Raw genomic sequence first — 57,671 nt, 5'->3', positions numbered from 1 at the left:
CTGATGAACGAGGCGGAGGCGTACGCGGACGAGCGCGCCCACGCCATCACCGGCTGGCTCGGCGCCGACTCGTACGAACTGGATCCGCACACCGCCTCGTTCAAGCCGGACCACTCCGGCGTGGTGGTGGTCTGCACGGACGGACTGTGGAACTACGCGGAGGGACCCGAGGACATGGCCCGGGTCGTCCCCGCGGACGCGGCGACCCGCCCGCTGCACGGCGCGCAGATGCTGGTCGGCCACGCCCTGGACGGCGGCGGCCACGACAACATCACGGTCGCGCTGGTCCCGTTCACCGTCACTCCGCAAGGGGCGGGATCCGCCTGAGCGGTCGCCGATCCCCTTCCCCGACACCGTTGTTGCCCGAGGAGCCCGAACAGATGGCGAACTTCTCCAAGTCGACCGTGCCGCAGTTCTCGGTGGACGTCTACCAGAACGAGTTCCTGCCGGAGGGAGGCCGGGACGTCAGCGCGATCGTCACGGTCACCTCGACCGGCGGAGGCACGAGCGGCGCGGCGGGGTCCGGCGGCTTCGGGCAGTTCCCCGGCGGCGGCGCGGCCGGCGTCGTGCTCATGGTCGACTGCTCGGGCTCCATGGACTACCCGGCCACGAAGATGCGCGGCGCACGCGAGGCGACCGCCGCCGCGATCGACACCCTGCGCGACGGCACCTCCTTCGCCGTCGTCGCCGGCACGCACGTGGCGAAGGAGGTCTACCCGGGGAACGGCGGCCTGGCCGTCGCCGGCGCCCGGACCCGCGCCGAGGCCAGGGAGGCGCTGCGCCGCCTCTCCGCCGGCGGCGGCACGGCGATCGGCACCTGGCTGCGCCTCGCGGACCGGCTGCTCTCCTCCGCCGACCTGTCCATCCGGCACGGCGTCCTGCTCACCGACGGCCGCAACGAGCACGAGACGCCGCAGGAGTTGCGGGCCGCGCTCGACGCCTGCGCGGGCCGGTTCACCTGCGACGCGCGCGGGGTCGGCACCGACTGGGAGGTCAAGGAGGTGACCGGCATCGCGTCCGCGCTCCTCGGCACCGCCGACATCGTCGCCGACCCGGCCGGTCTCGCCGCCGACTTCACGTCGATGATGGAGACCGCGATGGGCAAGGGCGTGGCGGACGTCGCGCTGCGCCTGTGGACGCCGGTCGGGGTCGAGATCCGGTTCGTGAAGCAGGTGGCCCCGACCGTGGAGGACCTCACCGGGCGGCGCACCGAGGCGGGTCCGCGCGCCGGCGACTACCCGACGGGCTCGTGGGGCGACGAGTCCCGCGACTACCACGTGAGCGTGCGGGTGCCGCAGGCGGTGGTCGGGCAGGAGATGCTCGCCGCCCGCGTCTCGCTGCTCGCCCCGGACCCGGCGGGCGGCGATCCGCGCCCGCTGTCCCAAGGGCTGGTACGGGCGGTGTGGACGGACGACCTCGCGATGTCGACGTCGATCAACCCGCAGGTCGCGCACTACACGGGCCAGGCGGAGCTCGCGGACGTCATCCAGCAGGGTCTCGATGCCCGCAAATCTGGCGATCACGACGGCGCGACGGCCAAGCTGGGCCGCGCCGTGCAGCTCGCGGCGGCCTCCGGCAACGCGGATACGGCGAAACTGCTTTCGAAGGTGGTCGACGTGGTCGACGCGGCGACCGGTACTGTGCGTTTGAAGGCGAAGGTCGCGGATGCGGACGAGATGACACTCGAGACCCGCTCCACCAAGACCGTTCGCGTCAAGAGGTAGCCCGGCCAGCGGGCCGGACGACGAGAGGGGGAAGCACCGACATGCCGACCTGCCCGAACGGACACCAGTCGGTCTCCGACGACTGGTGCGAGGTCTGCGGCCACCGCATGGCCGGGGCGGGCGCGCCTGCGGGTGCCGTACCGCCGCCTCCCCCGCCGCCGCCCCCCGCCTACGGATACCCCGGTCCCGGCGGGCCCCCGCAGGGCCCGCCGCCCGGCGACTTCGGCGCGCCCGGCGGATACGACGCTCCCCCCGGCTACGGCGCCGGCGCACCGGCGGCCCCGGGCGGTTTCGGCCCCGGCGGCGACCCGAACGCGACGGCCCAGGCGGAGCTCTGCCCGCAGTGCCGCACGCCGCGCGAGCACATGGCGCCGTTCTGCGAGGAGTGCCGCTGGAACTTCCTCACGAACACGGCCACCTCGTACACGCCGCTGGCCCCGCACAACCCGCCGGCGCAGCAGCCCGGGCCGCCGCCCGGCCTGAACCTGCCGCCCGGCTTCCAGTCCCCCCCGCCCCCGCCGCCGCAGCCGGACCCGTTCGGCTACCAGGGTTCGCGGCCGTCGCAGGTGAACCGGCCGGCCGAGCCGCTGGGCGCCGAGCCCACGCACCACCAGGCGCCGCCGCAGCGCCCGCCGCACCAGCAGCCGCCGGCGCCGCAGCAGGGTGGTCAGCAGCCGCCGGCCCCGCCCGCGTACCTCCAGGCACCGGCACAGGCTCCCGCGCCGCCCGCGCCGCCGCAGCCGCGGGCCGACGACGACTGGGTGCTGTCCCCGCCGGCGCAGCCGCACGCCCCGCAGCCGCCGGCCCCGCAGCCGCCCGCACCGCAGCAGCAGCAGCACCAGGCACCCCCGGTGCCCCCGCAGCACCAGCAGCACCAGGGACCGCCGCCGCACCAAGCTCCCCCGCAGCACCAGGGGCCGCCGCAGCAGTTCCAGCCGCCGCGGCAGCCGCAGCGCTGGACGGCGGTCATCGGGCCGGACCGCGAGTACTTCATGGCGATGATGCACCGCAGCGGGCCGGAAGCCTCGGGGCTCAACCTGCCCGCGTACTCGCCGGACAAGCACCTGCCGCTCCAGGGCAACCAGGTCTCCATCGGCCGCCGCCGGCACTCCACCGGCGAGTCCCCCGACGTCGACCTGTCGGTGCCGCCGGAGGACCCGGGCGTCTCGCACCAGCACGCCGTGCTCGTGCAGCAGCCGGACGGCTCGTGGGCGGTGGTGGACCAGAACTCCACCAACGGCACCACGATCAACGGCGGCGAGGAGCCGATCCAGCCCTACGTCCCCGTCCAGCTCCAGGACGGCGACCGGGTGCACGTCGGCGCCTGGACCACGATCACCCTCCGTCTCGGCTGACGGAGCACGTCAGGCGGCCGCCGGCAGGGGCCAGGCGTACGGCCCTCCGGGGTCGTCCAGCCAGGCCCACTGCCGGTCGCCGCTGACCGTCACCCCGAAGCGCTCCCGCTCCGGCCGCCGCTCGCGCAGCCAGAGCGAGAGCGCTTCGCGTCTGTCCAGGACCTCTCCCGACAGCCCCCACAGGAAGCGGAAGCCCTCGTCGCCGCCCGGGCCGTGCCGCGGGGCCCGGGCGGCGACGCCCCGCAGTGCCACGAAGTACGCCGAGGTCGCCAGGAACCGGCCCTCCGCGTGCGTCCGGTCGTCCACCCGCAGCAGGACGAGCCCGGTGGAGAGCGGGGCGAGCACCAGGGCGCCGGGCCGGCTCTGCGCGAGCCAGGGGTACGGGACCGAGGGCACGGCGCAGGTCGCCACGATCCGGTCGTAGGGGGCGTGCGCCGGGCAGCCGCGGGCTCCGTCGGCGGCGACGACGGCCGGCCGGTACCCGGCCGCGGCCAGGTGGGTCCGGGCCGTCTCGGCGATCTCCTCGTCCAGGTCGACGGTGGTGACGTGCGCGTCGCCGAGCCGATGGCACAGGAGGGCGGCGTGGTAGCCGGTGCCGGCGCCGATCTCCAGGACGTCGTCGCCGTCACGCACGTCCAGGGCCCGGAGCATCAGCGCCATCAGGGAGGGCTGGCTGGCGGAGGAGACCAGCTCCCCGTCCCGGACCCGGGTCGCGATCGCCGTGTCCTCGTAGGCCCCGCGCAGCCAGCGGTCCCGGCGCCCGGGGTCGGGGTCGCCGGCCCAGAGCCGCTCGTAGCCGCCGGTCCCCGAGACGTAGTAGTAGGGGACGAAGCGGTGGCGCGGGACGTGGGCGAAGGCCGCTCGCCAGGCGGGGTCGGCCAGCTCGCCCGCCGCCTCCACCTCGCGCACGAGCGCCCTCCGCGCCGGCGCGGCGGCCTCGGCGAACTCGTCCCGCGGCTCACCCATGCCTCCACTCTCCCGCCGCCCGGCGGGCCCGGCGACCGCTCCCGGGGCGGTCCTGGGCCTCCGGTCCTAGTCCGGGTCATCTGAGACGATGGAACGGTGAACGAGATTCCCGGGGAAACAGTGCAGGAGCAGACCTTCTACGAGCAGGTCGGCGGCGAGGAGACCTTCCGCCGCCTGGTCCACCGCTTCTACGAGGGCGTCGCGGGGGACCCGCTGCTGCGCCCGATGTACCCCGAGGAGGACCTCGGCCCGGCCGAGGAGCGCCTCACGCTCTTCCTGATCCAGTACTGGGGCGGGCCGCGCACCTACAGCGACCACCGGGGCCACCCCCGGCTGCGGATGCGCCACGCCCCGTTCACCGTCGACCGCGCGGCCCACGACGCGTGGCTGCGCCACATGCGCGACGCCGTGGACACACTCGGCCTCTCCCCCGCCCACGAGGAGGAGCTCTGGCGCTACCTGGCCTACGCCGCCGCCTCGATGGTGAACACGGCCGGCTGACGGCCCCTCACCCGGCTCCTGGCACCACCCCCGGCGCCCCTGGTCGACCGGCCCGGACCACCGGCCGGGCATGGAACAACAGATTCCGGAGACTGAACCCCGAATAACGGTCACAATCGCATCAAGGTCGGTCTGCAAGCGGTTTCCAGCAGCACGTGCACTCTGAAAGCATCCGGAGAAGGTTTCGGAAGCGTCCGGCGAGTGTTCGACGTGCGCACCGTGTTCAGGGTGGCCAGGGGGACGGGTGACGGGGTTCGTATTTCTGCGCGTCAGGGCGCACCGGCTGCTGCTGTCCGCCGCGCTCCTCGCCGTCCTCCTGACGACGTCGGTGCTCGCCACCCTGGCGGCCTTCTCCGGCGCCATCGGCGACGCGGCGCTCCAGGCCGGTCTGCGCGGCCGGTCGGCGGCGGCCGCCTCGCTCCTCGTCACCGGTCAGGTGACCGAGGCGAAGCGGGCGAGCGCCGAGGCCGCCGTCACCGACGGGATGCGGCGGACCTTCGACGGCCTGCCGGTGACCGTCCGGCGCCTGGAGCGCTCGGGGCCGTACGCGCTCCCCCGCGGCCTCCAGTCCCCCGAGGCCCGCAAGGGCGACCCCGACCTGACGCACTTCGCCGCCCTCGACCGCTCCCGGCTCACCCTCGTCAGGGGCGCCTGGCCCTCGCCGGCCCGGACGGCGGGCGTGGTCGAGTCGGCGCTGCCCGAGGAGGCGGCCCGGCGGCTGCGGATCGCCCCCGGGACCGTCCTCGACCTCGGCGACCGGCTCGACGACGGCCGCCGGGTGAAGACCCGGATCACCGGCGTCTACCGGCCCGTCGACACCGCCGACCTGTACTGGCAGCTGGACCCGGCCGGCGGGCGCGGGGTCCGGACCGTCGCCTTCACGACGTACGGCCCGCTGCTCGTCGACCCCGCCGTCCTCGGCGCCGGGGCGCTGAGCTCCGGCGACACCCGCTGGCTCGGCTCCGCCGACTTCGGCGGCCTCACCACCGACCGGATCGACGCCCTGCGCGCCGCGTCGGCCGAGGGTCCCGAGGCGCTGGCCGCGAACACCACCGCGTTCGGCACCACGATCACCGCGACCACCGCGCTCCCGACCGTCCTCCAGCAGACCCAGCGCGCCCTGCTCGTCTCCCGCTCCACCCTCCTGATCGTCGCCGTCCAGCTGGTGCTGCTCGCCGCGTACGCGCTGCTGCTCGTCGCCCGGCTGCTCAGCACCGAGCGCTCCGGGGAGACGGCGCTGCTGCGGGCCCGCGGCGGCTCGCGGCGCCGGATCGCCGGACTCGCCGGCATCGAGGCGCTCCTCCTCGCCCTGCCCGCGGCGATCGCCGCACCCCTGCTGTCCGGACCCCTCACCCGGCTCTTCGCCGAACGCTCCGCCCTGTCCTCCCTGGGCGTCGAGCTCGACACCACCCCCTCGCTCATGGTGTGGCTGGTCGCCGCCGCCGTGGCCCTGCTGTGCGCCGCCGCCGTCGTCGCGCCCGCGCTCGCCGCGGGCGACGACGCCGCCGTCTCGCTCCGCAAGGCCCGGTCGGCCTCGCTGCCCGGCCCGGTGCGCGCGGGCGCCGACATCGCCCTCCTCGCCATCGCGGGCGTCGCCTACTGGCAGCTCCAGCGGCCCGCCGCCGCGGGCGGCACCCTCGGCACCGACGAGGCCGGCGGCGGCTCCATCGATCCCGTGCTCGTCGCCGCGCCCGCCCTCGCCCTGCTCGCCGGCACCGTCCTGACGCTGCGCCTGCTGCCGCCCGCGGCCAGGCTCGCCGAGCGGCGCGCGGCGGGCGGCCGCGGGCTGTCCGCCGCGCTCGCCGGCTGGCAGTTCAGCCGCCGGCCGCTGCGCGGCGCCGGCCCCGTCCTCCTCCTGGTCCTCGCCGTCGCGATGGGCATGCTGGCCATCGGGCAGAGCGGCTCGTGGGAACGCTCGCAGCGCGACCAGGCCGACTTCCGCACCGGGGCCGACGTCCGCGTCCTCGGCGCCGGTCCCGGAGAGCCGACGGAGACCGAACGGCTGGCCGCCGTCCCGGGCGTGACCGCCGTCGCGCCGGTCTACCGGGCCACCATGGACGCGGCCGGGAAGACCGCGACCGTCCTGGCCGTGGACACCCGCAACGCCGCCGGCCTGCGGCTGCGCCCCGACCTCGCCGGCGTCCCGGCCGCCTCGCTGCTCGCCCCGCTCGCCCCGAAGGCCGTCGTCCGGCCCGGCCTGGCCCTCCCCGCAGGCACCCGGACGCTCGCCGTCGACCTGCGGACCACCGCGCCCGCCGGGACCCCCGGGACCCGTGTCACCGCCGTCCTGGAGGACCCGAGCGGACTCCCGTCCCGCCAGCTCCTGGGCACCCTGCCGTCCGACGGGCGCGGCCACCGGCTGACCGCCGACCTCGGCGCCCTCACCGCCGGCCCCGGCACCGACGGGAGCCGCGGCTCCGGCGGCCTGCTGACCCTCACCGGCCTGGAGGTCGCCGGCCAGATCGCCGACGGCGCCCGGCACACGCAGACCCTCACCGTCGAGCGCTTCACCACCGTCCGCGCCGACGGCACCGAGCGGGTCCACGCCCCCGGCGCGGTGCTCGCCTCCTGGACCTCCGCCTTCGCGCAGACCGAGTACGGCGACCCCGGCGACAGCGGCCCGGCGAGCGGCACCGCGGGCGATGCCGGGCCGGGCGGCCGCCCGGCGCCGTACTCCCTCTCCTTCGTCGTCGCCGGAGCCGACGTCGCGTCCGGCAACTGGGAGATCGAGGAGTTCACCCTGCGGGCCGACGCCCCGGGCCCCAAGCCGCCGAAGTACCTGCCCGCGGTGGCCACCGAGGCGTTCATGGCCGCGACCGGGGCCAAGACCGGCGACCGGATCGAGGTCGCCCTCGACGGCCGCCGGGTCGACGCCGTCGTCACCCGGGTGGTCAAGGAGCTGCCGACCACCGGACCCGGCTCCCGGACGGCCTCCGCCACCGCGCCCGTCGCCACCCCCGAGGACGGCGGCGCGATCCTCGTCGACCTGGCCTCGGTGAACCGGTTCCTGGCCGGCGGATCCGACCCGACCGCGACCGTGCCGGCCACCGAGTGGTGGCTCACCGTCGCCCCCGGCCGCGCCGACGACGTCGCCACGGCGCTGCGCTCCCGCCCCAACGCGGACCCCGCCCAGGTCCTCGTCCGCGACGAGGCCGCCGCCGACCTCCTCGGCGACCCGCTCGGCGCCGGCCCCAACGCCGCCCTCATGGCCGTGGCGGCGGCCGCCGCCGCGCTCGCCGCCGTCGGCTTCGCGGTCGGCTCGGCCGGCGCGCTGCGGGAACGCTCCGCCGAGTTCGGCATCCTCCAGGCCCTCGGCACCCCGCGCCGCCGGCTCGCCCGGCTCATCGCCGCCGAACAGGGCGTCCTCATCGGCATCGGGCTGCTCGTCGGCATCGGGCTCGGCACCGTCCTGGCCCGCGCGGTCGTCCCGCTCGTCGTCCTCACCGGCCAGGCCGCCCGCCCCGTCCCCGCCGTCCTGGTCGAACTGCCCCTCGGCCAGGTGGCCCTGCTCCTCGCCGGAGTCGCCACCCTCCCGCTGGCCATCGTCGCCGCGATCGCCCTGCGCCGCACCGACCCGGTCGTCACCCTGCGCCACCAGGGGGACCACTGATGCCCACCGCGGACCGCGAGCACCCCGAGTCCTCCCCCGGCGCCCCCGGCACGGACCCGGCCGACACCGACACCCCCGCCGCACGCAGGAAGGCACCCGACATGGCCCCGTCCCGGTCCGACAAGCCCGCCCGCGCGGTGGCGCCCTGGGTGCGGACCCGGCTGCGGACCGCGCCCTGGGCCGCCGCCTCGCTCGCTCTCCTCGTGCTCGTCACCGCGTACCTCGCGGCAGCGCTGCCGCGGGCCGTCGACGCGTACGAGACGGAGGGCCTGCGCCACGACATCCGGGCCGCCGCGCCCCGCAGCAGCGTCCTCGAACTGACCGCCCAGGCACCCGGCCTGGAACGCCTGGAGCAGCGCGAGGCGGGCCTGGCCCCCGCCGTGCTCCAGCGGCAGCGCGACCAGGTCGCCGGCCTGCTGCCCGACCCCCTGCGCGTCGACCCGCGCCAGACCGTCCACGGCGTCCGCACCGTCAAGCGGGTCGAGGGCCTCGACCCCTGGCTGCCGCGGCCCGACGGGATCTCCCCCGAGTTCGTCCTCTCCTCCCCCTCCGAGCTGGCCGGGCACACGAAGCTCCGGCAGGGCCGGCTCCCCGCGGGCACCGCCCGCCGCCCCGAGGCGGTCGTCACCGCCGCGACCGCCGCCTCCCTGAAGCTCAAGCCCGGCTCCGTCGTCCACGTCCCCGGCCGGGTCAGCGCCGAACCGATCGCCGTGACCGTCACCGGCGTCGTCGAGCCGGTCGGACCCGCCACCGCGTACTGGGCCGTGGAACCGCTGCTGCGCACCCCCGCGCTGGCCCCGCTCGTCGGCGACGAGGTGAAGTACTACTGGCAGGGCGCCCTGCTCCTGTCCCCCGAGTCGGCGCCCGCCGTCCTCTCCACCATCGGTGAACCGGAGGTCTTCTTCCGGTTCGTGCCCACCTCCGACCACCTCTCCGGCCGGGACGTCGACCGGCTCACGGCCGCCCTGGACTCCGTCTCCGGCGGACCCGACCTGGTGAAGATGCGCCGGGTCGTCGGCCCCACCGGTGCCCTCACCACCGAACTCGACGCCCTCGTCGACTCGTACCGCTCGATGCGCGACGCCATCAACCCCGTCGTGGCCGTCGCCGTGTTCGGCATCGGCGCCGTCGCGGCCGTCGTCCTCGCCATGACCGGCGGCCTCTTCGTCGCCCGCCGGGACAGCGAACTGGCGCTGATCCGCTCCCGCGGCGCCTCCCTCAGCGGCATCGGCCTGCGGCTGCTCGGCGAGACCTCGGCGGTCGCCGTACCGGCCGCGGCGCTCGCCCTCGTCCTCGCGGTCGCCACCGTGCGCGGCCCGGCCGGCGACGGGACGGGCGGCATCCCGCTCACGCCCTCCCTCCTCGCCGCCGCGGCCGTCGCCCTCGTCGCGATGCTCGTCCTGCCCCTGCGGGCGGTCGTCGTCCACCGCACCCCGCGGCTGCACGGCGGCCGCGACGACCTGCTCACCGCCCGGCCCTCCCGGCGCCGCACGGTCCTCGAACTCACCGCCCTCGTCCTCGCCGTGGGCGCCGTCGCCTCGCTGCGGCTGCGCGGCACCGCCGACGCCGGCGACCACCTGGTGAGCGCCGCCCCGGTCCTCGTCGGCCTGATCGCGGCCATGCTGCTCGTACGGATCTACCCGCTGCCGCTGCGCTGGGCGGCCCGCCCGGCCCGCCGGCTGCGCGGGGCGGTCGGACCGCTGGCCCTGGCCCGCGCCGGACGCTCCTCCTCGACGGGCACGCTCCCGCTCCTGGCGCTGGTCCTGGCGCTCACCACGGCGGCCTTCGGCGGTTCCGTCCTCGCCGGCGTCGCCGCCGCCCGCGACCGGGCCGCGCTCCTGACCACCGGCGCGGACGCCCGGATCGGCGGTTCGGTCGAGTGGACGCCGCTGCCCTCGGGACTCACCGAGACCGTCCGCGGCACGGCGGGCGTCCGGGACCTCACCGCGGTCCAGGTCGAGTACGGGGTGTCGCTGCCGTCCTCCGAGGGCACCACCGCCCTGCCGATGAGCGCCCCGCTCGTGGGCGTCGAACCCGCCTCGTACGCGCGGCTCGCGGACCGGACCGGCTTCGGCGCGTTCCCGGCCTCGCTCCTCGCCTCCACCGGGCGGGGCGGTCCCGGCGCCGTCGCGGACACCGAGCGGGTCCTGCCCGCCGTCGCCTCGCCGGCGGTCGCCGAACGGCTCGGCTCCGCGCCCCTGGAGATCGTCTCCGCGGCGGGCGTCTTCCGGGTCAAGGTGGTCGCCGTCCGCACGACCACGCCGGCCCTCTCCGACGCCGACTTCCTCCTCGTCAACGCCGCCGACCTCACCCATCCGACGCCCACCGCGCTCCTCGTCACCGGGACGCCGGACGGCGCCGCGCTGCGGGCCGCCGTGAAGGGCTCGGACGGCGCCCTCGCGGTGACGATGCGCGACGAACAGCGGGCCGCCTACGTGGACTCGCCGCTCCAGTCGGGCGCCGAGGGGATCTACCTCGGCGCGATCGGCGCGGGCGCCGGCTACGCCGTGGTGGCGGTGCTGCTGTCCCTCATGCAGAGCGCGCCGGAACGCACCAAGCTCCTCGCCCGGCTCCGGACGATGGGCCTCACCCGCAGGCAGGGCCGGCGGCTGCTCGGCCTGGAGGCCCTGCCGCAGGCGGTCCTCGCGGCCCTCGGCGGAACGCTCGTGGGCTGGGCGACGGTCCCGCTGCTTGCCCCGGGCATCGACCTCTTCCGGCTGGCGCTCGCGGCGGCGCCGGGCTTCGCCCCACTGGACAGCGCCCCGCTGCGGGCGGACCCGTGGTCCCTGCTGCTGCCCGCGCTCGGCGTCGTCGTCCTGACGGGACTGGCGGCGGCGGGACAGGCGTGGTGGGCGGGACGCAGGGGCTCGATCAAGGAACTCAGGGCAGGAGACGCACGATGACGCAGACCGGGACGACCCTCTCGACCGCCGCTTCGGACACCACCCTGGAGGAACTGGAGCGGCGGGCCACCGCCCGGCGCGACCGCCCCTCGTACGGGCACGACGCCCTCATCGCCTGCGACCGGCTCGTCCGGATCTTCACCACCGACGGGGTGGAGGTGCAGGCGCTCCAGGGACTCGACCTCCTCGTGAAGGAGGGCGAGCTGATGGCCCTGGTCGGCGCCTCCGGCTCCGGCAAGTCCACGCTGATGAACATCCTGGCCGGACTGGACGTGCCGACCGCCGGCGCGGCCCGGGTCGCGGGCAGCGACCTGCTCGCGATGGACGGCAAGGCGCGGCTGCGCTACCGGCGCGAGGTCGTCGGCTTCGTCTGGCAGCAGACCGCCCGCAACCTGCTTCCCTACCTGACGGCCGCCCAGAACGTGGCCCTGCCCATGCAGTTGCGCGGCCGCTCGAAGAGGAAGGCCGAGCGGGCGGAGGAACTCCTGAAGATGCTGGGCATCGCCGAGGCCAGGGACCGTCGTCCGCACCAGCTCTCCGGCGGCCAGCAGCAGCGGGTTGCCATCGCGGTCGCCCTCGCCAACAACCCGGCCGTCCTGCTCGCCGACGAGCCGACCGGCGAACTGGACTCCGCCACCGGCGAGCAGGTCTTCGCCGCCTTCCGCCGCGCCAACGAGGAGCTGGGCACCACGATCGTCATCGTGACCCACGACCAGGCCGTCGCCTCCGAGGTCCGCCGCACCGTCGCCATCCGCGACGGCCGCACCTCCTCCGAGGTGCTGCGCCGCACCGAGGTCGACGAGCTGGGCCAGGAGTCCCTGGTGGCACGGGAGTACGCGATGCTCGACCGCGCGGGCCGCCTCCAGCTCCCCGCCGAGTACACCACCGCCCTCGGCATGGAGCACCGCGTCGCCCTCGAACTGGAGCAGGACCACATCGGGGTGTGGCCGGACGACGCCGAGCACTGAGCCGTACGCGGTTTCCGCCCGGCCCGCCGCAACCGCGCACGCGCCACGGGCGTCCCCGCCCGGGGAACCGGCTGCCGACGTCGTCCACGGGGGTACCGATGCGCAAGGCCCTGCCGTACACCGGGGCGCTGCTCGTGCCCGCCGTCGCGGGAACGCTGCTGTGGTGGTGGGCGGCCCGGAGCCTCGGCGGTCCGCACGGGCTGCCGACCGCGCTCGCGGTCGCCGGGGGCCTCGCGCTGGCCGCCGTCGCCCTCCTGGCGCACGACGCGCTCTTCCGCGAGGGCGGGAGCATCGCCGCGGCCGTCCTGATCCTGGCGGGTCTGACGGCGGTGTGGGTGGAGGCGCGGGACGACGCCGTCCGCGGCGCGGTCGCCGACTGCGTCGTCGTGGGCAAGGCGAAGGTCACCCACCACCCGACCTTCGGCGAGGGCGCGCCGGCCGCGAAGACCCTCTTCCACCACACCCTGCGCTGCTCCGGCGGCTATCCCACCGCGTTCTCGGCCGAGGAGCGGATCGCCGAGCCCGGCGGCGCGGTCCGCATCGCCTACGACCCCGCCCACCGCATGGACCCCGTCCTCGCACGGCAGAACGAGGCCCACGGCTCCCCCGTGGTGCCCGCCTCCCTGCTCGCGCTCTCGGCCGTCCTCTCGGTGGCCGCGATCGCCCGCGAGGGCCGCGGGGAGCGGTGAGGGGGGCGGGTTCCGGAGGTCCGGCCGGCGGGCCCGGCGCGGTGCCGGACCGGCTCAGGCCGTCAGGTCGACGAGTCCGGCGGCGGTGGGCCGGAAGCCGCAGCGCTCGTGGAAGGCGGCGAGGTGGGGCTCGTAGTCCACGTGCAGCCAGTGCGCACCGCGCTCGCGGGCGGCCGCGGCGGCGGCGCGGACGAGGGTGACGCCGAGTCCCCGGCGGCGCTCGTCCGGATGGACGGTGGTGTCGAGGAGGAAGGCGTGCACGCCGCCGTCGCCGACGACGTTCACGTACCCGACGAGCCGCCCGTCCCGGCGGGCGGTGACGCGGAGCATGCTGCGGGCGAGGACGGGACCGAAGTCGGTGTCCCGGTGCCCGGGCCAGGCGGCCCGGAACAGGGTGTTGAGCTCGTCCCCGGTGAGGGGCCCGTCGACCTCGACCATGCGGCTGCCCCGGTCATCGGACGCTCTCGCGGATCCGGCGGTCTCGTTCACCCGGCGGTCTCGTTCCCGGTCTCGTTCACCCGGCGGACGCGGTCGGCGTGACGCTCAGGGAGATCAGCGAGGTCGGCGCGGTGCGCAGGGCGATCGAGCCGTACGGGGTGCGCAGCCGGAGCCAGGGCCCCGAGGCGAGGAGCGCCACGGGCGTCTCCCCGGTGGCCGGCGGCAGGAAGCCCAGCGACTGGGCGGCGTGCACGGCCCGCAGGGGCAGGCCGGTGGCGCCGAGGGTCCGGGACCAGATGTCCCGGCCGATCCGGTCGCGCTCGGCCGTGGTGCGCCGGTCCTCGGGCAGCTCCGCGTCCCGCGCGCGGAACTCGGCGACGGCCGCGGCGACCGCGCCCCGCATCTCGGCGCTGCCGGGCAGCCCCTCGACGGGCCGCCAGCCGGTGCGCGGCGGCAGGACGCCCGTCCAGGGCGGTCCGGTCACCGTGTCCGGGACGACGGCCTTGCCCGACGACTCCTCGATGCCTTCGAGGAGTTCGCCGGCCGAGACCGTGACGTCGAGGTCCACGGCGTCGACGAGCAGCGCCGTGCGGATCGCGAGGACCTCGAAGGACGGCGGCCGCCCGAAGACGGCCAGCGCCCCGCCGCCCGCCTGGAGGCGGACGGCGGCGGCCCGGTCGTACCGGACCAGCCGGGTCAGGAAGGCGGCGAGGGCCGCCGCCTCCCTGGCGTCGGCGAAGTGCAGCGGGGCGAGGACGGTCATGCGGCGGCGGTCATCCCGTCGTCCACGTACTCCTGCAGGAAGCTGCGCTCCTCGGCGGTGATCCGCCGCGGGCGCTGCGCCTCCAGGTCGAAGGGGACGACGACCGTGGCCGCCCGGACGTACGTGACGTCCGGGTCCTTGATCTCGTACGCGATCGTCAGCGACGCCGCGCCTATCTTCGTGACCCACGACTCGATGGTCACCGGCTGGTGCCGGTGGACCAGCGGCCGCACGTAGTCGATCTCGTGCCGGGCCACGACGGACCCGCCGGAGAACGAGGGGGAACCGTCCCCCGGCGCCAGCCGGAACATGAAGTCGATCCGCGCCTCTTCCAGGTACCGCAGGAAGACGACGTTGTTGACGTGCCCGAAGGCGTCCATGTCCGACCAGCGCAGGGGACAGCTGTAGATGTGGCGCACGCTCAGCCTCGGGTCAGCTTCTTGTACGTGGCACGGTGCGGACGGGCCGCGTCCGGGCCGAGGCGCTCGATCTTGTTCTTCTCGTAGGACTCGAAGTTGCCCTCGAACCAGAACCACTTCGACTCGCCCTCGTACGCGAGGATGTGGGTCGCCACCCGGTCCAGGAACCAGCGGTCGTGGGAGATGACCACTGCGGCGCCCGGGAACTCGAGGAGGGCGTTCTCCAGCGAGGACAGGGTCTCGACGTCGAGGTCGTTGGTCGGCTCGTCGAGGAGCAGCAGGTTGCCGCCCTGCTTGAGGGTGAGCGCGAGGTTCAGGCGGTTGCGCTCACCGCCGGAGAGCACGCCGGCCGGCTTCTGCTGGTCCGGGCCCTTGAAGCCGAACGCGGAGACGTAGGCGCGGGAGGGCATCTCGACGTGGCCGACGTTGATGTAGTCCAGCTCGTCGGAGACGACGGCCCACAGCGTCTTCTTCGGGTCGATGTTGGCGCGGCTCTGGTCGACGTACGAGATCTTGACGGTCTCGCCGACCTTGACGGAGCCGGAGTCCGGGGTCTCCAGACCCTGGAGCATCTTGAAGAGCGTGGTCTTGCCGGCGCCGTTCGGGCCGATGACGCCGACGATGCCGTTGCGCGGCAGGGTGAAGGACAGGTCGTCGATGAGGACCTTGTCGCCGAACGCCTTGGAGAGGTTCTCGACCTCGACGACGATGGAGCCCAGGCGCGGGCCCGGCGGGATCTGGATCTCCTCGAAGTCCAGCTTCCGCATCTTGTCGGCCTCGGCCGCCATCTCCTCGTAGCGGGCGAGACGGGCCTTGGACTTGGCCTGACGCCCCTTGGCGTTCGACCGCACCCACTCCAGCTCTTCCCGGAGCCGCTTCGCGCGCTTGGCGTCCTTCTGGCCCTCGACCTTGAGGCGCTCGGACTTCTTCGTCAGGTAGGTCGAGTAGTTGCCCTCGTAGGGGTGGGCGCGACCGCGGTCGAGCTCCAGGATCCACTCGGCGACGTTGTCGAGGAAGTACCGGTCGTGGGTGATGGCCACGACGGTGCCCTTGTACTGGGCCAGGTGCTGCTCCAGCCAGTTCACCGACTCGGCGTCGAGGTGGTTGGTGGGCTCGTCGAGGAGCAGCAGGTCGGGGGCCTCCAGGAGGAGCGCGCAGAGCGCGACACGGCGCTTCTCGCCACCGGAGAGGTTGTTGACCGGCCAGTCGCCGGGCGGGCAGCCCAGGGCGTCCATGGCCTGCTCCAGCTGGGTGTCGAGGTCCCACGCGTTGGCGTGGTCCAGGTCCTCCTGGAGCTTGCCCATCTCGTCCAGGAGCGCGTCCGAGTAGTCGGTCGCCATGAGCTCCGCGACCTCGTTGAAGCGCTTCAGCTTCCCCATGACCTCGGCGGCGCCCATCTGGACGTTCTCCAGGACGGTCTTCGTCTCGTCGAGCTTCGGCTCCTGCATGAGGATGCCGACGGAGAACCCGGGCGACAGGAACGCGTCACCGTTCGACGGCTGCTCCAGGCCCGCCATGATCTTCAGAACGGTGGACTTACCGGCACCGTTCGGGCCGACCACACCGATCTTCGCGCCCGGCAGGAAGCTCAGCGTCACGTCATCGAGGATGACCTTGTCGCCGTGCGCCTTGCGCGCCTTGCGCATCGTGTAGATGTACTCAGCCAAGAGAAACCGTCCGGCAAAGAGTGAGTGGGCAGATACACCCCATCTTGCCTGACCGCCACCCCCAGGCGGAAACCGGTGAGGCGGGAGCGGGGGCGCGGAGGGGGTCGTGCGGGGGGCGTACCGGGCGGTAGGGGTGGATTCGGGGCCCGGGCGTGCGACGACCCCGGGCGCGGATGCGGTCCGGGGTCGTGCGGGTCACGGGGTGGGGCGCTCACGGCGCGGATCACTCCGTGGGGTGGGGCGTGGTGCCGGGCGCGGGGCCCGGCACCACGGGCCCGGGATTACTGGCCTGCGGCCTTCTTCTTGCGGAGGAAGAACACCGCGCCGCCACCGACCACGACGAGCGCGGCGGCGATGCCGGCGATCATCGGGGTGGCGTTGGAGCTGCCGGTCTCGGCGAGGTCGCCGCCGCCGGTGGTGGAGCCGGTGGTGCCGGCCGTGGTGTCACCGGTGGTGCCGGGGGTGGACGGCGAGGGCTCGACCGAGGGGGAGGTGGAGGGGGTCTCGGAGGGCTTCGGGCCGGGGGTGGCCGTCTTGCAGTCCAGGACGCCCTCGAAGGTCTGCTCGAACTCGTTCGGGCCGGTGATGGTGAACTTGTACGCCTCGTCCTCGGCCAGCGGGACCGTGATGGTCTTGGTCTCGCCACCGGGGACGGTGTAGGAGGTGCCCTTCAGCTCGAAGGTCCAGTCCTCGTCACCCGCGTTGGTGGCGACGATGGAGAGGCCGCCCTTCTCGCAGTCCTTGGCGACGGAGACGCCCGGGATGGCGCCCTTCTTGGCCCAGGAGGCGGTGGCCTTGGCGGTCACGGTGGAGTCGCTGGAGCCGGCGAGGATCATCGTCTGGCTCTTGCCCTGGACGCTGACGAACGCGCGGCCGAGCGGGACCTTCGTGGTGGCCTCGGCCTTGATCTCGGCGGTGCCGTCGGCGGTGCCCTTCGGGACGTCGACGAAGACCTCGTCACCGTCCTTGGCCTTGGTGACGGCCTTGCCGTCCTTGTCGACGACGCCGATGCCGGCCGGGGCGCCCGGGACGACCGAGAGCTGCGCCTCGGAGGCGTTGGTGCCGACCTTGATCGGGCCGAGACGGTCGCCGGCCTTGCCGGTGACGGACGACGGGTTGAGGCTGAGGGACGCCTTGGGCTCCTCGACCTGCTTGGCGTTCTCGAGCAGGTAGGCGGTCAGCTTCTGACCCTGCTCGTTGACCGGGGTGGCGTCGACCTTGTCCGAGTAGCGCCAGATCGCGGCCTGCGTGGCGGCGGCGGCGGTCTTCTCGGTCAGACCCTCGATCTTGGTCTTCTCGCCGAGGGCGGCGACCGAGACGTTCGGGTAGGAGTTCTCCAGGATCCAGAGGATCTTGCCCGCGTCGGGGTTGTTGTGGAGGGACGACTGGTCCCAGCCGACCTCCTTGTACTTCTTGCCCTCGTGGGCGCCGGTGCGGAAGTCGATGCAGTAGGTCTGAAGGCTGCCGCCGTTCTCGACCTTCATCTCGAAGAGGCCGCCCCGCTCCTCCCAGACCTGGTCCTTGCCGTTGATCTTCTCGGTGATCTTCACCTTGTCGGAGATCTTCAGCTGGCCGAGCGTGGCGGTCGCGCCGCCGTTGTCACCCGGGCCATCTTCGGCCGCAGCCGGTCCCGCGATGCCTATCGCGCCTGCGGCGACGAGGCCCGAGACCAGAGTGGCAGCGGCAAGGCGGCGAGCAGTGCCCCGCCCACGAACTGAAAACATTGGATTCCCCTCCGGGCGGCGGCTCCGCGAACTTTGGTCGATTCACGTGGGGGGAGCGCACGCCAGCAGACTCACAGACTCGATGGGCTCACGTGCCACACGAGTATTCGGGAATCCTAGGGATGCGGAACCCCTGGGTGCCCGGCCATACGGTCAGATAACCATTCCGTCTCGGAATCGTTATCCACCCTGCGAGTTGGTCGACAAATCCCCACGACGCATGGTCAAGGTGCGGTTACCAGGCGCGTTGTCACCTCCTCCGGCACCACTTCCCAGGGGTCGGGAGGCCCGTCCGGAGACGCACCCGCCGGGACCTCCCGCCCCCGTCCCGAGGCGAGTTCCGGTGCTCCGGCCGACCCGGATCCGGGCACGGATCCGACTCCCGCCCCGGGGCCGGACGCCGTCTCCTGCCGGGCCGCGCGCCGGAAGGCGGCCGTCCCGCGGCTCAGGTCGTGGCCCACGGCGAGCGCGGCGACGTCCACGAACGTCTTGCGCTGCCCGTCCCGCTCGTCCTCACGCACCTTCAGGCGCCCGTGCACCACCAGGGGTTCGCCGACCGACACGGAGGCGGCCAGGTTGGCGCCGAGCGAGCGCCAGGCGGAGACCGTGTAGAAGCTGGTCGGACCGTCGGACCAGGCTCCGTTCTCACGGTCCCAGCGGCGCGCCGTCACCGCGAAGCGGAATCTGGCCACCCCGCCCGTCGCCGTCTCCCGGTACTCCACCGCCGTCGCCACGTTGCCGACGAGCGTCACGGTCGTGTCGTTCATGGGTCGTTCGCCCCCGTTCTCCTGTGTCGTCCTGCTTCGACACCATGCTGGGGCGGAACGCGAAACCCCGCCGGGGCCTGTGGACGGCCGCACGGCGGGGGACAACTCCGCCACCCGGGAGGGTGAAAGGGGTTGAAAGAGGATCGGTGGTGCTATCTCCCCCGAACTCCGGCGCGAGTGGCGCCGAACCGGGTCGTACCGGTGCGGAGTCCACCGACCACCCGGGCCGACGCCCGGGAACCCACCACCGTCGCGTACTGCTCGCGCACCTCCCGGTAGCGCACCAGCTCCGCCGCCACCGGGTCGAGCACCCGGGCCCGCCCGCAGGCCGCCGCCGCCTCGCGCAGACGCCGCTCGGCCTCCTGCCCGTACCGCCGGGCCGGCCCCTTCACCGCGCTCTCGCAGGCCCATTCGACGAGCGGCCCGCCCACGATGCCGCCGACCATCACCAGCACCGGCGGCAGCAGGCCCGGCGGCACGACGCCGACGATCTGGCCCACCAGCCAGAGCGCGCCGAACACCTGCAGGAGCGTCATCACCACCTGGGCGAGCACGGCCGCGGGCCACCAGGCGGGACGCGGCGGCCGGGCCGCCGGATCGCCCACCGTGACCGTCAGTTCGTCCAGGGCCTCGGGCAGCCCCTCCGCCCCGCGGGCAGCCGCCTCCCGTACGGCCTGCGCCCAGGGCGCCGGAAGGCCCCGCGACGCCTCGTCGGCGACGATCCGCACGGCCTGCTCGACCCGCTGGCGCGCCGTCACCTCCTCCTCGGCCGGGGCGGCCGGCCGCGGCCCGGGGTAGCCGTGCGCGCGCATCCGCTCGTAGCGCCGGTAGAGGCGCAGCCAGGGCGTGCCGCAGGCGCGGATGGCGCCCCGGCGCCAGACCCGCTCGGCGGCCTCGCCCGCGGCCTGGGCGCCGACGGCGATCGCGAGCCGGTCCGCGAAGGCGTCCCTGGCCCGCTCGTCGAGACCCGACCGCCCCTCGGTGACGTACGCCGGGCGGAGCCGGGCGGCGGCCGCGTCGACGTCCGCGGCGAGCCGCCGCTCGGGGGCGGTGCGTTCCTGGACGAACCGGGCGACGAGCTCGCGCAGTTCGGGCACGCCCTCGCCGGTGAGCGCGGAGACCGAGAGGACGGTCGCGCCGGGTTCGCCGTGCTCTCCGAGCGCCACGCCGTCCTCGTCGAGCAGGCGGCGCAGGTCGTCGAGGACGAGGTCGGCGGCCTCGGTGCCGAGCCGGTCGATCTGGTTGAGGACCACGAAGGTGACCTCGGCGTGCCCGGAGAGCGGCCTGAGGTAGCGCTCGTGGAGGGCGGCGTCGGCGTACTTCTCGGGGTCGACCACCCAGATGACGGCGTCGACCAGGCCGAGGACCCGGTCGACCTGGTCGCGGTGGGCCGTGACCGCCGAGTCGTGGTCGGGCAGGTCGATGAGGACGAGCCCCTGCAGTTCGGTGTCGGCGGCGCCGCCGGCGAGGGGGCGGCGGCGCAGTCGGCCGGGGACGGCGAGCCGGTCGAGGAGTCCCGCGGCGCCCTCGGACCAGCTGAGCGCGATGGGCGCGGAGGTGGTGGGCCGCCGCAGCCCCGTCTCGGAGACGGGCACGCCGGCGAGGGCGTTGAAGAGCGTCGACTTGCCGCTGCCGGTGGCCCCGGCGATCGCGATCACCGTGTGCCGGGAGGAGAGCCGCTGGCGGGCGGCGGCCTCGTCGAGGACGCGCCCCGCCTCGGCGAGGGCCTCGCTCTCGACCCGGGTGCGGGAGAGTCCGACGAGTTCGTGCAGGGCGTCGAGCCGGGCGCGGAGCGGACCGCCGTACGCCCCGCCGAGCGGCGGCAGCGTGTCCTCCTCCCCGGCCTCCTCCGCCGGGCCCTCCTCGGTGGCGGCGGTCCGTTCGGCCGCCCGCCGGGCGATCAGCCCGTCGTCCCAGCTCTCCCGGCCGCGACCGGCCCCGTCCCGCTCCCGGCCGCCTTCCCGGCCGTCGTACGGCAGGTCCGTCACGTCACTTCTCCTTCTGCAGTACGGAGAGCGCGGCGATGAGCTCCGCCTGCGGCTCGGGGGTCACGTCGAGCGCCTGGAGGGGGGCGAGGCGCCGGTCGCGTTCGGCGTGCAGGACGCGGTCAACGTGCGTGAGGACCAGTTCGCCGCCCTTGTCGCGCAGCCGCAGGGTGGCCTGGGCACCGAGGAGTTCGGCGAGGCGATCGCCGGCGGACCGGGTGCGGCGACCGCCGAGCAGCGACGCGGCGAGCAGCGCGGCGACGGTGTCGGCCTCCGGCAGGGCGGCGCGGGCCGCACGCGGGCCCGAGGGGCGCTCGGCGTCGCGCACCTCCTCCTCGGCCAGCTCCTCCAGGACGCGGCGCCAGCGGCGCACCTCCACGCCGATCCGCTCCGCCGCCTCCCGGTCGCCGCCCGCGCGGGGCGGGCCCAGGGCCTCGGAGGCGGGCTCGCGGCGCCAGGTGTCCCGGACGCGCTCCTCGGCCGCCGAGACCGCGCAGTGCAGGAGGGCGGCGAGGGACTCGGCGAGGGCGTCCAGGAGTTCCTCGGCGCTGCTGTCGCGGGGGTAGCCGCGCCAGCGGGTGCGGGCGTCGCCGGCGAGGACGGCGCCGCGCCCCAGCTGCTGGCGTACCCGCTTGGCCTCCTCCCCGTAGGCGCGCTCGACGACGCCCCCGAGCCGGACGGCGGCGGCGTACTGGGCGGCGACCGCGCCCGCCAGTTCGGGGAGCCGGGCGTCGAGGGAGTCGATGACGCCGGACGCGGTCCGGTCGGCCGCCTGCTGCCGGGCCGCCGGGTCCTCGGCGCGGTGGGCCAGCCAGCCGCGCAGGGCGGCGACCGCGCTGTCGGGCAGGAGTCCGCTCCCCCCGCCCGCCGACTCGGGCAGCTCGGGGACGGTGAAGCGGGGCACGTCGCCGAGCCCCGCCTTGTCCAGCAGCGCCTCGTACTGCCGGGAGACCTCGCCGATGACCTGGTGCGGGACCCGGTCGAGGACGGTGACGAGGGTGGCGTCGTACTCCTTGGCCGTACGGAGCAGGTGCCAGGGCACGGCGTCGGCGTACCGCGAGGCCGTCGTCACCATCACCCAGATGTCGGCGGCGCAGATCAACTCGGCGGCGAGGAGCCTGTTCTCGACGACGAGGGAGTCGATGTCCGGCGCGTCGAGCAGCGCGAGCCCGCGGGGCAGGGAGGCCGCCGTCTCCACCCGGAGGGCGTTCTCCTCCGGCGGGTTCTCCTCGACCGGGTCGTCCTTGTCGGCCTGCGGCAGCCAGACCCGCGTCAGCTGGGGCAGCACCCGCATGCCGGCGAACCAGTGGTGGTCCTCCGGATGGCAGACGAGCACCGGTGTCCGCGTCGTGGGCCTGAGCACCCCCGACTCGCTGACCCGCCGCCCGACAAGGGAGTTGACCAGGGTCGACTTCCCCGCTCCCGTCGAGCCGCCGACCACCGCCAGGAGCGGTGCGTCGGGATCCTTCAGCCGGGGGACCAGATAGTCGTCGAGCTGGGCCAGCAGCTCGGCCCGTGTCTGCCGGGCCCTCGGGGTGTCCGGCAGGGGGAGGGGAAGACGCACGGCGGCGACACGGTCGCGCAGGGCGGAGAGTGCGTCGATCAGCTGAGGCCGTTCGTCCAAGGTCACCACATGCGAAGAATGCCCAATTTATGAGTGTTTTTGAAGCCTATTGCGGCCCTGCGCGCCGAAGAGAGGGGCGGCGGCCGGAAGTCCGGGCATAACGAGTGCACAACACCCGCCGTCCTTGGCGAAAAAAGCGCTGCGCGAATCGCACCTGCCTGCGATTATCGTTCCGCTTCACCGAACCTCCACATCGTGCCACGCAGGTGAAGCAACCGGGCCAAGGCGATCGGAGCCCTATCCTTGTCCCGGCAGGCCACAGCCCACCTCCGGAGGGCTCCCGGCCGCCCAGCCACCACCCGGCCCCCGTAGCTCAGTGGATAGAGCAGGTGCCTTCTAAGCACTTGGCCGCAGGTTCGAGTCCTGCCGGGGGCGCACGACGAGGACCCTCCTTCGGGAGGGTCCTTTTGGCTGGTCATCGCCGGTTCCAAGGGCGGAGCCCCGGGCCGGACACGCCTCCTGGCAGACAGGCGACGTGTCCGGCTAGCCCCGGCTGAACCCACGTTTCTGCGGGTGGCTGCGGTGCATACGCGGTGGAGTTTTCACCCTCTCGCCGAGGCGGGGTCGGGCAGCTCCCCCGCCTCCTCGATCCGCTGCTTCAGATCATCGAGCTGCCCGTCGATGCAGCGGGCGTATGTGGCGAGCAGCACGGGCACGCTGTTGCCCGCCCACTCGGCCGCGGTCGCGGCCGGCACTCCGGCGTTCAGCCAGTTCGTCAGACAGCTGTGCCGAAGGTCGTAAACGCGCCGCCCGAGCGGCGAGCCGAACTCGTACGGGGTCAGCACCTCCTTCCGGGCCCGCCGCCATGCCCGGCGGATCACGGACCCGGCAAGGTCCCCACCCCTCTCCCCCTGCATCAGGAGCTCTCCGGGCTTCAGCCCCTCCCTGTCGATGTGAGCCCGAAGAATCCGCGTCAGGGCGGGACGGCACGGCACCGTCCGCGTGTCGTCGGCAGCACGCCCCTTCAGGCCGCGCTGCTCGCGCACCTCTCCTGTGTTCGTCCACTGCTTGCCGACCTCGGGGTGGGCGGTGTGGAGCAGCAGCTCGCCCCACTGGTCGTCGGCGTCCGCGTCGGGCAGACGGACATCCCCGACGTCGATCGCGACGACCTCCTCGGGCCGGGCGCCGGCGTAGTACATGGCGGCGAAGAAGGTGTGCAGCCTCTGGCCACCCCTGGGCCGGCCGTAGACCCAGCCGAGCAGCTTCGCGGCCTGGTCCTGGTTGAGCAGCGACCGCTTGTCGACGGCGGAGGAGGTCTTCGCCGCGGTGGAGCTGCTGCCCTTGCCCTTCGGGAGCGGGTTCTCCTTGAGTACTTTCTTCTTAACGGCGTGCTCGAAGAGGACGTTCAGGACCCGCTTGGTCCTTCGCGCCGAGCTGGCGGCCACGGGAGTCCCGTCCAGCTTCGTTGCGGCTACTCGCAGCACCGCCTCCACGGTGCTCTCGTCCTCCCAGGCCGCCATGGTGAGGGAATGCCGCTGCACCCACTTGAGGATCACGGTGACCTCCGGAGGGGCCTGGTCCCGCCGGAGGGTGTTGAAGGCGTACTCGCGGAGGGCACGCCGGACGTCGACGCCTTTGAACGCCGTGGGCTGGGATCGGAGCAGGGCGATGGTGACCGGCGTGAGCGCCTTCGCCACGTTTCGCCGGTTGTTTGCGGAGGTCCGTCCCCAGAGCTGGTCCGCGAACTGGATCGCGAAGTCGTACCACGTCACGCCGGCAGCCTGGGAGATGTGCGAGACCGGCAGGCCGGTGGAGACGCTGAACGCCTCCCCCTTGCGCGCGGCGGACATCAGTCCCGCACGGAAGGACTCGGCGAGGGCCGCCGTGACGAACGTCTGGCGGTGCTCTCGGCCGTTCAACTCCCAGCGAACGGTGTAGGTGGTCTTCCTCTTGCCCACGTTGACGCCGGTCTTCCAGAACTTCACGTTGTACGTCGTGTCCATCAGGCGGCGTCCTCGTGCTCGCTCAGCCAGATCTCCAGGTCGACCCGGCGCACGCGGATGGCTCCGTTCGGGAGCTTGATGCACCGGGGGGCGCGCCTCTTCAGTCGCCAGTCGTAGAAGGTGGAGCTGCTGATGCCGAGCTCCTCGCAGAGCTCAGGAACGGTGAGCATCGCGCGGGCCTTGGCGGTGCCAGCCATCTAGTCCCTCCTCGGGACGAAAAGTTGGAGTGACATTGCGCGGAGTCGCGACTCAAGCGACTCAAAGTGACTCAGGAAGCCGGGTTGAGGGTGATTCCGGAGTATTTGGCCACCTGCCGGCCGTAGGCGTCGCGGGGCCGGGCACGGTGGAGCTGGGGGACGACGGAGAGCAGGTTTCGGCCGAAGAGCTGCTTGCTCCCGACGGACTTCACGCCGTTGTCCTCGGCCCACTCGCGCCAGGCGGTCCACAGGACGTCCACGGGGACTTCGTGTGACGGGCCGGTGATGCAGCGCTCGCGGACGAACGCGGACGTGGGCGAGGCGGTGTCCTGCATCATCGTCACGGCGTCCTGCGAGGAGGCGGGCTCGGTGATCCGGCCGGTGCGCTCCAGGCGGGCGAGGCCGTCGAGGGCCCAGTTGATGATGCCGGGCATCTCCGCAGCGAGCTTGTCCGTGAGCCCGGTGTCCTCCTTGCCGAGCCAGGAGACCGTCATGCTCAGGACGATGAACCGGCGGGCGATGACGCCGGAGGAGTCGCCGAAGTTCGGCAGCTCGTTGGTCAGCACCATGAGCCGGGTCGGCAGCTTCCCGGTCCAGGGCTCGCGGTACTTCCGGTCGATGTCGATGGTGTCCTCGCCGGAGATCGTGAGCAGCCGCTCGACCACCTGGCCGCCGCCGTCCTTGCTCGACAATCGGGCGTCGGAGATGATGGCGAGGGGCTTGCCGACGAGGGTGGAGAGACCGAAGTTCGTGCCGAGGCCGGCGAGCGTGGGCCCGGCGAGGTTCTCCTTGCCGACCAGCTCTTTCAGGATCCGGGCGATGGTTCCCTTCCCGGAGCGGGAGGGGCCCTTCATGAGCAGGATCTTCTGCTGGTCGGTCCGGCCGGAGAGGACGTAGCCGAACCACTCCTGCAGGGCGGCAATGGACTCGGGGTCGTCGGGCCAGATGCCGGCCAGGAACGCTTCCCAGGTGGGTGCGGTGGCGTTGGGGTCGTAGTCGTAGGGGACAGAGACCAGGTTGAAGAATCCGGGGCTGTGCGGCAGTAGTTTCCTGTCCCGGATGCGGAGCAGTCCGTTGCGGCAGGCGACGATCGGGCTGGTGTCGTTGCGGTCGTGCTCGGCGTCGATCCAGGACGGCGCGTCGACGTCCGCGGGCAGGAGCGTGATGGCGCTGAGCGCGTCGAGCAGGTTGCTGATTTTCGTCTTGGTCGGCGCCCACTCGCGCACCTCCGGCTCGCCGTTCTTGTCGACGCCGGCGAAGAAGGTGGCGTGCTCCAGGCGCTTGTAGAGTCCGGCGCGCATCTGCTGCTCGTCGTACTCGCGCCAGCAGGTGCCGGTCCATCGCATCCACGAGCCGCGCCAGCGGCGCAGTCGCAGCCGGCCGTTCTCGGTGTGCCAGTCGGGCACGATCCGGCGGGCGACGGCGAGCGGGTTGGACGGCGAGGGCAACTTCTCGGTGCCGGTCACGCGGCGTCCTTCCCGTCGGCCAGGAGCGGGCAGGTGGTGCGGTGGCGGGTGTGGTCTTCGATGAGCGCGGCGGCCCTGCGCTGCCCGTAGGCGACCAGGTCGCGCCCGCAGGAGCACCAGGACCGCGCGGAGGGCGTCGTGTCGCGTCCCGGGGCGGAGATCCGCAGCAGGGCGACGATCCGAGGCCCGCCCGGCGTGGCGGTCACGCGGTCGCTCCCAGGGCCGCCTGGAGGCCGTTGGAGACGGCGCGGCGGGCGTAAGGCTCGGGGACGCCGACGGACACGGCGGCGTCGATGATGTCCTCGCCCAGGGCGTCGAGCCCGCACGGGCCGGGGCAGGTGGTGTGCTGCTTGGCGAGGAACCGGGCGGCTCCGTAGGCGGCCGTCCCGGCGCCCTTCTCGGAGCGGGCTTGGACGTGGGCGACGCCGCGGGCGAGGCCGGTGCGGATGTAGGTCTCGGTGTGGCGGCAACCGGTGGCCACGCTCCGGTCCCACCGGGCACGGGTCACCGGCGAAGAGTCCACGGCCTCGCGGGCGGGGGTGGGCTCTTCCTTGACGACCAGGGCGAGGACGGCCGGCGGCAGCGCCGCCATGGTGCCGGTGCCGGGCCCGAGCCAACGGGCATAGGACATGTGGGACTTGATGTCGACGCCTGGCCGGACGTGGTTGGCGGAGCGCCTCACGCCCCGGTAGATCCAGTGCTCGCCGCGCGTCGTGGTCACGGTGCGGGTCGGCAGCAGGGTGGCGCGGGCCCAGGTGACGGCGTCGGCGTCGTCCAGGTCGACCACGGTGACCCCGGCGCCGCCCGGGTGGTAGCCGACGACTCCCGCACTGCGCCAGGCGGCCGCCCAGGCGGGCGAGGTGAGGACGTGCGGGTTGGTGGTGGCGGCGGCCCAGGCGTGGCACGGGCGGGGGCAGATGCAGGGGCCGGGGGTCTTCATGTTGGGTCGGCCGCCGCATGCGTTGTCGGTGCAGTCGGGGCAGTTGCCGAACGGGCCCTTCCCCGCGCGCAGCGGCAGCACCGGCACTCGGCCCGCCGCGAGGTGCAGGGCGGTGGCGAGGTGGCGGCTGTCTCGCGGGATCGGGATCGGATGGGTCATGCTGGGTGTCTCCAGTTCTGTAGATGGTGCTGGTGAGCGAGGGCGGCCCCGGACTTTGGCGAGACGGGGGCCGCCCTCGGCGCAGCTACGGGTGCGTGGGCTGGTCGACCTTGTGGTGACTGCCGCTGTTCTGAAGGGCGGCGTGGTCTTCGCTGGTCTGGAGGGTGAGGGTCCAGGGCTCGCCGTCGGCGGCGGCCCGGGCGGCCGCCTCGGCGAGGAGGGCGGCGACGGTCGCGACCGGCTTGGAGCGGATGAACCGGGCGTGGGCGAGGGCGCGGAGCGGGTCGACGAGCTCGGCGGCCTGGCCGGGCACGAGGCTGCGCGGGGTGCCGTTGGCGGCGGTGTCGGTCACCTGGGTGAGGAAGGCGGACAGGAGTCGGCCCTCGTTGTGCGGGAGGCAGGCCGTGTATCCGGCGAGGGCGGTCACGTGGGCCAGGGGGTGGCGGTCCTCGCCGAAGAAGTCGGCGCCGTGCGAGGTCAGGAGGTGCAAGGCAGGTCTCCTCTAGGCGTTCGTGGTCTGGCGGGCGTTGGTGGCGGCGGTGCGGACGAGCGCGAGGGCTTCCTCGCGGGTGCGGTGGGTGGCGTCGTTCCAGCGGTGGTAGGGCTCGGTGATCCCGCGGGCGGTGAGGACGGCCTGGAGGTGGTGGCCGGCGGCCAGGGCGGTGGTCTCGTCGCCGTAGCCGAGGCGGAACAGGATGGCCTGGGCGCCGAGGATGCAGCGGCGGCCGGAGGTGGAGCGCAAGGCGCCGCGGTGCCAGCCGTAGCGCTCGATGACCAGCGCGGTGAGCTCCAGGTGCTCGGCGACGCTGATGTGCCGTCCGGCGCCGTGGAGCTGACGGAGCAGCGGGAAGTTGAGCACCCAGTCGGGCAGGAGGCGCAGCGCGCGGGCGGGCGGGGTGAGGACCGGCGCGGCCGCGAGAGCGGGGGTGGTGCCGAGGGCTTCGGCGATGAGTTCGGCGGTGGTCTTGGTGACGAGCGGGTGGGGGGTGGTGCGGACGCGGGCGAGGAAGTACTGCTCGATCTCGCGGACCAGGAGCGCGGCTGCGTCGGCGAGCTCGGGGGCCGGAATGGCGGGGGCGGTGAGAGTCTGGGTGGTCACAGCACCTGACTCCTTATGTGCCGGTTTGGGCTAAGGCGGAGACCCGGACACGACCCGGACGGCGCCGCGTTGTCGCAGGTCAGAGAGTTGGGCGACTCGGACGGATCCGGGCCCGGCCCGGACGCGGGTGTCCGGGTCGGAGGATCCGGCGTCCGGGTTGGAGCCTGGTCCACCAGGGGGTGAACTGGGTCAATCCGGGCGCCAGTCCGGGTTGGAATCAGGCGGTAAGTCCGAAGCGGTTGGTGGCGGCGGCTTCGACGCGGCCGAGGGGGTATCCGGTGACGCGGGCCCTCTTCTCGCCCCACGGCCGCTTGGCCTTCTCCTCGTCGGTGCGCTGGACGAGGGCGCCGAGCTTCTCGGCGGTGATCGTGTGGCCGGCGGTCTTGAGCTCGTCGACGAGGAGCTGTCCGGGCAGCCACTGGGCGGGGCCGTCCGCGTCGGCGTGGGCGGTAAAGGTGTCGAGGACGGCGGCCAGGAGCAGCGCGTCCTCGTCGCCTTGGGCGCGCAGCTGGTCGACGAGTGGGACCGGTCCGTTCGGCAGGGTCCCGGCCGCGCGGCGCCAGTCGGTGGCGCGGACGAGGAGCTGTTCGACCTGTTCGTCGGTGTAGTAGTCGGCGCGGACCATGGTCGGGTTGGTGCCCTCGGCCCACAGCAGGCCGGCGCCTCGCATCTCGGACTGGATCGTCTTCGCGCTGTAGCCGGAGGCGGCGGCGCCCTTGCCGAGGATGGTGTCGGAGGCTTCCGGCGTGGTGCAGCGCAGCGCCCACCGGATGGAGAGAAGGTCGCGGAGGCTGGTGTCGACGACGTCGGAGCCGGGCTTCTGGGTGGCGCAGAACGTGATGATCCCGGCCGCCCGGCCACGGGAGACGAGGTTGCGGAGCTTACGGGTGATCTTCTTCCCGAACTCCTCGTCGGTCGTGTAGAGCATGAGCTCGTCGACCCAGAGCAGGAGTTGGCGCAGTTCGGGGTGCTTGCCCGCGAGGTCCTCGGTGACCTTGCGCTTGCCGTGCTTCTTCAGCAGCGCGTAGCGGGCCTTCATCTCCTCCAGGAGCTCATCGAGCATCTCGCTGAAGGCTTCGGGGTCGGCGTCGCCCTCGTAGCGTTCGCAGAGGCGCTCGAAGGGCTCCAGGTCTCCGCCGCCCTTGCCGTCTGCGAGCCAGAGGATGACGCGCGGGTCGAGCGCGGCCGCGAGCAGGATCGTGTTGCCCGAGGCGGACTTACCGGCGCCGGGCTCGCCGCCGATCAGGCCGGAGCGCTCGACGACGGAGATGGACTGGTGGATGCCGCGGACGTCGGGGCCGATGGAGATCCGGCCCCAGAAGTCCGCGGGCGACTCCAGTGCGAGGAGCGGGCCGGGGGCGGCCTTGTCGGTGAAGGGCAGGTCGCGGGAGACGTAGAGCTCGATGCGGCCGGCGCGGCCGCGCTTGGCGACGGAGACCTGGGCCTCCTCCACCCCGAATGCGGCGGCCAGTTCATCGGTCGCGCGAATCGCCTTCTTCGCCGGGACACCCGGCGGCAGGTCCAGGACTGCCGTCCACGCTCCGCGGGTGTCGAGCATCGGCATCTGCACGACGCCGAGGGTCTCCTCGGAGCCAATGACCTTCGCCGCCCGAAAAGACTGGTCGAGCATGGGGGCGGTCATCCGGTCGCCATCCCCGAGCGACCGCCAGTCCGAGGTCCAGTCCGCTTCCTCGTCGTACGGGGTGCGGCCGACGAACGCGCCGCCCGCGAAGGTGGAGAGCAGGCTGGCGGCCAGGCCGAGGCCGCCGCCCATGGCGTAGCCGGTGCCGATCGCGGACAGCGGCGGGCCGTAGACGACGCCGGCGCGCAGGTTGCGGGCGCGGTTGCGGTCCTTCTTCGCCTTCTTGTGCAGGAGCACGGCCTCCTCGGCGGCCTTGGTCGCGCGCTCGGCCGCCTTCATCGCCAGCTCCTTCTTGGAGCCGAGGATGCGGGGGGTGAAGCGGGCGTGGCGGGCGGCGAGGCGCGCCTCGCGGGTCAGGACGTGCGCGGTGTGTGCGGCGGACTGGACACGGACGCCCTCGAAGCCGACGACCCACTCGTGGGCGCGGCGGGCGCCGCGGCCGAACTGGCGGACATGACCGCGCTGGGTGGACTGGCGGCGGACCCAGCGCCGGAAGTCCCGACGGCGGGCCCGGTAGAAGACTCCGGCCCACGCGGCCCAGCCTTCGGCGGAGTACATCCACGCGGGAATGAGCGGGGCGTCGGAGTCGAAGTCGTCCAGGTCGACCTTCTCCGCCTTGACGGTCGGGGCCGGGGCGGGGGTCTTGTCGAGGATGATCCGGGCGGTCTCCAGGACCACGGTCCGGTCGTCGGGGCCGACGGTCGGCGCCTGGGTCGGCATCGGCGGGATGGGCGGGGTCGGGTCGCAGTCGTCGGGCAGCTCCGCCCACATGTCCTCCACCGCACCCGGGGCCGGGGCGGGGAGGGAGGGGTGGAGGAAGGTGACGGTCGCGATCGTCGGCTCGGCTGGCGGGGGCGGGGTGGAGGGGGTGTGCGGTTCGGCGTGGTTCTCGGTCATGCTTGCGGTGCCTCCTGGTGAGGTAGCGGGGCCCGGCCGGTGCTGCCAGGCGAGGGCCGGGCCTCGCGTACTGGGGTGGTTCAGGCGACGTGCAGGCGGCGCTGTTCGATGACGCGGTCACGGAGCTTGAGAGCGTCCTCGCGGCGGATCTTGAGCTTCTTCGCCAGACCGGTTGCGGAGATCTGCTTGCCCTCGGCGACGAGGTCGGCGGCCGCGCTCAGGGCGTCCGGGAGGAGCGAGTCGAGCTCCTCGTCGGACCGTCCCCGGACGGGTGTCTCGCGGGACTTCTCGGCGGGCGGTTCATCCGTGTTCGACCCAATTCCCGCTTGGGATCCGGGCGTCTGAGTGAGTTCGGCGAACGGGTTGAGGCGGGCGGCCTTGAAGCCGGTCTCCAGAAGCTCCTCGCGCACGTTGTCGCCGAGCTCGAACGCCGCGCCGAGAGACAGCACGGCGGTGGTCGCGGTGGCGTACAGCTCGGCGGACAGGCCGGGTTCGGCGCCGGTGTGGATCCGCCAGGCGGCGGCGAACGCCGCATCGTCGTCCAGCACCCCGAACGGGAGGGCGGCCTGGAGCTTCACCGCCTGCTCGACGATCTCCGGGTGATGCTTGCGCCGGGCGGAGACGTGGGCGCGGCGGGCCTTCTCCGCCTCCTTCTCCGCTTTGGTCTTGCCCTGGGAGCCGTGGGTCTTCAGATCCCAGATGTAGATGGCAAAGAGCGAGGAGGCGCCGAGGACGAACGCGACCCAGGGGTGGGCGCGGTATGCCTCCAGGCCGTGCCAGAAGTTCACCGCGGCCGCCACCGTGGCGACGGCCCAGGTGCCGATCCGGTACTTCCTCGGCTCGCGGCCGGCGTCCTCGGCCTGCTTGCCCATGAACGTGATCGCCCAGGCGCCGCCCTCCAGCATCGCCGCGAGCAGGCCGGCCATCGGCGCCGCCACACTCGCGCCGGTAAGGGCGCCAATCTGGGAGAGGATCGCGGGCACGATCGAGGCAACCATCACGAACGCCACGAACAGCGTCGCCGGGTTCGCCTTCAGCCAGCGCAGCAGCTTGGCGCGCCTTGCGGCGGCCGCGGCCTTCTTCGTCGCCGCCTCGGCCTGCTTGGCCTTCTTGTCGGCCTGCTCCTGGCGCCGCTTCGCGTCGGCGTCCTTGCGCCTCTCGTCAGCCTTCGCCTGCTCGCGCTGGGCGGCGGCATCGAGCTCCAGGCGGCGGTCCTCGCGGTCCTGGGCCCGCTCGGCGGCCTTGTCGGCCCGCCGGTCTTCACGGTAGGTGCTCATCGGGTACCTCCGGCGGGCGTCGTCGTGATCCCGTACAGGACGTCGGCCAGCTCCTTGCGGAGCTTCGGGGAGAACCGTGCGAGCCGAAACCGGCGGGCGAAACGCTCGTCGAGTCCGGCGACCGCGCGGGCGATCGTCTCCGTGATCAGGCTGGCCAAAGCCACCGCCCCGGCCAGCAAGCCGAGCAAGAGCTCCAAGACGGTCAGCACGAACAGCAGGACCTGGGCGAGCGTCTTCACCGCTCCTCACCCGCCTCGGCGAACTCCTCGTACCGGTCGGCCCGGTGCAGGAGGTGGTTGACGCCGATCACGCCGCACCCGGCGATCGCGCCGAGGTAGTGGACGTCCCGGTTGTCGATGACCAGGCCCCAGATCTCGACGCCGACGCACAGGGCCATCAGGGCCCAGAAGACGATGCGGTTCACGCGGCACCCCGTTCGAAGCCGAGGGCCGAACGGCGGGGGAAGGAGAGGACACGGGCGCCGAGCAGGCCCCGGTAGTGGGCGATGTCCTCGGCGTCGACCTCACTCACGGCCTCGACCTCCAGGACGGCGACGAGGTCGCGCAGCGCGTCCTGGCCAGCCGCCGAGTCGAACTCCAGCGGCTCGGCGGGGTCTGCGTCGAATCCGAGTCCGGCCTCGATCAGCTCGGTCTGCGTAACGATCCTCCGACCAGCAACGATCACGTTCATGGGTCGTACTTCCTCTCTCGGTGGGACGGCCCGAACCGAGGCCCCGGAGGTGCAACTCCGGGGCCTTACACCGTCAGAACCAGGAATCTCCGGCTCCCCTCAACCCCGCCCGTCCTGAACCCGCGAACGGGCCCCGGACGGGCGAAGGAGGCAACCGGCCGTGGCTCAAGTCGGGGCCGCCTTGCAGCGACAAGAAGAAGACTGGACCGGTGGACCGGTCCAGTCAAGTGGCTTCTTTGGCCACGACTTTGATGGAGCATCAGTTTCTGCTGGTCAGGTGCGTGTTTCCGCGCACAAAAAAGCTGGACCGGCGGACCGGTCCAGCTGGCTTCGTGTCACACGGTTACATGGGGTACCTTTCCACGCGCTCGTAGAGAGGTCCCGGCGTGACGCCTTCCTCGCAGACGAGGGGGCGGCCCTCCTGGTCGTAGGCGGCGTGGAGTACTACGGCGACGGGTGTCGATTCGGTGAGGTCCAGGTGCTCGACCTCAGTCTCGATTGCCAGGCGCACGGTGCTGGTGTCCCGGCCTTCGACAGGGAAACGTTCGGTCTGTCGGCGCACGTACCGCGTCGTGCCCTCCGCGATGGGGGCTGTTTGCGCGAGGCGCGGGGCTGCTTCCGCTACGTCAGGCGGAAACCACGCCTGTACAAGGCTATGCGGACTGCCGTCGGGGAGCTGCAGCAGGCGCACTCGACGCAGGGCCCGCTCTCCCTCCCCCATCCGCAAGACCTCCGCCACGTGTGCCGGTGGCTCGACCCAGTCAGGCGTGCCTACCCGAAGGAAGGGCATCCCTCCCGCAACGCGGGCCGAGCCTGCACGTCGATCGCCTGCAGGTCGTGCAACCGGGGTTTCGGTGACGATGAAGCCGGTCCCCTGACGTGCCTCGATAACTCCGTCGTTCCGCAGGACGTCCATGGCCTTGATGGCGGTGGCCCGGGAGACGGACCACTGCTCTGCCAGGTCGCGGCCCGAAGGGACGATCTCGCCCGGCGCGAACTCTCCGGCCGCGATCCGGGCGCGCAAGCTCTCTGCAATCTCTTCGTACTTCAGTAGTGCCATGACTCTCCTTGAACCGCGACTGGACTGGTCCACCGGTACACAGGATAATTCCGCCATGCCGAAACCAGAGCTGGCGCCCCAGATCGAGCATTTCTACTCCCAGGTCATCGACGAAGACGGCCGCCTGACAGCTACGGCGGATGGTCGCCTGGAGCTGATCCGCACGCAGGAGATCCTGCGGCGGCACCTGCCAGCGCCGCCGGCGCGCGTCCTCGACGTTGGCGGCGGCACGGGGGTACACGCCCGATGGCTTGTTGAAGATGGCTTCGAGGTCGAACTGGTTGACCCCATTGCTCGCCACGTAGAACAGGCGTCAAAGGTATGCCCGTCGACAGTGGGGGACGCGCGCGACCTGGCTGCACGGGACGGTTCGTTCGACGTGGTGCAGTTGCTTGGCCCGCTCTACCACCTCCCAGATCCCAAGGATCGGCAGACGGCACTCGCTGAGGCCCGACGCGTCGCTAAGTGCGGAGGCGTCGTGGCTGTTGCAGCGATCAACCGCTACGCATCGCTGTTCGAGCATGTGACGTACGCACACCTCCACACCGAGCGCCTCCAGAGCGCAGTTTCGAAGATCCTTGAAACGGCTGTGCACGACGGCAAGGGATTCACGCTGTCGTACTTCCATCGCCCAGCTGAGCTTGCTGATGAGATGCGCCAGGCGGGGCTGGTTGACGTGGAAGTGCTCGGCGTTGAGGGGCCGGCGTGGTCGCTCCTTAAGGCTGTTGAGCAGTCCGGGGGTACTCCGTCAGACGATCTGGTTGCCTCAGCTATGGCAGCTGCGCGAATGGCTGAGCCGTACCCGGACCTGCTCGCAGCGAGTTCCCATCTTCTTGCCGTCGGTAGGGTCCCTGGGCTTCACTGAGAGGTCGCGGTCGGGGCGAGGTTGGTCAACCCGCCAACCTCGCCTCCTAAATGGACCGCAGAGGGTGCTCGCTTCAGGCAGACTGGGCAGCCGCCGAACACTGTGGCGGGTACCAAGCTGTTCCGGAGGGGCGCCGTGGCACTCTTGCAGGACTTGATTAGAGACTCGGCGGGTGAAGCCACCTCGACCACCAGCCTTCTTCGGCAGGCTCGAATTGTGGCGAGGCGCCTGAGGGTACTCGAGGCGGATCGATGGATTGAGTCCGAACTTTTCGGATACTCGAACGATCAGGTGCCTGCTTACCGCGGGCCGATCGAGGTCCGTACGTACGGGCGGTTTCATGGTCCTTTCGGTTCCTCAATGGATGGAGCCCCAGTGGCACTCTCCTTGCTTCCGGATCCATTTAATGCAGAGGCATTCAGGAGTGTTCACCTCAGGCATGGCGTATCCGAGCTGGAGGACCTTCTTAAAGCTGGCACCCGGGAGCTCAAAATGCCCTGGTCGCCAGATCTCGTAGCTCGGTTCAACTATCTGCAAAATCGTGGAGATTTTACCCTCTATGAAGGGATGGGGGCCTTCTCCATTTGGCGCTCACTCCCCACTGCACACCTAAGATCTGTTCTTGATGGTGTGCGTGCTCGCATTTTGGATTTCGCTCTACAGCTTGAAGCCGAAGACCCGGAGGCGGGGGAAAGGGCGGGCGAGTCACTCGTGCCAGAAGAGAAGGCCAAGGAGATCTTTCAGACCGTTATCAACGGCCCGGGAGCTAATGTGGCATTGGGTTCACGCAACTTTACCCAGAATTCATATGCTGCTCCTGCGAGAAGTGATGCAGAGCTCATCGAATCTCTTCGTCAAGCCGGTGTGAATGAGCGGCTTATCGTGGACTTGGAAGCCGCTCTAACCGCTGACAGGGCGGAAAGTGACGGCGAGTTGACTGAGCCCGGGCCACGTGTACAGGGATGGCTTGGTCGAGTCTTGGCGCTCGGAGGCCGGTCGACCAGTGAGGTTGGCACAGGTGTGACTGCAGGGGTCATCACCCAGCTGGTGCTCGCCTACTTTGGACTTGCCGGCTAAAGGCTGCCGGTCGTCTTAGGTGATCTTGAGGCGACGGGCTGTCGACCAGCGGGAGCTGGCCGCGCGAGTCGGATCGACCTGATCGCCAGGCTGGCAGTGAAGTGGCGGCGTGTGACGAAAGTTGGGGGTGCGAAGTGGACTTCAGTGATCAAATTAGCCGACTGGCGCGAGCTAACCAGCTCGGAGCGGAGCTGTCGGCCGAGATGCAGTCCTGGGGTGCCAGTGACCCGTATGGGGCCGAAGCGTGGATCGCCGAAGATCGGCTTAGCTGGGAGCTGCGACTGCAGGTTTCTCGACCTCCGTCACTTGCCGAGTGGGGCTTTCGATTCGGCGAAGCTGTCAATCACCTGCGAGCCACGCTCGATAATCTAATCGTAGCGATCGCTCGACAGTCTAGCGTGGCGGACGATAAGCAACTCAATGCACTTTTCTTCCCTATCTGTGGCTCGTCGAAAGAGTGGAAGAGTCGACAAAAATCACTGTCCTGCCTCCCCGAATGGTGCCGCAATACACTAGAGCAAGTGCAGCCATTTCATCGCCTCGATCACGGCGGCACTCTTGAGCATGACTTGCTATTGCTTCTACGTGATCTCGACAACAAGACCAAGCATCACTTTCAGGTAAAGCCCGACCTAGCGCCTCAGTCCGTCGAGCACACGCCAGCGATCCAGTTCGAGTCTGAGGAGGGGGCGGCCGCCAGCATGCCGCCCGACACCGAGGTGATTATCGCCCCCTTTGAAGACGGGGCCGTCTTGCTGCGGCATCGCACCAAGGGGCGCATCGAATCCGTCCAAGGTCAGTACAGCGTCACAGCTCAAGTCCAGGTTCTCACTACTGATGGTCGCGCCTTTGGTGCTACGCATCTATTGGCAGCCCTGTGGGAGTACACGCGGATCGTTATGGAGCACGTGATCGGCGAAGCTGGGAAAGCCGAGGACACGTCCGTTGCCTAGCCGCTGACTGCTGTCGCAGTCACCAGACCTCCGGTCCTGGGTTCCTCCTCTGTGCCTGGAAGGATGCTTCTCTTGAGCAGGCGCGAGAGGTTGAGGCGGGCGGAAAAGTTCACCTCTTCCTTCGCAGCAAGAAGCACATGGCCTTCTGTGACCTTGCAAGGGCATCGGACTGACGTATCAGGCGGTAGAACACAGGACGCGGCGAGGCTCGCCCGCAGGGCAACTGGTCCAGCTCAGAAGGAGCCTTGCTGGAGGATCGTGCGGCTTTGGAGCTCAAGGAACAGATCATCTGGACCGAGGACGTGGGTGACTTCAACTACGTTCGCCAGACCGTGACTCGCTTGTCCACCCCACCGGCGGAAGCCGGTGGGGTGGAACGGGACGGGCCGGCGGGTCGGCTACTCCGTACTCAAGGCGGATGCGCCGAGCGGAGACACTGGCAGGTTCGTCCGCCAGGTGTTCTGGGTTAAGGACTACGACCGATCCGAGCAGCCGGACGGTACGTACAAGACGTCCGCGCCCAGTGAGGCTGTCGACCCGCGGACGGTCGCGCCAGGAGTCTTGGGTGAGTTGACCGAACGCGCCTGGGGCGGTCCGCTGCCCGACTGAGCGGAAGACACGGGCCCACGACGACAAGTCCCGACGGAGCCGAGAAGCGACCACCGCCCCGCTCGGTGGCCTCTTCTGCGGTCGGAGGCTGAGTCGCGATCTGAGACGCATTGAGTCGCGGTCGGTGGTGAGCGTGAACGAGAGCCCGGCGGCGCGGCCGGGCGAACGGAGGCGCAACGAGAGGGTCCAACTAAGTCTGGAGCGTGGCTAATGCCCTTTGGACTACAGCGGCCAGAGACTCGGCCCCGAGTGCGGCCAGGAGGCGGCCTACTTCGACTTCTTTCGATTCGTCCAGGCAGTGACGGCCAACGTGAGCAGGGTGGCCAATGCCTCGGCCGACGAGTCGGGCTGAGGAAGGATCGCCGTCTTGAGCTGAGGAAGGGCCGCCGTCCCGGCGGAGGGTTGCCTCGGCAACCGGTTGGGAGGGAACCGCGCCTCCAGCTCTTGCCTCCAATTTGTCCACGTGTTGGGAACCCGGCTGACCTCCTCAGCAGTGAGTGCCTGGGGAGGCTGGCTGTGCAGGATCGACATGCGTGCGCCGCTCTCGTCCTGCGTCACGAGTACACGAGTCTCCAGAACGTTCGCCGCAGGGGTGAGCTTCGGTGCGGTCAGCATCATCAAGCCGGAGGCGAGCCACCGAACCGTGGCCGTGTACCAGTCCTGTCCGCCAATGCTGTGGGCAGTCATGTCCGAGACGCAGTCGAAGGTGAGCGTGGGCGGGTCGAACCACCCCGACGCAAGGTGAGCTTCCCCCGCGCTCTCGCCGTCCCCGAGCGGAGTGTAAAGAAGACGAGGGTTCGACCATCCCGCGTCGTCATTGGGGTCGTATACCGGCAGGTGGTCGGACAACGCTTCAGTGACTAGTTCGAGCCACTCCTCGCGTGCCAGGAGCACAGGGAGGAAGCCCTCGTCCAGCTCTGCCGGCTTCGCGAAGAGCTCCACGACGTCGTCCAGGGAAGTGAGGTGAAAGAATCGGTCCTCGATACCCGCAAGGTCCGTCCTCATGGGGTCCGAGTACTGGGTACCGTCACCGAAGTCCTTCGTGTTCGCGCTGACGAAGTAGACCATCTCGTCCTCGTGATCGCGTGCGTACTCGACGGCCGTCAGCCAGATCGCGGCATCACGGGAACCGGTCTTGTCGCCCTTCCCAAGCCGCTTGCACGGCAGCAGAACGTTGGACTCTCGGAAGAGCGCGGTCCGCAGTACCTCCGCGCTCGGTTCGATGACCTCGACCATGCGCCGGTACACGTCCCGCCAGTGCTCCCGGTGCCGTTCCTTCTCGGCCTGGCCGAGGCTGGGCACCCCACCCCACGGAACGTGCCGCTGCAGCTGGGCAACCGCTGAAGCCGCCGACTCGTGCGCCGCGACGTATTCCAGAGTCCGCTGCGAGACCAACTCCTCCAAGGTCACCGACGGGACAGCGACGTGGATATCGGCCGCCGCGAGTGCCCGGAGGAGGTCGGCGGTGCTGTTATCCAGCGTCACGCCCCAGAGGATGTTGGTGTCCAGAATGATCAAGGGTGGTGGCTCCGTCCCCTCAGGTCCGACTCGTACGGACACACCCTCTCAAGATCAGAACCTCGGGCGCAGCAGGATTCGACATCAGCGAGGTCAACACTCCTCGGCCAGATTGAAGAGACCACCGCCCCGCGCGGTGGTCTCTTCAACGTTGAGGACTGAGTCGCGATCTGAGTCGCGATGAGTCGCGATGCTCATCCAGGGGGCACCCCCTCTGACCTGCATTGAGACGCGATGAGTCGCTTGAGTCGCGATAATTCGGAAACTAGATGGAACATGCCCTACCAACGCCCGGAATCAGGTCCTCCGGTGGATGCGTGGGGAAGGCTCCGAGGTACCCCTCGGGAGAGCATCGAAGTGATTGGTCAGCGGCCCAGGTTCGCTGCTGCGGCCAAGTCCCTTCTAAGCACTTGGCCGCAGGTTCGAGTCCTGCCGGGGGCGCACGACGAGGACCCTCCTTCGGGAGGGTCCTTTTTTGCTGGTCAGGGGTGTGTGACGGGCGAGGTGCGGGCGGCGGGTAGGGGGGCCGGGGGTGTCGGGAGTCGTCCGGGCGGGAGCGGTGGCGGGTGGCGGGCGGGGGTCGGCAGGGCGGGAGGACGGGCGGGCGATCCGGTCGGGGGCCCGCGGGAGGCGAGGGGACAAATCGGCATTCGGGTTGAAGTCGCGATCGTGTCCGGATCATCCTTGTCGGCATGCTCTCGGCCACCACACTCGACGTGTCACACCTGCCCGACTACGCGTACGACTGGGCTCTGGTCGACGTCGAGACGTCCGGCCTGATCGCCCGACGTGACCGGATCCTCTCGGTCGCGGTGCTGACCTTCGGGCCGGACGGGGTGCAGACCGACGAGTTCTCCACCCTGCTGAATCCGGGCTGCGACCCCGGCCCCGTGCACGTCCACGGACTGACGCCGGAACGGCTGAGCGGCGCGCCGTCCTTCGAGGACGTGGCCGGACGGATCGGGGCACTCCTGCAGGACCGTGTCATGGTGGCCCACAACGCGCAGTTCGACTACGACTTCCTGGCCCATGAGTTCGCCCGCGCCCGGCTCCGTCTCCCGGTCGCCCGGCGGCTGTGCACCCTGGCGTTGAACCGGCGCGTGGAGCCGCCCGTCGCGAGCCTCGGTCTGGCGTCGCTGGCCGCGCACTACGGCGTGCCGCAGGTCAACGCCCATGACGCGCTGGACGACGCGCGGGTGCTCGCCGGGATCTTCCGGTCGTCCCTCGCGGAGGCCGCGCGGCTGGACGTCCCGCTGCCGCTGGTGCCCTGCCCGCCCCGGCAGGATCCGCAGTTCGCGCCGAAGGCGCCGAAGACCCCGTGCGCCTATCGCAACCCCGGCCGGCCCGTGCCCGGCGAACCGCTCGTCCAGGGCATGAAGGTCGCCTTCACCGGCGAGACCGCGACCTCGCGGGCCGAACTGGTGGCCCGCGCCGTCGCCGCCGGGCTGAACGTCATGTCGTCGGTCAGTCGGCACACCGGCGTTCTCGTCACCGACGACGCGGCCTCGGGCTCCGCGAAGGCGCGGCGCGCGATCGCCGAGGGCGTCACGGTCGTCGACGAACGGACCTTCCTCGAACTGCTCGCAGACGTGCGCCCCGGAACGCCGCACGAGAACCGCACGCCGGGGAGGAAGCCGGACTCGCCGGCCACGGACGCGCCGGCCCCGGAGGTCACGGCCCCGGAGGTCACGGCCCCGGCCGAGGCGCCGGCCGGGCGTCCGGCGCCCTCGCCCGTCGCCGTCGCGGAGGTGCCGGCCCCGAGGCGGCCCGAGTCCGCGCCCTCCGTCAAGCCGTTCGGCCGACGGCGGGTGCTGGTGCTGGGCGGCACGCACGAGGAGGCGGCCTCGGCCCGGACCAGGGTCGTCGAGCTGGGCGGGACGGCCGCGATCAACCTCTCGGCGAGCGTCACCGACGTCGTGCTGATGCCCGGGGGCGAGCGCGACCGCCGCATGACACGCATCACGGCGCTGCGGCTTCCGGTCCACGCGCGGGAGTGGCTCACGGATCCCACCGCCGAGCAGGCCGCCGGCGCCGCACCCGCCCCCGCCCGGCAGGGCGCGACGACGGAGGTGCTCCCGCGCGGCGGGGTCGTCGATCTCCCCGGGGACACGGGCCGCTGGCATGTGAGTGCCTCCTGGGCGCAGCGGACGGACTGCGAGGTGGACGTCGTCGCCTTCGTCCTCGACGAGGAGCAGCAGGTCTCCTGCGACGGGGACTTCGTCTTCTACAGCGCGCCCGAGAGTCCCGACGGGGCCACCCGTCTCCTGTGCGACGGCCCGACCGAGCAGAGCATCGCCGTCGATCTCGCGGTGCTGCCTCCCGCGGTCCACCGGATCGCGATCGCCGCCGCCGTGGACGGAGCCGCCACCTTCGGGGACATCGGAGCGGTCCAGATGACCCTCGCGCCCGGGTTCGACGCCCCGGCCGCGGCCCAGTCCACCCTGGACGCCGCCACCAGCGAACGCACCCTGCTGCTCGCCGAGATCTACCGCCGGGGCCCCCGGTGGCGCTTCCGCGCCGTCGGCCAGGGCTACGACCACGGTCTGGAGGAGCTCGTACGGGGATACGGCGTCGACGTGGAGTAACCCCTGTGCTCCCTGTGCTCCCCGTGGTCCTTGTGCTCCCTGTTCCCCCCCTCCCCTCCACCGTGCCGGTGCCCGGCCGTTCCCGGAGGGGCGGCCGTTCCGGAAAGGCGGCGTGCCCGCCCCCGTCGCGAGGGCGGGGGCGGGCACGTGGGTCGGGTGGGGGGTGGTCAGTCGATGGACCACAGCTGGAGGGGGGAGCCGGTGTCGGGCTGCTGGGTGGTGAGGGCGCCGTTGGCGGTGGAGGCGGTGGTGAGGAGGAGGGAGCTGCGGAGGGAGGCGACCTTGTAGGTGCCGTCGGGCCGGCGGGTGACGTTCCAGCGCTGGTGGGCGGAGCCGGTGCAGGTCCACTGGACGATCTTGGCGCCGGCGGTGGTGGAGGCGCCTTCCACGTCGGCGCAGAGGCCGGACTCGACGTTGGCGATCTCGTAGGAGCCGTCGGTCTGCCGGGTGAACCGCCACTTCTGGTTGGCGCCTCCGCTGGGCGTCCAGGTGATGAGCTGGGTGCCGGCCGTGGTGCTGTGGTCGGGGTCGTCGAGGGCCTTGCCGCCGGTGACGAGGGTGTGGATGCCGTCGAGGTTGGTGGGCGCCGTCCCGGTCGGGGTGAGGGTCAGGACCTGCTCGGCCGCGGTGCGGGTGCCGCCGACGCCGTTGCCGGTGGTGTTGGTCCAGGTGCGGGTGGGAGTGGTCTCGGCGAGTCGGCCCGAGGTGCCCGACAGGCCGATCACGAGGCCGCTGTAGCGGTTGACCAGGCGGTACGTGCCGGTGGGGGTGTCGTCGGCGGCGGAGGTGCCGGGGACGACCCACCACTGCTGGCCGACGGTGGGCCCGCCGGCGGGCGCGGCGGTGACGGTGGGCTTGGCGCCCCACGCCCGTCCGGCGTCGGAGGTGGCGTCGACGCCGAGCAGCTGCCCCGTGGACGCGTTGGCGATGCGGTGGGAGCCGTCGCCGTTGGACGTGAAGATCCAGGACTCCAGGGCCGAGCCGGTGGCGGCTGCCGTGGAGGTGGTGGCGGAGCCGCCCGCGACCTGGGCGAGGACCCGGCCCCCGGCGGCCGCGATCCGGTAGGAGGCGCCGGTGTCGATCGGCGCGGCGGGTGCGGAGCTGTCGACCGTCAGGTTCACGTACTCGGCGGAGGAGCCGCCCGAGCAGCCGAAGGAGCAGTAGGAGCGGAAGTCCTTGCCGACGATTCCGGAGCTCGTCCTGTTCGCGCTGTCGAGGAACCAGCGGTACCACGAGGCGTTCTTGTGGCTGCCGGTGTCACCGAGGCGGAACCACTTCTGCTTGGTCAGGTCGTCGGTGGCGTAGAGCTCCTGGGACGCGTTGCCGCTCTGGTCGACGGCCTGCGGCTCGCCGATGTAGAGCCCGAGGTACGCGTTGTACGTGATGTCCATGACGAACAGGGGGGACGTCGCCGGCATGGTGCCCGCGGCGACCTGCTGGCTGATGCTGCCGGCGTTGAGCGGGCTGTACTCCTTGTTCACCGGCGTGTACCCGGTGCCGCCGGCCGCCCCGACGGGCACCATGTTGCTTTCCCTGCCGCCCTTCCCGGGCTGCGACCAGCTGCCGCCGTACCACTTCTGCCAGGAGCCCGGCGCCATCTTGTCGGCGATCGGCGCGCGGGCCACGTGGCTGTAGAAGGCCCCCCAGCCGCCGCCCTTGTTCACGATCCGCGAGCCGTAGAACACGTAGAAGTAGCCCGACCCGGTGTCCACGAAGAGGCGCTGGTCGCCGTCGCCGTAGTCGTACGTCTGCTGCGGGAACGCCGCGGTGTCGCCCCGGGTGGTGCTGTACGGGGAGGTGATCACGTGGTCCTTGACGGACCAGGTGCGGCCCTGGTCCTTGGAGACGGCGTAGTCGATGGCGTCGAAGTGGAGGCCGTCGCCGAAGGGCTGCGGGGTGAACTCGTTGTGCACGAGGCCGTACCAGTCGCCGGTGTCCGGGTCGACCCAGAGGCCGGCCAGGTCGCAGTAGTTCCGCTGGGCGTAGCCGGATCCGGCCGGCGCGTACGTCGACTCCCGACCCGTGGGGCTGTTGTTGCAGCGCCAGGTGGTGTCGTTGTTCCTGTCGTTGGTGTTGGCCGGGTTCACGGCGTCGCTGATCGCGGCGGAGCGGGTCGCGGTGTCGAGGTTCTTCCCCGTGTAGAACTCCCACTTGCGCGGGTCGTTCGCCCCGTAGAGGGCGTGGGACTGCTGGAAGTAGAAGGTGCCGTCCTTGTCGATGTACGGCGCGGCCGGGGTGTCGGTCGGGTGGGTCCACGACCCCTTGGCGCCGACGGTGACGGTGTAGGTGGCGGCCTCCGGTGCCGCCGACGCGCTCACCGGGATCAGTGCGCCGCCGCCGACCGCGGCGGCGGTCAGGGCGACGAGCGCCTTGACCAGCCTTCGTCTGGGAGCTGACACGGGTACTCCTCATGGGGGTGGGGGGATGCCGCGCACGCGGCGGCGTCCGTGGGGGGGGCGGGCCCGTCGGGACTCGGGGCCGAGGCGGTGCGGAGAGACCGGGGTGCGGGTGCGCGGGGTGGGGATGCGGGGAGCCGGGGCGGGGACGTCCGGGTGGCGCGGGGGCTCCTCTGGAGGGAGCCGGGGTGGTGCGGGTGAACCGGTACGGGCCTGGCGACAGAGGGAACGTACGGCTCATTTGACCGGTAAAACAAGGCCCTTGCGCAAAGTTCTCCGCAGAATCCAACGGAATCGCACGTGTTCGACATGACCGCAAGGGGCGAGCGACGAGGCCGCGTTGACCCCGATCCGGAGCGGGACTACCGTTCCGACCTCGGCTTCGACCGGTCGGATGAGGTTCTCCATGGTGACGATGCAGGACGTGGCGCGGCGGGCCGGCGTCACGAAACAGACGGTTTCCAACGTCGTCACGGGGCGCGTCGGTGTGCGCCCGCAGACCGCGGCACGCGTGCGGGCCGCGATCGACGAACTGGGCTACGTGCCCAACCTCGTGGCCCGTTCGCTGGCCACCGGCACCACGCGCACCGTGGGCCTCTTCGTCCCCACCGTCGGCACGGCGTTCTACGCGGAGCTGGTGGAGGAGGTGGAGGACGCGCTGGAGGAGCACGGCCTCCACCTGCTGCTCTGCACCACGCGCCAGAACGGCGAACGGGCCCGCCGCCACCTCGCCGGGCTGACGAGCCGCTCCGTGGACGCCCTGCTCATCGCGGGCGACCGGGATCTCCTCGACCACCTGCCCCTCCTGGCCGACGCGCGGTTCCCGGTGGCCCTGTGCGCCTGGGAGACCGACGCGCCCGAGCGGTTCCCCGTGGTGACCGTGGACTACGAGCGGGGCGGCCGGCTGGCGGGCCGTCACCTCCGCGAACTGGGCCACGAGCAGGTGGTGGTCCTCGCGGGCCCGACGCACGCGCGGCGGGTCGAGGGCTTCCGGACGGCGTTCGCCGAGACGGGAGGGACGCTCCCCGACGGCGCCGTGCACCTCGTCCACGACCCGTCCTTCCGGGGCGCGTTCGGCGCGGCGCGCGAGGCGCTGGCCGCGCATCCCCGCGCCACCGCGCTCTTCGCCACCCGCGACGTCCTCGCGACGGCGGCCCTGGAGGCGGCCAGGACGGCGGGGCTCTCCGTACCCGACGACCTGTCCGTGGTCGCCTACGACGACTGCCCCGCCGGCACGTCCTCCCGGCCCGCCCTGACCAGCGTCGTCCTGCCGCACGCCCGGATGGCCCGCCGCGCGGTGGCGCTCCTCCTCGACGCCGTGGGCGGGCCGGAGCTCCCGCCCCGCCGCCTGACACTGCCGCCGGAGCTCGTCGTACGGGACAGCAGCGCGCCGCCCCGTCCGCACAGCTCGCCGCACCGGTAGCCCCGCATGCCCACAGCGGGCGGGAGCGTCGACGGCCGGGTGCGGCGCCCGGGTCCGTCCGCGCGGGCGGGAACCTCGACGGCCGGGCGCGGCGCCCGGGTCCGTCCGCGCGGGCGGGAGCGTCGACGGCCGGGTGCGGCGCCGGGGTCCGTCCTGGCGGGCGCGGGCCCCGGGGCCGGTGGAGGTGTCAGTCCGTGTAGGTGCGGGCGGGGAGGCGGCGGGCGGCGCGGGGGGCGACGGCGAGGGTGAAGCCGTGGTTGGCGGCGACGGAGCGGGTGTGGTCGGCGGAGAGGGAGCCGTGCCGTTCGAGGGTGAGGGCGGGCATGCCGGAGCGCCCGTGGCCGGGGCTGTGGTGGAAGGAGAGCACCGTCGTCGAGGTCGTCGCGTGGTAGGGATGGCGGCGCAGGGCCGCGGCCTCGTCATCGTGGGCGAGGACGCGGACGTCCGGCTCGTGGCCGAAGTCCGCGAGCACGCCCTCGGCGCGCCAGTGGGCCGGCTCGTGGTCCGCGCCGGTCAGGTGGCGTGAGCGGTTGGCCGAGGTGACGGCGAGGAACCCGGTGCCGGTGAGCTCCATCGCCTCGGCGAGGAAGGCGTTGGACGGGCAGAGGTGGCCGGGGACGATCAACTGCACGGTGTCGACGCCCTGACGGACCGCCGTCAGGTGCGACGGGACGTGGGCGGCGGCGGGTCCCCGGAGGCCGAACGGGCCGAGGTGGAGCAGCTCGTCGACGAGGTCCTCGATCTGGCGGCGCGGCAGCTCGGAGGGGAGCCTCGTCCAGTCGAAGAGGGAACCGACGCGTTCGCGGACGGTGGTGACGCTGCCGACCTGGTCGGCCGGGCGGCCCTTCATCCGGTTCACCCGGGCGACGGTCGCCCGGTCGGGTCGCGCCGTCAGGGCGTAGAGGTTGCCGAAGCCGTGGGCCACGGCGGCGCCTTCCTCCAGCGCCTCGGCCGCTCTCCGTACGTCCTCGGCCTCGCCCAGGAGCAGGTCCCTGGCCATGCTCGTCGACTGTCCGCCCACCGCACACCTCCAGCTGTATTCGTTGACGACCGGGCAACGATCCGGACCTCGACCGGTCACCTTCCCCGTCGCGCCGCCTCCGCGCGGGACGACGATCGCAGGCCCCGCTCGCGAACGGCTGGGGGCCGCATAGCGTTCACCCTCAGATCATTGCAATGAGATGCTCAGCTGACGTTGCATTACCTTCAGGATCGTTGCAATGAAATAGCGGCCCTGAGCTGCATTTACTGGATCCAGCGGCGTCGAACTCGTTGCCAGACTCTCGAACGCAACGTAGCTTTTCCATCAACGGAAACGACGGGCCGACCAAGAGCCCGCCACCGGAGAAGGAGAAGGAACCATGCAGACGTTCACCACCCCCGCCGCCATCACCGCCCGCGTCGACATCGCCGCCGGCGACATCCGCCTCGTCGCCACCGACCGCACCGACACCACCGTCGACGTCCGTCCCGCCGACCCCGCCAAGAGCCGCGACACCAAGGCCGCCGAGCAGGTCCGCGTCCACTACACCGACGGCGTCCTGCACATCGAGACCCCCACCCCCGGCAACCGCGTCCTGGGCGACTCCGGCACCGTCGAGATCACCGTCCGGCTCCCCTTCGGCTCCCACGTCGACGCCAGGACCGCCGCCGGCCGGCTCAGCGGCGTCGGCCGCCTCGGCGACGTCACCTTCGAAGGCGCCGCCGCCACCGCCGAGCTCGACGAGACCGCCGCCGCCCGCCTCACCCTCCAGGCCGGCGACATCACCGTCAACCGCCTCCACGGCGCCGCCGAACTCCGCACCCTCAAGGGCGACATCACCGTCACCGAAGCCCACCGCGGCACCGTCACCCTCCACACCCAGGCCGGCACCCTCACCATCGGCGCCGCCCACGGCACCTCCGCCACCCTCGACGCCACCACCGCCTTCGGCCGCATCACCAACACCCTCCGCAACAGCGTCGGCGCCGACGCCCCCCTCGCCATCCGTGCCGACACCGCCTACGGCGACATCACCGCCCGCAGCCTCTGAACCACCACGGAGGAGGGGCGGGTGCCGAGGGCGCGCCGCGGGCGGCGGATAGCCTGCCCGCAGCATGCCCGAACCATCGGAAAGAGGTCGACGGTGACCAATCTGGCCCTGAATCTGGCTCGCACCGCGGCGGCGCGGCCGGACGGCACGGCGATCCGGCTGGACGACCGGACGCTCGACTACCGGGCGCTGGACGAGCGGAGCGCGAGGGTCGCCGGCTGGCTGGCCGGCCGCGGGGTGGGGCCGGGCGACCGGGTGGCGATCCTGCTGCCGAACGTCCCGCACTTCGCGGTCGCCTACTACGGCGTGCTGCGGGCGGGCGCGGTCGCGGTGCCGATGAACCCCCTGCTGAAGTCCGGGGAGATCGGCTACGGCGCCGGCGACTGCGGGGTCCGGCTGATCCTGGCCTGGGGCCCCGCCATGGCCGAGGCCGGCGCGGCGGCGCGGGAGCTGGGCGTCGCGTGCGTCGACGTGACGGACCCGGGCTTCGAGGCCGGGCTCGCCGGGGCCGAGCCGCTCGCCGAGGTCGTGGAGCGGACGGACGACGACCTCGCCGTCCTCCTCTACACGTCGGGCACCACCGGACGGCCCAAGGGCGCCCGGCTCACCCACGGCAATCTGGGCTCCAACACCGCGACCGTGACCCGGGTGCTCGGGATGTCGGCGGCGGACACGGTCTTCGGCGGGCTGCCGTTCTTCCACGTCTTCGGCCAGACCTGCGGGCTCAACGCGGCGGTCCTCACCGGCGCCGAGATCACCCTGCTGCCGCGCTTCGACGCCGCGAAGGCGCTGGAGATCCTCGCCAGGGACCGGGTCACGGTGATGGAGGGCGTGCCCACCATGTTCCTGGGCCTGCTCGCCGCCGCGGAGGCGGCCGGCTCGACCGGGCTGACGGGCGAGGAGGGGCTGCGGCTCTGCGTCACCGGCGGCTCGGCGATGCCGGTGGAGGTGCTGCACCGCTTCGAGTCGGCCTTCGGCTGCCCGGTCGTCGAGGGGTACGGCCTGTCCGAGACCGCCCCGGTGGTCACCTTCGGCGCGCTCGACGGCCCCCGCAAGCCGGGGTCGATCGGCACCCCCGTCGAGGGCGTGTCGGTCCGGCTGGTCGACGACGAGGGCAAGGAGGTCGCGGAGGGCGACGTCGGCGAGATCGCCGTCCGGGGGCCGAACGTCATGGCGGGGTACTGGAACCGTCCGGAGGCCGACGCGGCCGCGTTCACCGACGGCTGGTTCCGCACCGGCGACCTCGCCCGGCGCGACGAGGACGGCTTCTACTTCATCGTGGACCGCAAGAAGGACCTGGTGATCCGCGGCGGCTACAACGTCTACCCGCGCGAGATCGAGGAGGTCCTCTACGAGCACCCGGCCGTCGCCGAGGCGGCCGTGGTGGGCGTCCCGCACGAGGTGCACGGCGAGGAGATCGCCGCCGTCGTCTCCCTGAGGCCGGGCGCCGAGGCCACGGCGGACGAGCTGCGCGCGTTCGTGAAGGAGCGGGTGGCACCGTACAAGTACCCGCGGATCGTCCGGCTGGTGACGGGGCTGCCGAAGGGGCCCACCGGCAAGATCCTGAAGCGGGAGATCACGGTCGAGGGCTGAGCGGACGGGGGGCCCAGCGGTCGAGGGCCGACGGGACCGGCGGGGGCCGACCGGACCGGCGGGAAGGGACCGGGGGTCGGACCCGGGAAGGACGGACCGGGGGGGTGCGCCGGTCCGGGCGGCCGGTGGCCGGCCGTCCGCCCGCCTCCCACCAGGAGCCGTGTGCCGTCGTGACGGCTCCTGCGGCGTGGGGAGGATCCCGGCGCGGGATCAGGAGGCGCGGGCGAGGCGGTTGGCGGCGAACTCCTCGGGGGACCAGGAGACGGACCAGACGTCCAGGGTCGGGTCCCCGGAGAGGATGGCCGTCTGCAGGCCCTGGAGACGGGGGCAGGGCTCGACGCCCAGCTCGTGGTTGAGCACGGAGCGGAGGCGGTGGAACGCCTCCAGGGAGCGCCCGACGCGACCCGCCCGGTAGAGGGCGATCATCAGGTAGGCGCACAGGTTCTCGTTCATGGGGTTCCGGGCGACGACCCGGGTCAGCTCGCCGAGGAGGTCGGCGTGGCGGCCGAGGGCGAGGTCGGACTCGATGCGCCGTTCGAGGGCGCCGAGCCGGCTCTCCTCCAGGGACACCGCCTCGATCTCCAGGACGCTGCCCTTGCGGACGTCGACCAGCGCGGGTCCCCGCCACAACTGCAGCGCCTGGCGCAGCTCTTCGGAGGCACGCCGGTGGTCGCCCGCCTCGGAGGCGTTGCGGCCGGAGCGGACGTGACGCTCGAAGACCTCGACGTCCGTCGTACAGGCGCCGTCCTCCAGGAGGTAGCCGCTGTGGCAGGTGCCGAGTATCTGGCGCACGCCGGGCCGGTCGGAGTCGGCGGCCGCCAGCGCGTTGCGCAGCTGGAGGACGTACGTCTGCAGGGTGGTGGCGTGGCTGCGCGGGGGGCGGTCGCCCCAGAGTTCCTCGATGAGCGCCGGTACGGTCACGACCCGGCCGGCGTTCAGGGCGAGGAGCGCCAGCACCTGTCGCTGCTTGGGGGCGCTGGCCGTCACGGGCGTCCGGTCGAGATGCAGGGACAGCGAGCCGAGCAGTCCGATGCTCAGCGGTCCGGGCTGCTGACCGGCGTTGACGGGGTCGAACCTTGTAGGACCTTCGGACATTGCGTTCCTCCAGGCATCGCACCTATCGATCTCGGTCTCCAGCATGCCGAGATCGCCGGGAGTTGCCCACTGAGCTGCACATCTCTCCCGTATGAAGAATTCACATGGGGAACGTGAATCGGCGCATGGCGGCCTTCGCCGGGGTCGCTGTTGACTTCGGGCACCGCAGCGACGAACCGGCTGCGGCAGGCGGAAGAGAGAGGCGACGTCATGCAGACCACTCCCGGCTTCGACGACCTGATCATCGAGAACCTCGACGGCTCCCCCTCCGACGGGGAGAACCCGGCCCCGTGGTGTTACACGACGCCCGTCGACGCGGCGCGATAGAGCGGCGCACGGTGCGCGCTGACGAGCGGATAGGTTTCCGGCGCCACTTCCGCGCCGAGATCGTCCCCGGCGAGGCGGTCTACCTCGTCTCCCCGCGAGGCACGACGGCCCTCTCGGGCACCGCCATCCAGAAGATGGCCCCCCTTCTCGACGGCTCGCTGACCCTCCCCGAACTGCGGGCCGCTGTGGACATCCCCGCCGAGCAGCTGGACGGCATGCTCGGCCGGCTCGCCTCCGCGGGCCTCGTCGGTTACCACTCGGGCCCGCAGGACGCGGCGGCCGGTGCGTACTGGGACCTCGCCGGAGTCGGCGGTCCCGGTGACGCGGAGGTGACCGTCGTGGCGGTCGGCGGCGCCGACGCGGAGGCCGCCGAGCGCGCCTGCCGCGCGGCGGGTCTGACCTGCGGCCCGGACGCTCCGTTCACCCTGGTCGTGTGCGACGACTACCTCGACCCGGAGCTGGCCGCGTTCAACGCCGCCCGGATCGCGGACGGCCGGCCCTGGCTGCCGGCCAAGCCCTACGGTGCGCAGCTCTGCATCGGTCCCGTCTTCCAGCCGGGTTCAGGTCCCTGCTGGTCATGCCTCGCGGTACGGCTCCGCTCCCACCGGCGCGGTGAGGGCCAGGTGCGGCGCGCGCTGGGTCTGGCGGGTCCGGTGCGCGTACCGGAGGCGTCGTTGGCGGCGACGCGGGAACTGGGGCTGCAGACGGCGGCGCTCCAGGCGGCGAAGTGGCTGGCGGGGATGCGCGACGAGAGCCAGAGCGCGGTCTGGTCCCTGGACACCCTGACGCTGAGCGCCGGTCACCATCCCGTGGAACGCCGGCCGCAGTGCGCGGACTGCGGCGACCCGGGACTCGTCGCCGACCAGGCGCGGAAGCCGGTGCGGCCGGTGTCGCGGCCGAAGGGGGTCGCGGCGGGCAACGGCCACCGGGCGCTGTCGGCGGAGGAGATGTGGGCGCGGTTCGGGCACCTCGCCGATCCGGTCACGGGCATCGTGGAGCGGGTGGTGCGCGATCCGCGCAGCCCGTCGTTCCTGCACTGCTACCAGGCGGGGCCGAACCTGGCGTTCGCCGGGTCGGACCTGTCGACGTTCCGTGCCGGGCTGCGGATGCAGAGCGGCGGCAAGGGGCGGACCGATCTGGACGCGCGGGTCAGCGGCCTGTGCGAGGCGGTGGAGCGGTACAGCGCGTCGCGGTTCCGTGACGAGGCGACGGTGCTGGGCAGTTACCGGGCGCTGGCGCCGGACGCGGTGCACCCGGGCGCGTGCATGCTGTTCGACGAGCGGCAGTACCGGGAGCGGGACCGGTGGAACGCGCCGGGCATCCCGTTCCAGTACGTGCCGGAGCGGTTCGACGAGGACGCCGAGATCGAGTGGACGCCCGTGTGGTCGCTCACCGAGGGCCGACACCGGCTGCTGCCGACCAGCCAGTTGTACTTCGACGCCGACGGGGTCGGGTCGATCGTCGCCGACTCCAACGGGAACGCGGCGGGCGGCACGCTGGAGGACGCGATCCTGCAGGGCTTCCTGGAGCTGGTGGAGCGGGACGCCGTCGCGCTGTGGTGGTACAACCGCACGCGGCACGCGGCGGTGGACCTGGACGCGTTCGGCGACGCCTGGGTCTCGGCACTGCCGGAACGATTCAGCGAACTGGGGCGCACGCTCTGGGTGCTCGACCTCACGGCCGACCTGGGCATCCCGGTGATGGCGGCGGTGTCGCGCCGCGTCGACGGGCCCGCCGAAGAGATCATGCTCGGCTTCGGCGCGCACCTCGACCCGGCCGTCGCGCTGTCCCGCGCGGTCACCGAGCTGGGCCAGATGCTGCCCGCCGTGTCGGGCGGGGCGACGTCGCGGCTGCCGCGGCACCTGCTCGACTGGCTGCAGGGGGCGACCGTCGCCGAACAGCCCTACCTCGCACCGGATCCGGAGCTCCCGGCGCGGACCCCGGCGGACTTCGACCACGTGCCGAGCACGGACCTGCGGGACGACCTGGACCGCCTCTGCGCCCTGGCCCGGAGCCACGGTCTGGAGGTGTTCGTCCTCGACCAGACGCGACCGGACCTCGGGCTTCCGGTCGTGAAGGTCGTCGTGCCGGGTCTGCGGCACTTCTGGGCCCGCTTCGCCCCTGGCCGGCTCTTCGACGTGCCGGTACGCCTGGGAAGGCTCGACTCCCCCACCGCGTACGAGGACCTGAACCCCATTCCGTTGTTCCTGTAGCGCCGGAAACGGCTGAAAAAGGAGGCTGAGGGCATCGCCGCTGGTGGCGGTCGGGCCCGGTCGATGGTGCATGAAAAGTGAAAATTCTGCTCATGACAAGCCGTTACTTCCCAGGTATGATCACCGGCGGTATTCAGGGGGGTACTCGGGCGGTCGCCTGTGCTCTCGTCCACCGCTGGTCGGACCAGGAGGCGCGCGCCGATGCTCGACGCACCCCAGGGCGAGGACGACCCGGACGACGCGTGCGGGGTGCAGGCATCACGGATGGCGCTCCAGGTCACCCTGGGAACCCTCGCCGGGCACACCGTCGTCACCGTGCTGGCCGTCCGTGACGCGAACCCGGGCCCCGGCCGACTGGCGTTACTCGCCGTCTGCATGGCGGCCGTCCTCGCCCTGCAGTACGCGCACTCCACCCGCAGACCCCGGGCCTGGCCCGCCCGCACACGCGCGATGACCCTCTCCGCGCAGGCCGTCGTCACCTTCCTCCCCCTCGTCTGGCTCGGAATGCCGTGGGGCGCCATGGCCGGACTGCTCGCCGGCTCGGTCCTCCTGACGGTCCCGGGCCGCCCCCGCTGGCCGCTGTACGCCGGTGTGGTCGCGGCCATCGTCGCCGCCGTCGTCGCCCTCGCCGGACCCGACAAGGCGGCCTACGGATTCGGCGCCACCCTGCTGGCCAGCCTGATCATCTACGGGGTCAGCTCCCTCTCCGACCTGGTCGCCGAATTGCGCGACACACGGCGCGAGTTGGCCGGAATGGCCGTCATCCAGGAGCGGCTCAGGGTCGCCCACGACCTGCACGACCTGCTCGGCTACAGCCTCTCGGCGATCGCCCTGAAGAGCGAGCTGGGCTACCGGCTGCTCCCGACGGCGCCCGACCGGGCCCGCTCCGAGGTCGCCGAGGTGCTCGGCATCGCCGGCGAGGCCCTGGCCGACGTGCGGGTCGTCGCCACCGGCTACCGCGACATGTCCCTGGCCGCCGAGGCCGAGTCCGCGCTCTCCGTCCTCTCCGCCGCGCAGATCGAGGCGGAGGCCGACCTCGCCTGCGGTCCGCTGGAGCGGGAGGTCGACACCGTCCTCGCCATCGTGCTGCGCGAGGCGGTCACCAACGCGCTGCGGCACAGCAAGGCGCAGCACTGTCTGATCACCGCCGCCCGCGAGGACGGGACGATCACCCTGCGGATCCGCAACGACGGTGTCGGCGAGGCGAGCCTCGACACGCTGCCCGACGGCGGCAGCGGACTGGGCAACCTGACGACCCGGCTGCGCGGGATCGGCGGCGAGCTGAGCGGCGGCGCGGACGACGACGGCTGGTTCGAGGTCGTCGCCCGCACCCCGGCCGTGCCGCGGCGGGAGGAGCGGCGGGCCGAGCCGGAGCCGGAGGAGGGACGGAAGGCGGCCCGACCCTGGGCGCCGCGGATGGCACGGGCCATGCTGCTCGCGGTCCTGGCCGGCTACACGCTCATCACCGTGATCAACGTGGCGGCCACGACGACCTCGGGCGCCGCCGTCCTCGCCTTCCTCGGCTGCCTCGCCGTGGTGGTGGCGGTGCAGCTGCAGCTCTCGCTGCGCCGCTCGCAGAACTGGCCCGCGTACGCACGGGTGCTCGCGCTGGGCGTCCTGGCGGCGGCCACGTACGCGCCGCTGCTGTGGCTCGGCGGGCCGTGGGGGTCGATGGCGGGGTTCCTTGCCGGATCGTTCCTCTTCACCCTGGGCGGGAAGCTCCGGTGGGTGTTCTACGCCGCCTCGGTCGCCGTCGTGGTCCCGGTGGGGGCGGCCGCGGGCGACTCGCTGTACGAGATCGTCTACGAGACGGACTCGTCGCTGATGGCGGGGCTGGCCGTCTACGCGTTCACCGCGCTGTACCGGCTGGTCACCGAACTGCACGAGGCCAGGGGTGCCCTGGTGCGGATGGCGGTCGCGCGCGAACGCCTGATCGTGGAGCGCGAGTTGCACCAGGTGCTGGGGTCGAGCCTCTCCGAGGTCACGATGAAGTGCGCGCTCATCCACCGGCTGCTGCCCCGGTCTCCGGGACCGGCACAGGAGGAGCTGACGACGGTGCTCGACATCTCGCGTCAGGCGCTCGCGGACGTCCGTCTGGTGGCCCGCGGGTACCGCGGTCTGTCATCGGATCACGACCCGGAGTACTCGATCGTGCATTCGGGCGCCCCGAACTGACGGTTCACGGGTATTTTAAGGCGCATTGCATACCTTCAAGGAAGGTAAAAGGGGGATAAGTGGAGAATCGGGTGATCAGAATTCTCCTTGCCGAGGACATGCACATGGTGCGAGGAGCGCTGGTCGCGCTGCTCGAACTGGAGCCCGACCTGGAGGTCGTCGGCGTGGTGGACCGGGGCGACCTGATCGTCCCCACCGCGCTGGAGTGCCGCCCGGACGTGGCCGTCATGGACGTCGACCTGCCGAACATGGACGGGCTCACGGCAGCGGAGACCCTGCACGATCTGCTTCCGGACTGCCGCACGCTCATCATGACGGGCCTGGGGCGTCCGGGTCTGCTGCGCAGGGCGATGGCCGCACGCGTCTCGGGGTTCCTGCTCAAGGACTCCCCGGCCGAAGGGCTCGCGCAGGCGGTCAGGGAGGTGGCCGCGGGCCGCAGGGTGATCAATCCGCAGATCGCCATGAGCGCGTGGGACATCGGCGAGAACCCCCTGTCCGAACGCGAGACGGAGGTCCTCGGGATGGCCGCCCAGGGTGACGAGCCCAGCGAGATCGCCGCGAAGCTCCATCTGTCGATCGGCACGGTACGCAACTACCTGACGACCACCGTGATGAAGCTGAACGCACGCAACCGGCTCGACGCCGTCCGCATCGCCACCGAGGCGGGCTGGCTGTCCTGACGGGCGCGGGCCGCCACCCGCGACCGGTCCTCGACCGGTGATCCAGCGGCGCGCACGAGGATGCCGACATACGGCGAGGTGAGAGCACCTCCGGTCGGCATGAGGAGTGCGAGATGCGCAAGGTCGTTTCCCGGGACGGCACGACGATCGCTTACGAGAAGGCGGGCGAAGGCCCGCCCCTCGTGCTCCTCAACGGGTCGTTCCGCGACCACACGATCTTCGACGCCCTCGTGCCCGAACTGACGCCGCACTGCACGACGTACGTCTACGACCGGCGCGGGCGCGGCCAGAGCGGCGACGCCCCCGAGTACGCCGTCGAGCGGGAGATAGAGGACCTGCTGGCGGTCATCGAGGCGGCCGGCGGCGAGGCGGTGCTGTTCGCCGGGTCCTCCGGCGCGAACCTCGCCATCGAGGCGGCGCTCGCCGGTGCCCCGATCACCCGGCTCGCCCTGCACGAGCCGTTCTTCCGCGTCGGCGGATTCCCCAAGCCGGTGTGGAACTTCGCGAAGACGCTCCGGGTCCTCCTCGCCGAGGACCGGCGCGACGAGGCCGTCGAGCACTTCCTCGGCGGCTTCCTGGGCTTCACCCCCGACACCATCGCCGAGTGGCGCAAGGGCCCGATCTGGGCGATGAACGAGGCGAACGCCCACACCCTCGCGTACGACACGCTGATCTGCGGCGACTACAGCGTCCCGGTCGAGCGGCTCGCCGACTACCGGACCGAGACCCTCGTCCTCAACAGCGACAACACCAGCGCCTGGCTGCGTGCCGCGGCGCAGGCCACGGTGGAGGCGCTGCCCAACGGCCGGGGCCTGGAACTGCCCGGTTCCTGGCACCGGATCGACATGGACGTGCTCGGCCGCACCCTCGCCGAGTTCACCAACGCCTGAGGGCCTCCGCGACCTTCCGGGGGCTCCCGCCGCCGTCCGTCCGCCGGCCGCGCGCACGACGGAGCCCCCGCCGCCACCTCACATTCGGGGAGAACATCGCCGTGACCACAGCTCACGCCCGGGCCGCCGGGGACACCGCGGCCGCGGCCCGCGCGCGCGGTGCCACCGTGTGGCTCACCGGGCTGCCCAGCTCGGGCAAGACCACCCTCGCCCGGACCCTCGCCGGACGGCTGCGCGCCGAGGGCCACCGGGTCGAGGTGCTCGACGGTGACGAGATCCGCGCCTTCCTCTCGGCCGGCCTCGGCTTCACACGGGAGGACCGGCACACCAACGTCACCCGGATCGGCTTCGTGGCCCAGCTGCTCGCCTCGCACGGCGTGAAGGTCCTCGTGCCGGTCATCGCCCCGTACGCCGACTCCCGCGCCGCCGTCCGCGCCCGGCACGCCGCCCGGGGCACCGAGCTCGTCGAGGTCCACGTCGCGACCCCCGTCGGCCTCTGCTCGGCGCGCGACGTCAAGGGCCTGTACGCCAAGCAGGCCGCCGGCGAGATCTCCGGGCTCACCGGCGTCGACGACCCCTACGAGACACCGGAGAACCCGGACCTGCGCATCCAGACACAGGGCCGCTCGGTGGCGGAGTCCGCCGCCGAGCTGCACACCTTCCTGACCGAGAGGGGCCTGACATGACGACCGCGACCCGGCGTCCGACCGAGGCGTCGGAGAACCCCTTCGCGCTGTCGCACCTGGACGCCCTGGAGGCGGAGTCGGTGCACATCTTCCGCGAGGTGGCGGGCGAGTTCGAGCGGCCGGTGATCCTCTTCTCCGGCGGCAAGGACTCGATCGTCATGCTGCACCTGGCGCTCAAGGCGTTCGCGCCGGCGCCGATCCCCTTCGCGCTGCTGCACGTCGACACCGGGCACAACTTCCCCGAGGTCCTCGCCTACCGCGACCGGGTCGCCGCCGAGCACGGGCTGCGGCTGCACGTGGCCTCCGTCCAGGAGTTCATCGACGCCGGCCGGCTGCGCGAGCGCCCCGACGGCACCCGCAACCCGCTGCAGACCGTCCCGCTGCTCGACGCCATCGACTCCCACCGCTTCGACGCCGTCTTCGGCGGCGGCCGCCGCGACGAGGAGAAGGCCCGCGCCAAGGAGCGGGTCTTCTCGCTGCGCGACGAGTTCGGCGCCTGGGACCCCCGCCGCCAGCGCCCCGAACTGTGGTCGCTCTACAACGGCCGGCACTCGCCCGGCGAGCACGTCCGCGTCTTCCCGCTCTCCAACTGGACCGAGCTGGACGTCTGGCAGTACGTCGAGCGCGAGGCCATCGAGCTGCCGGAGATCTACTACGCCCACGAGCGCGAGGTCTTCGCCCGCGACGGGATGTGGCTCACGGCCGGCGCGTGGGGCGGGCCCAGGGAGACCGAGCGGGTCGAGAAGCGGCTGGTCCGCTACCGCACGGTCGGCGACATGTCCTGCACCGGCGCCGTCGACTCCGACGCCGCCACCGACGCGGACATCATCGCCGAGATCGCCGCCAGCCGCCTCACCGAGCGCGGCGCCACCCGGGCCGACGACAAGCTCTCCGAGGCCGCCATGGAAGACCGCAAGCGCGAGGGGTACTTCTAGCCGTGACCACCACGTCCGTGACCACCACCCAGGAGGCCCCCGCCGCCTCGCTGCTGCGCTTCGCCACCGCCGGCTCCGTCGACGACGGCAAGTCCACCCTCGTGGGCCGGCTCCTGCACGACTCCAAGTCGGTCCTCACCGACCA

48 protein-coding genes and 1 tRNA gene (1 of these 49 running past the window's edge) are annotated in these 57,671 nt (G+C 72.3%); 23 read left to right on the top strand and 26 right to left on the bottom strand.

The window, feature by feature from the left end; translation table 11 throughout:
• The 3 genes in view from AB0424_RS16335 to AB0424_RS16325 are tightly spaced (at most 53 nt apart) and all read left to right on the top strand, a layout consistent with a single transcriptional unit that may run on beyond the window.
• A protein-coding gene (locus AB0424_RS16335) for a PP2C family serine/threonine-protein phosphatase (RefSeq protein ID WP_366305869.1) crosses the window boundary here: on the top strand, positions 1–327 show its 3' end. Its footprint begins 1,086 nt before the window's first position; 327 of the gene's 1,413 nt are visible here — the last part of the coding sequence; its start codon lies beyond the left edge, outside the window; its stop codon occupies positions 325–327.
• Between the two features lie 53 nt (positions 328–380).
• Positions 381–1,724: a VWA domain-containing protein gene (locus AB0424_RS16330; RefSeq protein WP_366305867.1), complete on the top strand. Its 1,344-nt coding sequence runs from the start codon at positions 381–383 to the stop codon at positions 1,722–1,724.
• Positions 1,725–1,765: 41 nt separating this feature from the next.
• Complete coding sequence (locus AB0424_RS16325; RefSeq protein ID WP_366305865.1) at positions 1,766–3,079, top strand: FHA domain-containing protein; 1,314 nt, start codon at positions 1,766–1,768, stop codon at positions 3,077–3,079.
• 9 nt (positions 3,080–3,088) lie between these two features.
• On the opposite strand, the gene AB0424_RS16320 is transcribed toward AB0424_RS16325, so the two are convergent.
• Positions 3,089–4,045: a methyltransferase domain-containing protein gene (locus AB0424_RS16320; RefSeq protein WP_366305864.1), complete on the bottom strand. Its 957-nt coding sequence runs from the start codon at positions 4,043–4,045 to the stop codon at positions 3,089–3,091.
• A 96-nt stretch (positions 4,046–4,141) separates the two neighbouring features.
• Between AB0424_RS16320 and AB0424_RS16315 the strand changes: the two genes are divergently transcribed.
• The 5 genes from AB0424_RS16315 (at position 4,142) to AB0424_RS16295 (ending at position 12,716) form a co-directional block, all read left to right on the top strand.
• Complete coding sequence (locus AB0424_RS16315) at positions 4,142–4,546, top strand: globin (protein ID WP_366305862.1); 405 nt, start codon at positions 4,142–4,144, stop codon at positions 4,544–4,546.
• Positions 4,547–4,790: 244 nt separating this feature from the next.
• On the top strand, positions 4,791–8,156 hold the full coding sequence (locus tag AB0424_RS16310) for an ABC transporter permease (RefSeq protein ID WP_366305860.1): 3,366 nt from the start codon (positions 4,791–4,793) through the stop codon (positions 8,154–8,156).
• Positions 8,157–8,257: 101 nt separating this feature from the next.
• Entirely contained in the window at positions 8,258–11,059 is a 2,802-nt protein-coding gene (locus AB0424_RS16305) for an FtsX-like permease family protein (RefSeq protein WP_366306230.1), read from the top strand.
• Positions 11,056–12,027 carry an ABC transporter ATP-binding protein gene (locus AB0424_RS16300; RefSeq protein WP_366305858.1) on the top strand — a complete coding sequence of 324 codons (972 nt, stop codon included), beginning with the start codon at positions 11,056–11,058 and terminating at the stop codon, positions 12,025–12,027. The genes AB0424_RS16305 and AB0424_RS16300 overlap by 4 nt, the downstream gene beginning before the upstream one ends.
• A gap of 98 nt (positions 12,028–12,125) precedes the next feature.
• Positions 12,126–12,716, top strand: coding sequence for a hypothetical protein (locus AB0424_RS16295; protein WP_366305856.1), 591 nt, complete (start codon positions 12,126–12,128; stop codon positions 12,714–12,716).
• A 54-nt stretch (positions 12,717–12,770) separates the two neighbouring features.
• Here AB0424_RS16295 and AB0424_RS16290 read toward each other — a convergent pair whose 3' ends face one another.
• From AB0424_RS16290 to AB0424_RS16255, 8 genes are all read right to left on the bottom strand, one after another.
• Complete coding sequence (locus AB0424_RS16290) at positions 12,771–13,205, bottom strand: GNAT family N-acetyltransferase (protein WP_366305855.1); 435 nt, start codon at positions 13,203–13,205, stop codon at positions 12,771–12,773.
• Between the two features lie 25 nt (positions 13,206–13,230).
• Positions 13,231–13,917 carry a hypothetical protein gene (locus AB0424_RS16285; protein WP_366305853.1) on the bottom strand — a complete coding sequence of 229 codons (687 nt, stop codon included), beginning with the start codon at positions 13,915–13,917 and terminating at the stop codon, positions 13,231–13,233.
• Positions 13,914–14,336 carry a thioesterase family protein gene (locus AB0424_RS16280; protein WP_366305851.1) on the bottom strand — a complete coding sequence of 141 codons (423 nt, stop codon included), beginning with the start codon at positions 14,334–14,336 and terminating at the stop codon, positions 13,914–13,916. The genes AB0424_RS16285 and AB0424_RS16280 overlap by 4 nt, the downstream gene beginning before the upstream one ends.
• Before the next feature lie 2 nt (positions 14,337–14,338).
• Positions 14,339–16,003 (bottom strand): energy-dependent translational throttle protein EttA, encoded by a 1,665-nt coding sequence (ettA, locus tag AB0424_RS16275; protein WP_365217384.1) that lies wholly within the window; start codon positions 16,001–16,003, stop codon positions 14,339–14,341.
• Positions 16,004–16,284: 281 nt separating this feature from the next.
• Positions 16,285–17,727, bottom strand: coding sequence for a Cys-Gln thioester bond-forming surface protein (locus AB0424_RS16270; RefSeq protein ID WP_366305849.1), 1,443 nt, complete (start codon positions 17,725–17,727; stop codon positions 16,285–16,287).
• A 224-nt stretch (positions 17,728–17,951) separates the two neighbouring features.
• Positions 17,952–18,494, bottom strand: coding sequence for a single-stranded DNA-binding protein (locus AB0424_RS16265; protein ID WP_366305847.1), 543 nt, complete (start codon positions 18,492–18,494; stop codon positions 17,952–17,954).
• A 152-nt stretch (positions 18,495–18,646) separates the two neighbouring features.
• Complete coding sequence (locus tag AB0424_RS16260) at positions 18,647–20,473, bottom strand: GTP-binding protein (protein ID WP_366306228.1); 1,827 nt, start codon at positions 20,471–20,473, stop codon at positions 18,647–18,649.
• 10 nt (positions 20,474–20,483) lie between these two features.
• Entirely contained in the window at positions 20,484–22,112 is a 1,629-nt protein-coding gene (locus AB0424_RS16255; RefSeq protein WP_366305846.1) for a dynamin family protein, read from the bottom strand.
• 293 nt (positions 22,113–22,405) lie between these two features.
• Here AB0424_RS16255 and AB0424_RS16250 point away from each other — a divergent pair.
• A tRNA-Arg gene (locus tag AB0424_RS16250) sits at positions 22,406–22,478 on the top strand.
• Between the two features lie 167 nt (positions 22,479–22,645).
• Here the strand turns inward: AB0424_RS16250 and AB0424_RS16245 are convergent.
• The 13 genes from AB0424_RS16245 to AB0424_RS16185 form a co-directional block, all read right to left on the bottom strand.
• Positions 22,646–24,046: a site-specific integrase gene (locus tag AB0424_RS16245; RefSeq protein WP_366305844.1), complete on the bottom strand. Its 1,401-nt coding sequence runs from the start codon at positions 24,044–24,046 to the stop codon at positions 22,646–22,648.
• Positions 24,046–24,243: a helix-turn-helix domain-containing protein gene (locus AB0424_RS16240; RefSeq protein ID WP_366305842.1), complete on the bottom strand. Its 198-nt coding sequence runs from the start codon at positions 24,241–24,243 to the stop codon at positions 24,046–24,048. Before AB0424_RS16240 ends, AB0424_RS16245 begins: the two co-directional genes overlap by 1 nt.
• A gap of 71 nt (positions 24,244–24,314) precedes the next feature.
• The gene (locus tag AB0424_RS16235) at positions 24,315–25,709 is read right to left on the bottom strand and encodes a phage/plasmid primase, P4 family (protein ID WP_366305840.1); all 1,395 of its coding nucleotides are present in this window, start codon (positions 25,707–25,709) and stop codon (positions 24,315–24,317) included.
• Positions 25,706–25,915, bottom strand: a complete 210-nt coding sequence (locus tag AB0424_RS16230) for a hypothetical protein (protein WP_366305838.1) — start codon at positions 25,913–25,915, stop codon at positions 25,706–25,708. Before AB0424_RS16230 ends, AB0424_RS16235 begins: the two co-directional genes overlap by 4 nt.
• A complete protein-coding gene (locus AB0424_RS16225; RefSeq protein ID WP_366305836.1) occupies positions 25,912–26,808 on the bottom strand; it encodes a DNA primase in 897 nt (298 codons plus the stop codon). Before AB0424_RS16225 ends, AB0424_RS16230 begins: the two co-directional genes overlap by 4 nt.
• Before the next feature lie 85 nt (positions 26,809–26,893).
• Positions 26,894–27,298: a hypothetical protein gene (locus AB0424_RS16220; protein ID WP_366305834.1), complete on the bottom strand. Its 405-nt coding sequence runs from the start codon at positions 27,296–27,298 to the stop codon at positions 26,894–26,896.
• Between the two features lie 12 nt (positions 27,299–27,310).
• The gene (locus AB0424_RS16215; RefSeq protein ID WP_366305832.1) at positions 27,311–27,907 is read right to left on the bottom strand and encodes a hypothetical protein; all 597 of its coding nucleotides are present in this window, start codon (positions 27,905–27,907) and stop codon (positions 27,311–27,313) included.
• A gap of 217 nt (positions 27,908–28,124) precedes the next feature.
• A complete protein-coding gene (locus tag AB0424_RS16210) occupies positions 28,125–30,446 on the bottom strand; it encodes an FtsK/SpoIIIE domain-containing protein (protein ID WP_366305830.1) in 2,322 nt (773 codons plus the stop codon).
• A gap of 80 nt (positions 30,447–30,526) precedes the next feature.
• Positions 30,527–31,723, bottom strand: a complete 1,197-nt coding sequence (locus AB0424_RS16205; RefSeq protein WP_366305828.1) for a hypothetical protein — start codon at positions 31,721–31,723, stop codon at positions 30,527–30,529.
• A complete protein-coding gene (locus AB0424_RS16200; protein ID WP_366305826.1) occupies positions 31,720–31,962 on the bottom strand; it encodes a hypothetical protein in 243 nt (80 codons plus the stop codon). Before AB0424_RS16200 ends, AB0424_RS16205 begins: the two co-directional genes overlap by 4 nt.
• Complete coding sequence (locus AB0424_RS16195) at positions 31,959–32,147, bottom strand: hypothetical protein (RefSeq protein ID WP_366305824.1); 189 nt, start codon at positions 32,145–32,147, stop codon at positions 31,959–31,961. Before AB0424_RS16195 ends, AB0424_RS16200 begins: the two co-directional genes overlap by 4 nt.
• Positions 32,144–32,413, bottom strand: a complete 270-nt coding sequence (locus AB0424_RS16190; RefSeq protein ID WP_366305822.1) for a hypothetical protein — start codon at positions 32,411–32,413, stop codon at positions 32,144–32,146. Before AB0424_RS16190 ends, AB0424_RS16195 begins: the two co-directional genes overlap by 4 nt.
• Before the next feature lie 343 nt (positions 32,414–32,756).
• The gene (locus AB0424_RS16185) at positions 32,757–33,473 is read right to left on the bottom strand and encodes a GntR family transcriptional regulator (protein WP_366305820.1); all 717 of its coding nucleotides are present in this window, start codon (positions 33,471–33,473) and stop codon (positions 32,757–32,759) included.
• A gap of 55 nt (positions 33,474–33,528) precedes the next feature.
• On the opposite strand from AB0424_RS16185, the gene AB0424_RS16180 reads away from it, so the two are divergent.
• From AB0424_RS16180 to AB0424_RS16165, 4 genes are all read left to right on the top strand, one after another.
• Positions 33,529–34,338, top strand: coding sequence for a class I SAM-dependent methyltransferase (locus tag AB0424_RS16180; protein ID WP_366305818.1), 810 nt, complete (start codon positions 33,529–33,531; stop codon positions 34,336–34,338).
• Positions 34,339–34,440: 102 nt separating this feature from the next.
• On the top strand, positions 34,441–35,415 hold the full coding sequence (locus AB0424_RS16175; RefSeq protein WP_366305816.1) for a hypothetical protein: 975 nt from the start codon (positions 34,441–34,443) through the stop codon (positions 35,413–35,415).
• A gap of 134 nt (positions 35,416–35,549) precedes the next feature.
• Positions 35,550–36,368, top strand: a complete 819-nt coding sequence (locus AB0424_RS16170) for a hypothetical protein (protein WP_366305814.1) — start codon at positions 35,550–35,552, stop codon at positions 36,366–36,368.
• Between the two features lie 366 nt (positions 36,369–36,734).
• Positions 36,735–36,977, top strand: a complete 243-nt coding sequence (locus AB0424_RS16165) for a DUF6009 family protein (protein WP_366305813.1) — start codon at positions 36,735–36,737, stop codon at positions 36,975–36,977.
• A 267-nt stretch (positions 36,978–37,244) separates the two neighbouring features.
• On the opposite strand, the gene AB0424_RS16160 is transcribed toward AB0424_RS16165, so the two are convergent.
• Positions 37,245–38,495 carry a PIN domain-containing protein gene (locus AB0424_RS16160; protein WP_366305811.1) on the bottom strand — a complete coding sequence of 417 codons (1,251 nt, stop codon included), beginning with the start codon at positions 38,493–38,495 and terminating at the stop codon, positions 37,245–37,247.
• Between the two features lie 692 nt (positions 38,496–39,187).
• On the opposite strand from AB0424_RS16160, the gene AB0424_RS16155 reads away from it, so the two are divergent.
• Positions 39,188–41,080 carry a TerD family protein gene (locus tag AB0424_RS16155; RefSeq protein WP_366305809.1) on the top strand — a complete coding sequence of 631 codons (1,893 nt, stop codon included), beginning with the start codon at positions 39,188–39,190 and terminating at the stop codon, positions 41,078–41,080.
• A 167-nt stretch (positions 41,081–41,247) separates the two neighbouring features.
• On the opposite strand, the gene AB0424_RS16150 is transcribed toward AB0424_RS16155, so the two are convergent.
• Positions 41,248–43,479 carry an RICIN domain-containing protein gene (locus AB0424_RS16150; protein ID WP_366305808.1) on the bottom strand — a complete coding sequence of 744 codons (2,232 nt, stop codon included), beginning with the start codon at positions 43,477–43,479 and terminating at the stop codon, positions 41,248–41,250.
• Between the two features lie 403 nt (positions 43,480–43,882).
• On the opposite strand from AB0424_RS16150, the gene AB0424_RS16145 reads away from it, so the two are divergent.
• A complete protein-coding gene (locus tag AB0424_RS16145; RefSeq protein ID WP_366305806.1) occupies positions 43,883–44,899 on the top strand; it encodes a LacI family DNA-binding transcriptional regulator in 1,017 nt (338 codons plus the stop codon).
• Positions 44,900–45,086: 187 nt separating this feature from the next.
• Here AB0424_RS16145 and AB0424_RS16140 read toward each other — a convergent pair whose 3' ends face one another.
• Positions 45,087–45,899: a hypothetical protein gene (locus tag AB0424_RS16140; protein WP_366305804.1), complete on the bottom strand. Its 813-nt coding sequence runs from the start codon at positions 45,897–45,899 to the stop codon at positions 45,087–45,089.
• A gap of 361 nt (positions 45,900–46,260) precedes the next feature.
• Between AB0424_RS16140 and AB0424_RS16135 the strand changes: the two genes are divergently transcribed.
• Both AB0424_RS16135 and AB0424_RS16130 read left to right on the top strand, forming a co-directional pair.
• Positions 46,261–46,932: a DUF4097 family beta strand repeat-containing protein gene (locus tag AB0424_RS16135; protein WP_366305802.1), complete on the top strand. Its 672-nt coding sequence runs from the start codon at positions 46,261–46,263 to the stop codon at positions 46,930–46,932.
• 93 nt (positions 46,933–47,025) lie between these two features.
• Entirely contained in the window at positions 47,026–48,525 is a 1,500-nt protein-coding gene (locus AB0424_RS16130; RefSeq protein WP_366305801.1) for a long-chain fatty acid--CoA ligase, read from the top strand.
• A gap of 210 nt (positions 48,526–48,735) precedes the next feature.
• Here the strand turns inward: AB0424_RS16130 and AB0424_RS16125 are convergent, their stop codons facing one another.
• Positions 48,736–49,620, bottom strand: a complete 885-nt coding sequence (locus tag AB0424_RS16125; RefSeq protein WP_366305799.1) for an AfsR/SARP family transcriptional regulator — start codon at positions 49,618–49,620, stop codon at positions 48,736–48,738.
• Between the two features lie 338 nt (positions 49,621–49,958).
• Here AB0424_RS16125 and AB0424_RS16120 point away from each other — a divergent pair, with 338 nt between their 5' ends.
• The 6 genes from AB0424_RS16120 to cysD all read left to right on the top strand — a co-directional run bounded on the left by AB0424_RS16120 (position 49,959) and on the right by cysD (position 57,526).
• On the top strand, positions 49,959–52,160 hold the full coding sequence (locus AB0424_RS16120) for a TOMM precursor leader peptide-binding protein (RefSeq protein ID WP_366305797.1): 2,202 nt from the start codon (positions 49,959–49,961) through the stop codon (positions 52,158–52,160).
• A gap of 201 nt (positions 52,161–52,361) precedes the next feature.
• Complete coding sequence (locus tag AB0424_RS16115; RefSeq protein WP_366305795.1) at positions 52,362–54,335, top strand: histidine kinase; 1,974 nt, start codon at positions 52,362–52,364, stop codon at positions 54,333–54,335.
• Positions 54,336–54,406: 71 nt separating this feature from the next.
• A complete protein-coding gene (locus AB0424_RS16110) occupies positions 54,407–55,015 on the top strand; it encodes a response regulator transcription factor (protein WP_366305793.1) in 609 nt (202 codons plus the stop codon).
• A gap of 113 nt (positions 55,016–55,128) precedes the next feature.
• Complete coding sequence (locus AB0424_RS16105) at positions 55,129–55,905, top strand: alpha/beta hydrolase (RefSeq protein ID WP_366305791.1); 777 nt, start codon at positions 55,129–55,131, stop codon at positions 55,903–55,905.
• A gap of 101 nt (positions 55,906–56,006) precedes the next feature.
• Complete coding sequence (gene cysC / locus AB0424_RS16100) at positions 56,007–56,591, top strand: adenylyl-sulfate kinase (RefSeq protein ID WP_366305789.1); 585 nt, start codon at positions 56,007–56,009, stop codon at positions 56,589–56,591.
• Positions 56,588–57,526, top strand: a complete 939-nt coding sequence (gene cysD / locus AB0424_RS16095; protein WP_366305787.1) for a sulfate adenylyltransferase subunit CysD — start codon at positions 56,588–56,590, stop codon at positions 57,524–57,526. The genes cysC and cysD overlap by 4 nt, the downstream gene beginning before the upstream one ends.
• Positions 57,527–57,671: the final 145 nt, after the last annotated feature.

It is taken from the genome of Streptomyces sp. NPDC051180, from assembly GCF_040689545.1.
In the GTDB taxonomy this organism is placed as follows: Bacteria; Actinomycetota; Actinomycetes; order Streptomycetales; family Streptomycetaceae; genus Streptomyces.
The sequence above is the reverse complement of the archived record's forward strand: the minus strand, read 5'-3'. Positions and strand labels throughout refer to the sequence as shown.

Coding starts and splice junctions, on each gene's coding strand:
- AB0424_RS16320 (WP_366305864.1), bottom strand. CDS start 4,045: ATGGGTGAGCCGCGGGACGAGTTCGCCGAGGCCGCCGCGCCGGCGCGG.
- AB0424_RS16115 (WP_366305795.1), top strand. CDS start 52,362: ATGCTCGACGCACCCCAGGGCGAGGACGACCCGGACGACGCGTGCGGG.
- AB0424_RS16180 (WP_366305818.1), top strand. CDS start 33,529: ATGCCGAAACCAGAGCTGGCGCCCCAGATCGAGCATTTCTACTCCCAG.
- AB0424_RS16140 (WP_366305804.1), bottom strand. CDS start 45,899: ATGGCCAGGGACCTGCTCCTGGGCGAGGCCGAGGACGTACGGAGAGCG.
- AB0424_RS16145 (WP_366305806.1), top strand. CDS start 43,883: ATGGTGACGATGCAGGACGTGGCGCGGCGGGCCGGCGTCACGAAACAG.
- AB0424_RS16245 (WP_366305844.1), bottom strand. CDS start 24,046: ATGGACACGACGTACAACGTGAAGTTCTGGAAGACCGGCGTCAACGTG.
- AB0424_RS16330 (WP_366305867.1), top strand. CDS start 381: ATGGCGAACTTCTCCAAGTCGACCGTGCCGCAGTTCTCGGTGGACGTC.
- AB0424_RS16135 (WP_366305802.1), top strand. CDS start 46,261: ATGCAGACGTTCACCACCCCCGCCGCCATCACCGCCCGCGTCGACATC.
- AB0424_RS16240 (WP_366305842.1), bottom strand. CDS start 24,243: ATGGCTGGCACCGCCAAGGCCCGCGCGATGCTCACCGTTCCTGAGCTC.
- AB0424_RS16225 (WP_366305836.1), bottom strand. CDS start 26,808: ATGACCCATCCGATCCCGATCCCGCGAGACAGCCGCCACCTCGCCACC.
- AB0424_RS16325 (WP_366305865.1), top strand. CDS start 1,766: ATGCCGACCTGCCCGAACGGACACCAGTCGGTCTCCGACGACTGGTGC.
- AB0424_RS16265 (WP_366305847.1), bottom strand. CDS start 18,494: ATGAACGACACGACCGTGACGCTCGTCGGCAACGTGGCGACGGCGGTG.
- AB0424_RS16295 (WP_366305856.1), top strand. CDS start 12,126: ATGCGCAAGGCCCTGCCGTACACCGGGGCGCTGCTCGTGCCCGCCGTC.
- AB0424_RS16125 (WP_366305799.1), bottom strand. CDS start 49,620: ATGTCCGAAGGTCCTACAAGGTTCGACCCCGTCAACGCCGGTCAGCAG.
- AB0424_RS16205 (WP_366305828.1), bottom strand. CDS start 31,723: ATGAGCACCTACCGTGAAGACCGGCGGGCCGACAAGGCCGCCGAGCGG.
- AB0424_RS16155 (WP_366305809.1), top strand. CDS start 39,188: ATGCTCTCGGCCACCACACTCGACGTGTCACACCTGCCCGACTACGCG.
- AB0424_RS16305 (WP_366306230.1), top strand. CDS start 8,258: ATGGCCCCGTCCCGGTCCGACAAGCCCGCCCGCGCGGTGGCGCCCTGG.
- AB0424_RS16285 (WP_366305853.1), bottom strand. CDS start 13,917: ATGACCGTCCTCGCCCCGCTGCACTTCGCCGACGCCAGGGAGGCGGCG.
- AB0424_RS16185 (WP_366305820.1), bottom strand. CDS start 33,473: ATGGCACTACTGAAGTACGAAGAGATTGCAGAGAGCTTGCGCGCCCGG.
- AB0424_RS16190 (WP_366305822.1), bottom strand. CDS start 32,413: ATGAACGTGATCGTTGCTGGTCGGAGGATCGTTACGCAGACCGAGCTG.
- AB0424_RS16270 (WP_366305849.1), bottom strand. CDS start 17,727: ATGTTTTCAGTTCGTGGGCGGGGCACTGCTCGCCGCCTTGCCGCTGCC.
- cysD (WP_366305787.1), top strand. CDS start 56,588: ATGACGACCGCGACCCGGCGTCCGACCGAGGCGTCGGAGAACCCCTTC.
- AB0424_RS16105 (WP_366305791.1), top strand. CDS start 55,129: ATGCGCAAGGTCGTTTCCCGGGACGGCACGACGATCGCTTACGAGAAG.
- AB0424_RS16210 (WP_366305830.1), bottom strand. CDS start 30,446: ATGACCGAGAACCACGCCGAACCGCACACCCCCTCCACCCCGCCCCCG.
- AB0424_RS16300 (WP_366305858.1), top strand. CDS start 11,056: ATGACGCAGACCGGGACGACCCTCTCGACCGCCGCTTCGGACACCACC.